Source organism: Pseudomonas sp. P9_35, assembly GCF_034008205.1.
GTDB classification, from domain to species: domain Bacteria; phylum Pseudomonadota; class Gammaproteobacteria; order Pseudomonadales; family Pseudomonadaceae; genus Aquipseudomonas; species Aquipseudomonas kilonensis.
In genome coordinates, this window is sequence record NZ_CP125373.1 from 4,175,622 (window position 1) to 4,232,512 (window position 56,891).

54 protein-coding genes (2 of these 54 cut by a window edge) are annotated in these 56,891 nt (G+C 61.8%); 37 read left to right on the forward strand and 17 right to left on the reverse strand.

The genetic code is table 11. The features are described 5' to 3' along the window. A protein-coding gene (locus tag QMK47_RS18225) for a Gfo/Idh/MocA family oxidoreductase (protein WP_320388984.1) crosses the window boundary here: on the reverse strand, positions 1–116 show its beginning. Its footprint begins 1,060 nt before the window's first position; the window shows 116 of its 1,176 coding nt (coding positions 1–116); its start codon is at positions 114–116; its stop codon lies beyond the left edge, outside the window. 166 nt (positions 117–282) lie between these two features. Here QMK47_RS18225 and QMK47_RS18230 point away from each other — a divergent pair, with 166 nt between their 5' ends. Continuing rightward, positions 283–1,287, forward strand: coding sequence for a LacI family DNA-binding transcriptional regulator (locus QMK47_RS18230; protein ID WP_253476181.1), 1,005 nt, complete (start codon positions 283–285; stop codon positions 1,285–1,287). 212 nt (positions 1,288–1,499) lie between these two features. On the opposite strand, the gene QMK47_RS18235 is transcribed toward QMK47_RS18230, so the two are convergent. Both QMK47_RS18235 and QMK47_RS18240 read right to left on the reverse strand, forming a co-directional pair. Then, positions 1,500–2,591 carry an SMP-30/gluconolactonase/LRE family protein gene (locus QMK47_RS18235; RefSeq protein WP_253476183.1) on the reverse strand — a complete coding sequence of 364 codons (1,092 nt, stop codon included), beginning with the start codon at positions 2,589–2,591 and terminating at the stop codon, positions 1,500–1,502. Positions 2,592–2,687: 96 nt separating this feature from the next. After that, a complete protein-coding gene (locus QMK47_RS18240; RefSeq protein ID WP_253476185.1) occupies positions 2,688–3,818 on the reverse strand; it encodes a sensor histidine kinase in 1,131 nt (376 codons plus the stop codon). A 1,256-nt stretch (positions 3,819–5,074) separates the two neighbouring features. Here QMK47_RS18240 and QMK47_RS18245 point away from each other — a divergent pair. Both QMK47_RS18245 and QMK47_RS18250 read left to right on the forward strand, forming a co-directional pair. Beyond that, complete coding sequence (locus QMK47_RS18245; protein WP_320388985.1) at positions 5,075–6,040, forward strand: DMT family transporter; 966 nt, start codon at positions 5,075–5,077, stop codon at positions 6,038–6,040. A gap of 178 nt (positions 6,041–6,218) precedes the next feature. Continuing rightward, a complete protein-coding gene (locus QMK47_RS18250; protein ID WP_253476191.1) occupies positions 6,219–7,079 on the forward strand; it encodes a CAP domain-containing protein in 861 nt (286 codons plus the stop codon). A gap of 152 nt (positions 7,080–7,231) precedes the next feature. On the opposite strand, the gene QMK47_RS18255 is transcribed toward QMK47_RS18250, so the two are convergent. The 4 genes from QMK47_RS18255 to ggt form a co-directional block, all read right to left on the reverse strand. Next, positions 7,232–7,864: a DUF5074 domain-containing protein gene (locus QMK47_RS18255; protein WP_024616063.1), complete on the reverse strand. Its 633-nt coding sequence runs from the start codon at positions 7,862–7,864 to the stop codon at positions 7,232–7,234. A gap of 34 nt (positions 7,865–7,898) precedes the next feature. Further along, entirely contained in the window at positions 7,899–9,119 is a 1,221-nt protein-coding gene (locus QMK47_RS18260) for a helix-turn-helix domain-containing protein (protein WP_320388986.1), read from the reverse strand. 172 nt (positions 9,120–9,291) lie between these two features. Then, entirely contained in the window at positions 9,292–9,825 is a 534-nt protein-coding gene (locus tag QMK47_RS18265; protein WP_320388988.1) for a cysteine hydrolase family protein, read from the reverse strand. Positions 9,826–9,865: 40 nt separating this feature from the next. After that, complete coding sequence (gene ggt, locus QMK47_RS18270) at positions 9,866–11,593, reverse strand: gamma-glutamyltransferase (protein WP_320388990.1); 1,728 nt, start codon at positions 11,591–11,593, stop codon at positions 9,866–9,868. A 164-nt stretch (positions 11,594–11,757) separates the two neighbouring features. Here ggt and QMK47_RS18275 point away from each other — a divergent pair, with 164 nt between their 5' ends. Continuing rightward, positions 11,758–12,189, forward strand: a complete 432-nt coding sequence (locus QMK47_RS18275) for a GNAT family N-acetyltransferase (protein WP_320388992.1) — start codon at positions 11,758–11,760, stop codon at positions 12,187–12,189. A 105-nt stretch (positions 12,190–12,294) separates the two neighbouring features. Here the strand turns inward: QMK47_RS18275 and QMK47_RS18280 are convergent, their stop codons facing one another. After that, positions 12,295–12,645 (reverse strand): hypothetical protein, encoded by a 351-nt coding sequence (locus tag QMK47_RS18280; protein ID WP_013693699.1) that lies wholly within the window; start codon positions 12,643–12,645, stop codon positions 12,295–12,297. 142 nt (positions 12,646–12,787) lie between these two features. Here QMK47_RS18280 and QMK47_RS18285 point away from each other — a divergent pair, with 142 nt between their 5' ends. From QMK47_RS18285 to QMK47_RS18320, 8 genes are all read left to right on the forward strand, one after another. Then, positions 12,788–13,048, forward strand: coding sequence for a hypothetical protein (locus tag QMK47_RS18285; RefSeq protein ID WP_014337702.1), 261 nt, complete (start codon positions 12,788–12,790; stop codon positions 13,046–13,048). A 2-nt stretch (positions 13,049–13,050) separates the two neighbouring features. Further along, positions 13,051–13,386 (forward strand): DUF6388 family protein, encoded by a 336-nt coding sequence (locus tag QMK47_RS18290; RefSeq protein ID WP_253476201.1) that lies wholly within the window; start codon positions 13,051–13,053, stop codon positions 13,384–13,386. 230 nt (positions 13,387–13,616) lie between these two features. Continuing rightward, positions 13,617–14,009 carry a sulfurtransferase complex subunit TusD gene (gene tusD / locus QMK47_RS18295; RefSeq protein WP_258688757.1) on the forward strand — a complete coding sequence of 131 codons (393 nt, stop codon included), beginning with the start codon at positions 13,617–13,619 and terminating at the stop codon, positions 14,007–14,009. Further along, positions 14,009–14,371: a sulfurtransferase complex subunit TusC gene (gene tusC / locus QMK47_RS18300; RefSeq protein ID WP_320388994.1), complete on the forward strand. Its 363-nt coding sequence runs from the start codon at positions 14,009–14,011 to the stop codon at positions 14,369–14,371. The genes tusD and tusC overlap by 1 nt, the downstream gene beginning before the upstream one ends. After that, positions 14,371–14,664, forward strand: coding sequence for a sulfurtransferase complex subunit TusB (tusB, locus tag QMK47_RS18305; protein WP_003203312.1), 294 nt, complete (start codon positions 14,371–14,373; stop codon positions 14,662–14,664). The genes tusC and tusB overlap by 1 nt, the downstream gene beginning before the upstream one ends. Next, positions 14,661–14,996, forward strand: coding sequence for a TusE/DsrC/DsvC family sulfur relay protein (locus QMK47_RS18310; protein WP_057449043.1), 336 nt, complete (start codon positions 14,661–14,663; stop codon positions 14,994–14,996). Before tusB ends, QMK47_RS18310 begins: the two co-directional genes overlap by 4 nt. Beyond that, positions 14,993–15,994, forward strand: a complete 1,002-nt coding sequence (locus QMK47_RS18315) for a glycosyl transferase family protein (protein ID WP_320388996.1) — start codon at positions 14,993–14,995, stop codon at positions 15,992–15,994. Before QMK47_RS18310 ends, QMK47_RS18315 begins: the two co-directional genes overlap by 4 nt. Positions 15,995–16,082: 88 nt before the next feature. Continuing rightward, positions 16,083–17,087: a glutathione S-transferase family protein gene (locus QMK47_RS18320; RefSeq protein WP_320388997.1), complete on the forward strand. Its 1,005-nt coding sequence runs from the start codon at positions 16,083–16,085 to the stop codon at positions 17,085–17,087. Positions 17,088–17,208: 121 nt separating this feature from the next. On the opposite strand, the gene cysG is transcribed toward QMK47_RS18320, so the two are convergent. From cysG to QMK47_RS18350, 6 genes are all read right to left on the reverse strand, one after another. Further along, a complete protein-coding gene (gene cysG / locus QMK47_RS18325; protein WP_063320496.1) occupies positions 17,209–18,603 on the reverse strand; it encodes a siroheme synthase CysG in 1,395 nt (464 codons plus the stop codon). Then, positions 18,604–19,884, reverse strand: a complete 1,281-nt coding sequence (gene serS / locus QMK47_RS18330; RefSeq protein ID WP_003203323.1) for a serine--tRNA ligase — start codon at positions 19,882–19,884, stop codon at positions 18,604–18,606. Positions 19,885–19,899: 15 nt separating this feature from the next. Then, a complete protein-coding gene (crcB, locus tag QMK47_RS18335; protein ID WP_013693703.1) occupies positions 19,900–20,274 on the reverse strand; it encodes a fluoride efflux transporter CrcB in 375 nt (124 codons plus the stop codon). Beyond that, the gene (locus QMK47_RS18340; protein ID WP_024619721.1) at positions 20,271–21,596 is read right to left on the reverse strand and encodes a replication-associated recombination protein A; all 1,326 of its coding nucleotides are present in this window, start codon (positions 21,594–21,596) and stop codon (positions 20,271–20,273) included. Before QMK47_RS18340 ends, crcB begins: the two co-directional genes overlap by 4 nt. 199 nt (positions 21,597–21,795) lie before the next feature. Further along, positions 21,796–22,419 carry an outer membrane lipoprotein chaperone LolA gene (gene lolA, locus QMK47_RS18345; protein ID WP_123341670.1) on the reverse strand — a complete coding sequence of 208 codons (624 nt, stop codon included), beginning with the start codon at positions 22,417–22,419 and terminating at the stop codon, positions 21,796–21,798. A 57-nt stretch (positions 22,420–22,476) separates the two neighbouring features. Then, positions 22,477–24,882, reverse strand: a complete 2,406-nt coding sequence (locus tag QMK47_RS18350) for a DNA translocase FtsK (protein WP_003203332.1) — start codon at positions 24,880–24,882, stop codon at positions 22,477–22,479. Positions 24,883–25,190: 308 nt separating this feature from the next. Here QMK47_RS18350 and trxB point away from each other — a divergent pair, with 308 nt between their 5' ends. From trxB to infA, 4 genes are all read left to right on the forward strand, one after another. Continuing rightward, entirely contained in the window at positions 25,191–26,150 is a 960-nt protein-coding gene (gene trxB / locus QMK47_RS18355; RefSeq protein ID WP_320388999.1) for a thioredoxin-disulfide reductase, read from the forward strand. A gap of 81 nt (positions 26,151–26,231) precedes the next feature. Continuing rightward, positions 26,232–26,912, forward strand: a complete 681-nt coding sequence (gene aat, locus QMK47_RS18360) for a leucyl/phenylalanyl-tRNA--protein transferase (protein WP_253476211.1) — start codon at positions 26,232–26,234, stop codon at positions 26,910–26,912. 57 nt (positions 26,913–26,969) lie between these two features. Then, positions 26,970–27,677: an arginyltransferase gene (locus tag QMK47_RS18365; protein ID WP_014337689.1), complete on the forward strand. Its 708-nt coding sequence runs from the start codon at positions 26,970–26,972 to the stop codon at positions 27,675–27,677. Between the two features lie 123 nt (positions 27,678–27,800). Continuing rightward, positions 27,801–28,019 carry a translation initiation factor IF-1 gene (infA, locus tag QMK47_RS18370; RefSeq protein WP_002553999.1) on the forward strand — a complete coding sequence of 73 codons (219 nt, stop codon included), beginning with the start codon at positions 27,801–27,803 and terminating at the stop codon, positions 28,017–28,019. A 459-nt stretch (positions 28,020–28,478) separates the two neighbouring features. Here infA and clpA read toward each other — a convergent pair whose 3' ends face one another. Both clpA and clpS read right to left on the reverse strand, forming a co-directional pair. Further along, positions 28,479–30,749 (reverse strand): ATP-dependent Clp protease ATP-binding subunit ClpA, encoded by a 2,271-nt coding sequence (clpA, locus tag QMK47_RS18375; protein ID WP_053123178.1) that lies wholly within the window; start codon positions 30,747–30,749, stop codon positions 28,479–28,481. 29 nt (positions 30,750–30,778) lie between these two features. Then, a complete protein-coding gene (clpS, locus tag QMK47_RS18380) occupies positions 30,779–31,141 on the reverse strand; it encodes an ATP-dependent Clp protease adapter ClpS (protein ID WP_003180089.1) in 363 nt (120 codons plus the stop codon). 226 nt (positions 31,142–31,367) lie between these two features. On the opposite strand from clpS, the gene QMK47_RS18385 reads away from it, so the two are divergent. Further along, positions 31,368–31,637 (forward strand): cold shock domain-containing protein, encoded by a 270-nt coding sequence (locus QMK47_RS18385; protein ID WP_253476213.1) that lies wholly within the window; start codon positions 31,368–31,370, stop codon positions 31,635–31,637. Positions 31,638–31,714: 77 nt separating this feature from the next. Here the strand turns inward: QMK47_RS18385 and icd are convergent, their stop codons facing one another. Then, positions 31,715–32,971 carry an NADP-dependent isocitrate dehydrogenase gene (gene icd / locus QMK47_RS18390; protein WP_018609234.1) on the reverse strand — a complete coding sequence of 419 codons (1,257 nt, stop codon included), beginning with the start codon at positions 32,969–32,971 and terminating at the stop codon, positions 31,715–31,717. 482 nt (positions 32,972–33,453) lie between these two features. Between icd and QMK47_RS18395 the strand changes: the two genes are divergently transcribed. The 20 genes from QMK47_RS18395 to nuoL all read left to right on the forward strand — a co-directional run. Further along, positions 33,454–35,679, forward strand: a complete 2,226-nt coding sequence (locus QMK47_RS18395; RefSeq protein WP_253476215.1) for an NADP-dependent isocitrate dehydrogenase — start codon at positions 33,454–33,456, stop codon at positions 35,677–35,679. 568 nt (positions 35,680–36,247) lie between these two features. Continuing rightward, positions 36,248–36,694 (forward strand): NUDIX hydrolase, encoded by a 447-nt coding sequence (locus tag QMK47_RS18400; RefSeq protein WP_258688761.1) that lies wholly within the window; start codon positions 36,248–36,250, stop codon positions 36,692–36,694. A gap of 59 nt (positions 36,695–36,753) precedes the next feature. Then, positions 36,754–37,878 (forward strand): tRNA 2-thiouridine(34) synthase MnmA, encoded by a 1,125-nt coding sequence (gene mnmA, locus QMK47_RS18405; RefSeq protein WP_057450008.1) that lies wholly within the window; start codon positions 36,754–36,756, stop codon positions 37,876–37,878. Further along, complete coding sequence (hflD, locus tag QMK47_RS18410; protein WP_214512763.1) at positions 37,875–38,498, forward strand: high frequency lysogenization protein HflD; 624 nt, start codon at positions 37,875–37,877, stop codon at positions 38,496–38,498. The genes mnmA and hflD overlap by 4 nt, the downstream gene beginning before the upstream one ends. A gap of 322 nt (positions 38,499–38,820) precedes the next feature. After that, entirely contained in the window at positions 38,821–40,191 is a 1,371-nt protein-coding gene (purB, locus tag QMK47_RS18415; RefSeq protein ID WP_320389001.1) for an adenylosuccinate lyase, read from the forward strand. An 84-nt stretch (positions 40,192–40,275) separates the two neighbouring features. Then, entirely contained in the window at positions 40,276–41,442 is a 1,167-nt protein-coding gene (locus QMK47_RS18420; protein ID WP_003203358.1) for a cupin domain-containing protein, read from the forward strand. Continuing rightward, on the forward strand, positions 41,435–41,860 hold the full coding sequence (locus tag QMK47_RS18425) for a GNAT family N-acetyltransferase (RefSeq protein WP_214512765.1): 426 nt from the start codon (positions 41,435–41,437) through the stop codon (positions 41,858–41,860). The genes QMK47_RS18420 and QMK47_RS18425 overlap by 8 nt, the downstream gene beginning before the upstream one ends. A 257-nt stretch (positions 41,861–42,117) precedes the next feature. Further along, a complete protein-coding gene (locus tag QMK47_RS18430) occupies positions 42,118–42,879 on the forward strand; it encodes a secretin N-terminal domain-containing protein (RefSeq protein WP_320389003.1) in 762 nt (253 codons plus the stop codon). A 455-nt stretch (positions 42,880–43,334) separates the two neighbouring features. Beyond that, entirely contained in the window at positions 43,335–44,660 is a 1,326-nt protein-coding gene (gene aceA / locus QMK47_RS18435) for an isocitrate lyase (RefSeq protein WP_053123202.1), read from the forward strand. A gap of 761 nt (positions 44,661–45,421) precedes the next feature. Beyond that, positions 45,422–45,835: an NADH-quinone oxidoreductase subunit A gene (locus QMK47_RS18440; RefSeq protein WP_003203367.1), complete on the forward strand. Its 414-nt coding sequence runs from the start codon at positions 45,422–45,424 to the stop codon at positions 45,833–45,835. A 10-nt stretch (positions 45,836–45,845) separates the two neighbouring features. Beyond that, the gene (locus tag QMK47_RS18445; RefSeq protein WP_013693708.1) at positions 45,846–46,520 is read left to right on the forward strand and encodes a NuoB/complex I 20 kDa subunit family protein; all 675 of its coding nucleotides are present in this window, start codon (positions 45,846–45,848) and stop codon (positions 46,518–46,520) included. A gap of 73 nt (positions 46,521–46,593) precedes the next feature. Then, positions 46,594–48,378: an NADH-quinone oxidoreductase subunit C/D gene (gene nuoC / locus QMK47_RS18450; protein ID WP_214512768.1), complete on the forward strand. Its 1,785-nt coding sequence runs from the start codon at positions 46,594–46,596 to the stop codon at positions 48,376–48,378. Positions 48,379–48,380: 2 nt separating this feature from the next. Continuing rightward, complete coding sequence (nuoE, locus tag QMK47_RS18455) at positions 48,381–48,878, forward strand: NADH-quinone oxidoreductase subunit NuoE (RefSeq protein ID WP_214512769.1); 498 nt, start codon at positions 48,381–48,383, stop codon at positions 48,876–48,878. Continuing rightward, complete coding sequence (gene nuoF, locus QMK47_RS18460; protein ID WP_003203373.1) at positions 48,875–50,230, forward strand: NADH-quinone oxidoreductase subunit NuoF; 1,356 nt, start codon at positions 48,875–48,877, stop codon at positions 50,228–50,230. Before nuoE ends, nuoF begins: the two co-directional genes overlap by 4 nt. Before the next feature lie 138 nt (positions 50,231–50,368). Further along, positions 50,369–53,083, forward strand: coding sequence for an NADH-quinone oxidoreductase subunit NuoG (nuoG, locus tag QMK47_RS18465; protein WP_320389005.1), 2,715 nt, complete (start codon positions 50,369–50,371; stop codon positions 53,081–53,083). Beyond that, positions 53,080–54,087 carry an NADH-quinone oxidoreductase subunit NuoH gene (nuoH, locus tag QMK47_RS18470; protein WP_253476225.1) on the forward strand — a complete coding sequence of 336 codons (1,008 nt, stop codon included), beginning with the start codon at positions 53,080–53,082 and terminating at the stop codon, positions 54,085–54,087. The genes nuoG and nuoH overlap by 4 nt, the downstream gene beginning before the upstream one ends. 11 nt (positions 54,088–54,098) lie before the next feature. Further along, positions 54,099–54,647 carry an NADH-quinone oxidoreductase subunit NuoI gene (nuoI, locus tag QMK47_RS18475; protein ID WP_003180051.1) on the forward strand — a complete coding sequence of 183 codons (549 nt, stop codon included), beginning with the start codon at positions 54,099–54,101 and terminating at the stop codon, positions 54,645–54,647. A 9-nt stretch (positions 54,648–54,656) separates the two neighbouring features. Next, a complete protein-coding gene (gene nuoJ, locus QMK47_RS18480; RefSeq protein WP_003203382.1) occupies positions 54,657–55,157 on the forward strand; it encodes an NADH-quinone oxidoreductase subunit J in 501 nt (166 codons plus the stop codon). 4 nt (positions 55,158–55,161) lie between these two features. After that, the gene (gene nuoK, locus QMK47_RS18485; protein WP_003180046.1) at positions 55,162–55,470 is read left to right on the forward strand and encodes an NADH-quinone oxidoreductase subunit NuoK; all 309 of its coding nucleotides are present in this window, start codon (positions 55,162–55,164) and stop codon (positions 55,468–55,470) included. Next, a protein-coding gene (gene nuoL, locus QMK47_RS18490; RefSeq protein ID WP_253476227.1) for an NADH-quinone oxidoreductase subunit L crosses the window boundary here: on the forward strand, positions 55,467–56,891 show its 5' portion. Its footprint extends 429 nt past the window's final position; 1,425 of the gene's 1,854 nt are visible here — the first part of the coding sequence; it begins with the start codon at positions 55,467–55,469; its stop codon lies off the right edge, out of view. The genes nuoK and nuoL overlap by 4 nt, the downstream gene beginning before the upstream one ends.

Sequence of the window (56,891 nt, forward strand, 5' to 3'; positions counted from 1 at the left end):
CAGACCAGTTCGAAACTGCCGTCCAGGCCCGCGGCCTGACGATGGGCCTGGCCGATGAACGCGCCCTCTCCACCGCCGACGAAGCCCATTCTTATTTTCGGTGCTACAGGATTCATCGCGATTGTCTTCCTGTCAGGATGATGATGTAACCGGTTACATCATGGCGGAAATCTAGGCTCAGTTTTCCTGCGTGTCAAACCCCACGAGGTTACGCATGAACATTTGTGAGGCGCCCAACCTGCGGTAAGCTCCCCAACCGTAGCCCCTGCCCCCGAGGTGATTTTGTCCAACATTCGTGAAGTGGCCCGGCTGGCCGGTGTTTCGGTGGCCACGGTGTCCAGAACCCTGAAATCGCCCGAGCGGGTGCTTCCCGAAACGCGAGACAAGGTCAACGCGGCGGTGGAACAGGCCGGCTATCGGCCCAACCTGATGGCGGTGCAATTTCGCTCCCGGCGCACCGGCAACCTGGTGATCCTGGTGCCGACCATCGCCAATACGTTTTTCGCCCGGGTCATCAGCGGCGCGCAGCAGGCCGCGCAGGCGGCGGGTTATCGATTGCTGCTGTGCGACACCCAGGGCCGCGCGCAGATCGAGCGGGAATTTGCCGCGCTGGTCTACGCCCACCAGGCCGACGGGGTGATTCAGTTGCGTGCCAGCGATCCTTTCGAATCGATGCCCGCAGGCGCCGAAAGCCTGCCGTTGGTCAACGCCTGCGAAGTGGTCAAGCACGCCCCCTACCCGACCATCAGCCTCGACAACCGCGCCGCCGCCCAGGCCATGACCGAGCACCTGATCGGCCTCGGCCATCGCCGCATCGGCATCATCAAGGGGCCACGCAGCAGCCCCTTGACCCTGGACCGCGTGGCCGGTTACCAGGATGCCCTGAACCAGGCCGATATCGCCGTCGACCCAAGCCTGATCTGCCATGGCGACTTCACGTTGAAGGCCGGTGATGACGGGGCCGGCGCGATGCTGGCGCTGGCCGACCGGCCCAGCGCGCTGTTCTGTGAAAACGACGAGATGGCCATCGGCGCGCTCAGGCGCATCAAGCAAATGGGCCTGCGGGTGCCCGAGGATATTTCCCTGGTGGGGTTTGACGACATCCCGTTCGCCGCCTATTGCGACCCGCCCCTGACCACCATTTCACAGCCTGCCGAAGTCTTTGGGGAAAAAGCGGTGCAGATGCTGATTGCTCTGATCGAGAAGAAGCCGATTGCCGAACGGCATGTGGTGTTGCCGTTTGAGTTGACGGTGCGTGGCAGTACGGCTCCTAGAACCAGACAGTGAGTGGAACCCGTGGCGAGGGAGCTTGCTCCCGCTGGGTCGCGCCTGTAGGAGCTGTCGAGTGCAACGAGGCTGCGATCTTTCCCAAGACACTTGAGTCTCAAGCGAAAGATCAAAATCAAAAGATCGCAGGCTTCGCCAGCTCCTACAGAGCCCAGCGGGAGCAAGCTCCCTCGCCACAAAATCCATTCATCCGCCGAGCATGAGTGATTCACTCAGGCAAACGTCGCCCCCCGTGTATTCACAAACAGCGAATACAGCGAGTGGCTGCCAGCCATGAACAACCGATTGCCTTCCCTCCCGCCGAAGCAAACGTTGGGGCAGCGTTCCGGCAGGGAGATGTGCCCGATGGCCTTGCCTTCAGGGTTGAACACCCGCACGCCGTCGAGTTTCTCCAGGTCGGCCTTGGGGTCGCCATTGCCGCCCCAACCGCACCAGAGGTTGCCGCTTTCATCGCATTTGATTCCGTCGATCGCCGCGTAATCCAGGCCTTCGATGTGTTTGCGCCGCTCACCCAGCGTGCCGTCATCCTTGACCGTGATCGCCCAGATCAAGCGGTTGGGCTTGGCCCGGCCTTCGACCACGTAGAGGATTTTCTCATCCGGGGAAAAACACAGCCCGTTCGGCCCCGCCAGATCGTCGATGACCCGGGTGACCTTGCCCGTTTCGCCGTCGATGCGATACACCGCATGGGGCTGGACAGGCGTGACTTTGTGCCCCTCGTAGTTGTTGCCGGTCTGGAACGGCGGGTCGGTGAACCAGACCGAGCCATCGCGCTTGCACACGATGTCGTTGGGCGAGTTCAGCGGCTTGCCTTCGAAACTGTCCGCCAGCACGGTGATCGTGCCGTTGTGCTCGGTGCGGGTGATGCGTCGGCCTTCGCTGGCGGTGGTAGAGCCTTCGCACACCAGCAACCGCCCCTGGCGATCGCGGCACATGCCGTTGGAGAAGTTGGAATTCTCGCGGTAGACCGACAGGCCACCGGTAATTTCATCCCAGCGCACGATGCGGTTGTTGGGAATGTCGCTGACCAGCAGGTAACGACCGTCACCGACCCACACCGGCCCTTCTGCCCAACGCAGGCCGCTGGCGAGTTTCTCCACGCTGGCGTTGAAGATGCGCAAGTCCATGAAGCTGGGGTCAAGGATATTGATCAGCGGGTCTGGGTAACGCTGGCTCAAGGGCTCGGCCTGGGCGAGCCCGGGCAGGTTGCCAAGGGCGGCGGCAGCGGCCGAGACCACCAGGGATTTTTTCAGGAATACCCGGCGGCCCTGATCGGCGGCGGTTGCAGATTGCGAAGCATCCATCGTGCGTCTCCGTTAATTATTATTGGACGGGACGACTGTTTTACTACGTGATAAGACATCGTACAAGTATATAAGCCTGCTCTTGCAGACAGTCGATCAGGCCGGGTTCAGCGGTATACGAACGGTAAAGGTCGTGCCGACTTGCGCCTGCGAGTGGACCTTGATGGTGCCCTGATGGGCCGATACGATCGCCGAAGCGATGTGCAGGCCAAGTCCGAGCCCAGCCGTGGAACCGTACTGCATTTCACCGCTGCACAGATTTCGGACCATTGGGTTGAAGATGTTGGCAATGGCCTCTTTCTCGATAGGCTTGCCCTGGTTGTTGATCGCGATCACGGCCATATCCTTTTCCACGCTCAACGAAACAGTCACCGGCGTGCCTTCGGCACCATGCTGGACGGCGTTGCCAATCAGGTTGGCGAATACCTGCTCCATGCGGGCCGGATCAAACAGCGCCTCCAGGGCACCGGTCGTTTCAAAGCGGATTTCGCTTTCCGGGTGATAGGCCCGCGCCTCCTCCACCATGCCTTCGCAGGCGGCCACCAGATCGCCGTTGAAACGCTGCACCGGAATACCCGAGCCAAGTTGGGTGCGGGTGAAATCCAGCAGATCGCCGACGATTTTGTTGGCCCGTTTGACGCTGGTGTAGATGCGCGAAGTGATCTTGGTGGCCTTGGCGGGCAGGTCCCCCGCCCGCAGCAGCACTTCGGAACTCAGCAGGATCGCGCCCAAAGGGCTGCGCAGGTCATGCCCGAGAATCCCGAGGAAGATATTGCGCGACGCATCCACCGCCCCCGAGTAACTGACGACGGACTCGGCCAAGGCCTGGTCCACGGCTTCGTTGAATCGAATCAGATCGTCCATGACCTGCTTGTGATCCAACTGCGTATGCGGCATCCAGAGCATGAGCACGCTGGTGCGCAAAGCCCGATATTCGGAAACCATTTGTTCCACGGTGAAACCCGAGGACTGACGGATGACCGCATGGATTTCGGCGGCGGTTTCGGCATCAGCCGGCGGAGCCTCGCCGTGGGACTTGGCAATCGCCTCCTTGCGCGTTTGCGAGGTGCGCAGGTCAGCGGCGATGGTGCGCAGCATCTGCTCGGCATGGTCGCGCAGGGCCACGGAATCCATGTCAATGGACGCGGGGGTGATGGTTTTGGCGAAGTCTTCCCACGCCTGAAGAATCGGCTCGATATTGTCGAGGATGAAATCGGCCAGGCGCATGGGGGTTTTTCCGCAAGAAGGGCGATGCTGTAGACGACACAGCGGCCTGATTGTTGTACAGCAAAGCACTGGGCGATGTGCGTAATGCTGTTCATTTTTATTTGGTGTGTATATCCGTTATTTCGGTAACGGCTACTGGCGGTTCCGCTCTTACAGCGGGTCACTTTTGGAAGAGCGCCAAAAGTAACCAAAAGCGCTCTGCCCCACCACTCGGCACCTCGCCTAGGCTCGGTGTGCCCGAACGAAGGCATTGCTCCGTGGGCCGCCGCGAAGGGCCATCCATGGCCCAGCGCGGCTATCCCGGCATCCATGCCGGGATGCCCACTGCGCAATGCCTGCGTTCGGCCAGCGTGGTTTAACGGGGCGTCAAGATCAAAATCCAAAGCAAAGCAAAGCAAAGCAAAGCAAAGCAAAGCAAAGCAAGAGCGCGACACGTCCAGCATCTATGTAGCTGAACCACCGCCATCGCGAGCAAGCTCGCTCCCACAATGGCCTGCAGTGAACACAAGACTCATGGACACCCAGAATTCCCTGTGGGAGCGAGCTTGCTCGCGATGAGGCCGGCACATCCAACCTCTTCATCGACTGTGACACCGCCATCGCGAGCAAGCTCGCTCCCACAATGGCCTGCGGTGAACACAAGACTCATGGACACCCAGAATCACCTGTGGGAGCGAGCTTGCTCGCGATGAGGCCGGCACATCCAACATCACCACAAACCGACCCACCGCCTTCGCGAGCAAGCCCGCTCCCACAGGGGAAACGCGGTCTCCACCCAGAACCAGGTCGGCTATCAGGCCGCCTCGCGGTGGACGTTGATCTCGGCGCCCCGTTAACCACGCTGGCCGAACGCAGGTATTGCGTAGTGGGCACCTCGGCATGGATGCCGAGGTAGCCGCGCTGGGCCATGGATGGCCCTTCGCGGCGGCCCACGGAGCAATGCCGGAGTGAGGGCACACCGAGCCTAAGCGAGGTGCCGAGTGGTGGGGCATAAGCGTTTTGCTTACTTTTGCGCTCTTCAAAAGTGAGCCGCTGTAAGAGCGGAACCATAAGCAGCCGTTACCGAAATAACGGATATACACACCAAAGCAAGTAAACACCGAGGCGACCACCCCCATGCACCAGAACCCACAGGCCTGCGCACCCTGTCCCTTGCACTCCACGAGGTAAAAATCTTAAAGTCATACGACAACCTATAACAAAAACCAACCGATCCGGGGCCTTTTGCCTTGGCGGTCGCCTTCGAGACACCTGCCATGACCCGCTCCATCGCCGCACCTGACACCCCCACGCCGCTACCCCGCCACCTCGCGGTGCTCGTCCTGCTGTGCATGGGCTGTGCCTTCGCCGGCAACCACGTCGCCGCGCGGGCCGCGTTCGACGACGGTGCCGGTGTGCTGCTGGCGATCTTGCTGCGCTCGGGCGGGACGCTGCTGGTGCTGGCTGCGATGGTGCTCTGGCAACGACAGAGCCTGCGCTTGCCGCCCGGTGCGTGGCGCTGGCAATTGACGTTGGGGCTGTTGATCGGCGCCCAGAGCCTGTGCCTGTACTCCGCCGTGGCCCGGGTGCCAGTGGCATTGGCGTTGCTGGTGGGCAACGTGTTTCCAATCCTGCTGGCTTTGCTGACCTGGGCCCTGGGCGGGCCACGTCCGACGGCGCGTACCGCCGCGTTAATGGGCATGATCCTGGTGGGCCTGGTGTTCGTGCTGGAAGTGCCGGCGCGGTTATCGTCCGGGCAAGGCGTCGGCCCGCAATGGCTGCTGGGGGTGGGCCTGGCCTTTTGCGCTGCTTGCGCCTTTGCCTGCGCACTGTGGATCACCGATCACAAGTTGTCCCAGGTGCGCGGCTCGGTCCGCAGCCTGCTGACGATCTTCATCGTGTTCAGCAGCGTCAACCTCGCTGGCCTGACCGGCGCCCTGCCCGGTGGTTTCGACCTGCCAGCCAGCAGCACCGGCTGGTTCGCCCTGGCGACCTTGGTGGTGCTCTACGGCACCGGGTTCACTGTGCTGTTCATTTCCGTGCCCCGCCTGGACATGCCGCGCAACGCCCCGGTGATGAACATCGAACCGCTGGCCACGCTGCTGATCGGCTGGCTGGTGCTGGACCAAATGCTCAACCCGGGCCAGGTGATGGGTGGCGCGATTGTGGTGACGGGCATCGTGCTGCTGACCTATCGCAAGGTTGAGCGGGTCAAGGCGCCTGTGGCTGAAACGGCGAATTGAACCGACTGAACACCGTTGTGCCAGCTCACAGATACTCTTCGCCTTCCTGAAACTTGTTTCCAAACCGACAGTCCTACCCCAGCCGTGAAAACCCCGCCAATCTGCAGCGACGGGTTTTCCAGCTGATCGGCGCCAAGCCTGGCGCTATGGCAACTCCCCCTCTTGAGCCGTTCGCCCCATGCGCCACCCTGTTCGCTCTTGCCGTTTCGTTTCGCTGTGCTTGCTTGCCCTGTTTCCCTTATTTGCCAGCCCTGCCCACGCCCGCGGCGAAAGGCAGCTGGTGGACGCCATCAACGATTTCCGTAGCCAATCACGCCGCTGTGAATGGCGCACGGTGCGTGCCACGCCGCCGCTGGTGCTGCGTTCGAACCTGGGCTTGCCGATGGGCTTTCGCGGTGGCCTGCGGGAAACCTTGAAAGACGCCGGCTATCAAGCCCGGGCCGTGCGCAGCATCCGCCTGACCGATGCGCGGGACGCCGAAGAAGCCTTCGACATGTTGGCCGATGAACATTGCGCAGCGCTGCTGGACAACCAATACGCCGACATCGGCGTCAATCGGGTCGGTGATGAATGGCGTGTGGTGCTCGCGCAGCCCATGGCTGGCACGCGGATAAACGACGCGGGGGCGACGGACAAGTCGCTGCTGGCCCAGGTCAACGCCGCCAGGGCCAGGCCGCGGATGTGCGGGCGCCAGCGCTTCGCGGCGGCCCGGCCGCTGAGCTGGAACGCCGCGTTGGGAACCGCCGCCCAAGGCCACAGCCGGTCGATGGCCCGCGAGAATTATTTCGCCCATCGCGACCCGGACGGTCGCTCCTCTTCCGATCGCGCCAAGAGCGCCGGCTTTCGCGGGCATAAACTGGGCGAGAACATCGCCGCCGGTCAACGCTCGCCGAGCCAGGCCATGCAAGACTGGCTGGCCAGCCCGGGGCACTGCGCCAACCTGATGAACCCGATGTTCACCCAGATGGGCGCAGCTTCCGCCAGCGATTCGCGCAGTGATGCGGGGGTGTACTGGACGATGGTGCTTGGCGCGCCGTGAAACACCATTCCCAGCGCTGAGCCATCCGCTGTTGTGGCGAGGGAGCTTGCTCCCGTTGGACTGCGAAGCAGGCCCAAGGCATTGGCGACCGCTTCGCGGTCGAGCGGGAGCAAGCTCCCTCGCCACCAGGGCTACGGCGAATCCGCCAACGCTCACGCCGGCCGACGCACCGCCCTCACCTTGCCACTGCCACCGCCGCCACAGAAAAACCGGTCAGCCCCGTCGGACTCCAGCCCCGACACACCGATCCCAGGCGGCATCGTCACGCTTTCCAGCACTTGTGCCGTTTGCGGATCGATACGCCGCAGGTCGCTCTCGTCGTTTTCCCAGGTGCCGTGCCAAAGCTCTCCGTCGACCCAGGTCACGCCCGTGACAAAGCGGTTGGATTCAATGGTGCGCAGGACCCTTCCATCGGCGGGATCGATCTGCAGTATCTTGCGCGCCTTGTACTGACCGACCCAGAGCGATCCTTCGGCCCACGCCAGGCCGGAATCATCACCGCTGTTGGGGGCCGGAATCGTCGCCAATACCTGACCGGTGCGTGGATCAATCTTGCGGATGCTGTCGCCGGCGATCTGGAATAAGTGCTCACCGTCGAACGCCGTGCCCGCGTTCGCCGGGACATCGAGCGAATGCACGGTCTGGCCGCTGGCGGGATCGAGGGCATGCAGCTTGTCGCCTGAAGCGAACCAGACGCGCTCGCCGTCATGGCTCACGCCGTGCACGCAATCGACGCCCGGGAAAGGACCGTATTCACGCAGGATCTGTGCCTCTGAACGTTTCATCTCACTCGCCTCATCAGTGGTGTGTGACTGCAGCCTAATCCTCCGATGGCAGCGCAGTGAGTAACAATACCGTCGCGAATCCAGGCATCGGTGGCGCCAGCCAGCGACGGGCCCTGGCGCGCCCGAACGACTGCGCCTTACCGGCGGCGGCCAGCGTTTCCAAGGCCCGCTGCACGCTACGCTGACTGATGTCCAGGGCCAGCGCCAGGGCTGAACTGGACCAGGCCTCACCGTCGGCCAGCAATGCCAGCACCGCGCCATAGGGCTCCTCGACCACTCGCGCCAGCACCACAACCTCATCGGCATATCGCGGCATCAGGGTAAAACCGCGCTGGGTTGCCCTCACGCCAGCCAACGGACGAAGCGTGGCACGCAACCGCCCCATCTCGACCCGCAGCCGGGCGCGATGGGATTCATCCGTCAGTTTCAAGCCGAAGGCCTGGGTCATGAGCGTTTCCCTCGACACATCGCCAGGCCAGGCTTGCGCCAGCCCTCGCGCCAGGGCGAACAATACCGGACGCCGGGCAAGGCTGACCTGAATGCCGGCACCGCTGATCCCGTAGCGGCACGCGTCCACCACCAACGCCGGCCCGGCCAACAGCGCTTGCACCTCTTCCAGCAGGAGCAAGCGCTCTTCGCCTCGGGCGATCAGCCGCGCGGCGGGGGTGCGCAGTAGCCGCCAGGCGCTTTCAATTTCGGCGCTCAGCGCGCCGATTCCCGCTTGCCCTGCGGCTTGCCCGGCCCGATCGAGGGCGGCGCGGGCGGCCTGTGTTTGCAGGCGCCGCATGGCGATTCCCGCAGCCACTAACTCGCAAGCCGCCCGTGATGCCAAGGGCAGGCAGGCAAGCTCCAGGTCAACGAGCCTGCGTTCGGCCGCGTCGAGCCGACCGATCAACAGCAGCCGACGGATTTCGATCGTGTGGGCATGCGCAACGTTCGCCCGGTCGCCGTGGGTTTCAAGCACCGCCCGCGCGGCGTCGAGGCGCTTCATCGGCCAAGCCAGGTCACGGGACGCCAGGGCGATTTCGCCTTCGGCGACCACACAGCGCGCCCGTGCCACGGCCTCCTTGGGCCCGAAGGCCGCGCCCGCCCGACGCATCAGCGCCCTGGCCCGAACCAGATCCCCCAACTGCGCCATGGCAATGCCGCGAAGCGCGAGGGCCGGGGCATCGTTGCGCAGTGCTACGCGACTGAGCGCAGCGACAGGGTCGCCCGCTGCCAGTGCGCGCGCTGCCGTGGTGATCTCGTGATCCATGAACGATGACCTTTGTGGCGAGGGAACTTGCTCCCGCTGGACGCTGTAGGAGCTGACGAGTGTAACGAGGCTGCGATCTTTCCAGCGCTCATTGAGTCGAGAGCGAAAGATAAGATCAAAAGATCGCAGGCTTCGCCAGCTCCTACAGCCCAATCCAAGCAATGGGTATCGGCTACAAGCGAATGTCAGCCGCCGCCACCACATCGATCCGCGATACCGCACTGCTCAGCCGTCCCAATCGGTTGTTGTGATTGGCGATGATCTGCTCGGCGGCCATGCTGCCGTTGTCCACCGTGGAGTGGGCATCGGCCGCCAGAACCACGTCGTACCCCAGGGCATGGGCCTGGCGCACGGTGGCGTTGACGCAATAGTCGGTTTGCAGCCCGCAGATCACCAGGCGGTCGATGCCTCGGGCCTGCAACAACGGTTGCAGGTCGGTCTGGTAGAAGGCATCGGGGGTGGTCTTGCGCACCCGCAGGTCATCGGCAGCGGTCAACAGGTCGGCGGCCAGTTGCCAGGCGGCAGAACCATACGTCAGCGAACCTTCCAACTCTTCGTGCTGGATCAGGATCACCGTCAAGCCCAGGGCCCGGGTTTTGGCCGCCAGCTCGTTGATGGTCCGGATGATGCGCTGGCTGTCGAAGCATTCCTCTTCGCCTGAGCACAGCGCGTTCTGGACATCGATGATCAGCAATGCGGTGTTCATGACCTTCCCTCTTCAAACGATATCGGAGCCGCGCGATGACTCAATACCCCAGCGACAACCCAGTGTTGCGACGGGGGTCGTTGGCGCCATAGAAGCGGTTCTTGCCCACCGGCTTGCCGGCCAACGACGGCGCACCGACCAGGATCGCGGCAATGTGGTTGGGGTCCTGCGGGCCGGCAAACTTGTGCCCCCAGCTCTCCAGCAGCTTGCGGGTATCCGGGCTGGCCGCAAAGGTCTCCAGGTTGGTTTCCTCCGGCATCCACTGCTGGTGGAAACGCGGTGCGTCGACCGCCTCCTGGAGGTTCATGCCGTAGTCGATCACATTGAGGATAGTCAGCAACGTCGCGGTGATGATCCGGCTGCCGCCCGGGGTACCCACCACCATGACCGTCTTGCCGTCCTTGGTGACAATGGTCGGGCTCATGGACGACAGCGGCGCCTTGCCCGGCGCGATGGCGTTGGCTTCGCCCTGCACCAGGCCGTACATGTTGGGTACGCCGACCTTGGCGGTGAAGTCGTCCATTTCATCGTTGAGAATCACCCCGGTCTTGCTCGCCATGACACCGGCACCGAACCAGTCGTTCAAGGTGTAGGTGACCGAAACAGCATTGCCCCACTTGTCGACGATGGAGTAATGGGTGGTGTTGCTGCCCTCATGGGGCGCCACGCCCGGCTTGATCTTCTGCGAGTCGCCGGCCTTTTGCGGTTCGATCGCGGCCCGCAGTTTGGCGGCGTAGTTTTTATCCAGCAGATGGTCGATGGGGTTCTTCACGAAGTCCGGGTCACCCAGGTAACTGTTGCGGTCCACGTAGGCGTGGCGCATGGCTTCGATCTGATAGTGCATGCCCTGGGCCGAATGGAACCCCAGGTCCTTCATCGGATAACCGTCGAGGATGTTCATGATCTGGCACAGCACCACCCCGCCGGAACTGGGCGGCGGCGCCGAGATGATGTGATAGCCGCGGTAGTCGCACTCCACCGGGGCCAGTTCGCGGGTCTTGTACTTGTCCAGGTCGGCCTGGGTGATGATGCCTTTGTTGGCCTGGCTGGAGGTGACCAGGGCATCGGCGACCCAGCCCTTGTAGAAGCCGTCGGCGCCCTTGGCGGAGATTTCCCGCAGGGTCTTGGCGAGGTCTTTTTGCACCAGTTTCTGGCCGACCTGCATGGGCTCGCCGTTGTGCAGGAAGATCGCTCCGGAGTCGCGCATGTCCTTCCTGAACACATCGGTGGCGGTTTCCAACAGATCGACATCGCCCTGCTCCAGGGTGAAACCTTCGTCGGCGAACTTGATGGCCGGGGTGATCAATTCCGCCCGCGGTTTACTGCCGTACTTCTTCAGCGCCAACTCCATGCCGGAGACGGTGCCGGGCACGCCCACGGCCAGGTGTCCGCGGGTGCTGAGGTCGGGGACGACGTTGCCGTCCTTGCCCAGGTACATGTTGGCGGTGGCGGCCAAGGGGGCTTTTTCGCGGAAATCCAGGAATGTCTTGCGGCCATCGGCCATTTGCAGGGTCATGAACCCACCCCCGCCCAGGTTACCCGCCGCCGGATACACCACCGCCAGGGCATACCCCACCGCCACCGCCGCATCCACGGCATTGCCGCCGTTCTTGAGCACATCGACACCCACGTGGGTCGCCAGGTGCTGGGCGGTGACCACCATGCCGTTCTCGGCGGCCACTGGCGCCTGGGAGGCGGCCTGGGCATACAAACAGCTGAGGGTCAGGGTGGTGGCAACGAGGGTCCGGGCAAAGGATTCGAACTTCATGAGTCGGCCTCTTCTTGTTTTAAAAAGTCGGGGATCGCATCAAGCAACTAGCTAGTATGGCCCGGTTTGCGTAATGCGCCTGTTTCCCCGTCGACCGGGTGACGCCACGGTAGCCTTTGCGATAGGCTCCTGCGGTTCATCTTGACTGCATAAGGACATCGCCGATGACGCTACGAATCGAACGCACGGACACGCCCACCGACCAGGAACGCCAAGCCATCATCGCCCCGCTACGCGCCTATAACACGGCCAAGACCGGCGGGACGGTACCTGAACTGGTCGCGTGGCTGGTGCGGGACGAACAGGACGAAATTGTCGGAGGACTCTATGGCCGGGTGTTTTTCCGCTGGCTGTATATCGAGCTGCTGGTGGTGCCGGAACAGGCCCGGGGCCAGGGCACAGGCTCGACCCTGATGCAGATGGCCGAAGAACTGGCCCGGGAGAAAAACTGCGTGGGCATCTGGCTGGACACCTTCGACTTCCAGGCGCCGGAGTTCTACCGCAAACACGGCTTCACGGAAATCGGCCAGATCGACGACTACCCGCCAGGCCACCAGCACTTCTTCTTCCAGAAGCGCCTGACGCCCTCTAACTAAAAACCAGCCCTTGTGGGGGTTGCGGTAGATGGCAATCTTTCGGCCACCCCCGGACCAGTGTGGGAGCGAGCTTGCTCGCGATGGCAGGCACCTCGGTCTATTGGCTTAAAGACACGTCGCCAACGCCGCCAACCGGCGCTTGGCCACGAAGTCGTCATGCTTGGCGTAATAACTCAACTCGGTGCCTGTCGCACCGGCATGCAAATCGACAAACGATTCGGCAGAGCGGGTGTAGACCGTCGAGCCGCCCTTCTTGCCCGGTTGCAGGTAGGCGCCGGCATCGACACCGAACACCGCTTCGTCCTGCCAGGAGAATTGCACGCACTGGGCCACGACCTGTTCTGGTTTGTCCGAGGTCAGGGTCTTGTAAGGGGCCTGGGTCCGGGCCTCGTTCATCGCAGAACCCGCGCAGCCGGCCAGCAAGGTTGCGGCCAGGGCCACGGTCAACATTCGCATTGCGTTCACTCATCAAGAAAAAAAACGGACTGTAGCACTGCGGCCCGGGCCTTCGTGCTGCTTTACTGAAATTTACACGGGACATCGGCCTGCGATTCGCGCACCCTGTCGCGCCATTGCCACCAGCCACGCGGAACACCCCATGACCCCCAACGCCGAATTCTACAAACCCACCGCCGAATACGCCGACAAACTGATCAGCCAGATCGGCCAGACACCGTCCTGGATCGCCAAGCGCATCGGCGTCACCGACAAGCGGATTCGCTACATCCTCGACGGCGAACGTACCGTCAAGGGCGAAACCACGCCGATCCAGATGACCTACACCGAACAGTTCGCCCTCGAATGCCTGGCGGCTGCGGCCAAGGCCAGCAAGAAGCAGTCTGCATCCCCCAAGGAGTGACCATGGCGGCAACCGAACAGCAACACGAACGAGCCCTGGAAAAATTCCTCGACGAGCGCCCCGAGCTGCGCGTCGAGTTGGACCACCTCAACCCGCTGCTGGCCCAGGCCAAGGGCGAGACCGCCGCGCAGTACCGCGCCGAGCGGTTGCATGAAGCCTTCGAAGCCGAGGCCGAGCGCCTGGGCCTGTTTGCCTGGGAACTGACCCTGCAACTGACCGCCGCCTCGCCCCAGGACTACCAGGCCCAGCGCCTGGAGGTGCACAAGGAAGTGGCGGAGATGGCGGGGATGGAATGGGCGGAGTATTGCGAGTTGCATGGCCTAAAGGTTAAGCACTGACCCCCTGTGGCGAGGGAGCTTGCTCCCGCTGGGCTGCGAAGCAGCCCCCGTTCATTCTCCGTCGTTCGCCTGACACACTCCCTTGGCAGGTTTTGGGGCCGCTGCGCGACCCAGCGGGAGCAAGCTCCCTCGCCACAGGGTCAACCTCCAAAGATCTTGCCCGTTCCTCACAATCGCCCCACCGCCCATAAAGCTTTATCATGGCCGCAGTTTTGCTGATCGGGTCTGTCATGAAGTTCGCCATCGCGCTGTTTTCCGCCGCCCATGCGCCCTCCTCGCGCCGTGCCTTGCTATTTGCCCAGGCGGCGCTGGCGGGCGGGCATGAGATCGTGCGGCTGTTTTTCTATCAGGACGGCGTCTATAACGCCTGCGCCAGTGTCGTCACGCCCCAGGATGAACAAGACCTGCCCCAGCAGTGGCGTGCTTTTGTCAGCGACAACCAGCTCGACGGCGTGGTCTGCATCGCGGCGGCGTTGCGTCGTGGGGTGTTGAACGAGGAAGAGGCCCAGCGCTACCAGCGTTCGGCGGTTAGCGTCGAGGCGCCCTGGGCCTTGTCCGGGCTGGGCCAGTTGCACGATGCGATCCAGGACGCCGACCGTTTGATCTGCTTTGGAGGCGCGTGATGGCCAAGTCTTTATTGCTCATCAGCCGCCAGGCCCCATGGTCCGGCCCCGGTGCCCGGGAAGCGCTGGACATCGTCCTGGCCGGCGGTGCGTTCGACCTGCCCATCGGCCTGCTGTTTCTCGATGACGGAGTATTCCAGCTCACGGCCGGCCAAAACGCCAGGGCGGTCCAGCAAAAAGACCTGAGCGCCAACCTGCAGGCGTTGCCGATGTTCGGTGTCGAGGACCTGTTCCTCTGTGCCGACAGCGCCGCCGAACGAGGTATCGCCACCGATACCCTGGCGCTGGGCGACGTGAAAGCACTGACCGCGCCGCAAATCGCCGCGCTCATTGACCGTTACGACCAGGTGATCACCCTCTGATGTCGACTTTGCATGTGTTGTCTCATTCGCCCTTCGGCGATAACCGCCTCGCCAGTTGCCTGCGGGTGCTGGGCAATCAGGATGCGCTGCTGCTGTGCGGCGACGCGACGTACGCGTTGCAACCGGGCAGCCCACCGTTTGAAGTGCTGCAGGCCGCCGGTGTGAACCTGTTCGTGCTCGCCGAAGACCTCCAGGCTCGCGCCCTGGACACGCCAGACTGGGCCGAAGCCATCAACTACTCAGGTTTCGTCGAGCTGTCGATCGAACACGACAAGGTCAACACCTGGCTATGAAGACGCTGAACGTGGGCGACCGCGCCATCGCGCTGGACAAGGACGGCTACCTGGCCGACCTTGACGACTGGTCGGCCGAGGTCGCCACGGCCCTGGCCACCGCTGAGGACATCGAGTTGAGTCCCGAACACTGGGAAATCCTCGAACTGCTGCGCGGTTTCTACGACGAATTCCAGCTCTCCCCCGCGACCCGGCCGCTGATCAAGTACACGGCACTGAAACTGGGCGCGGACAAAGGCAACAGCCTGCACCTGAACCGATTGTTCAAAGGCACTCCCGCCAAACTCGCCGCCAAGCTGGCGGGCCTGCCCAAACCGACGAATTGCTTATGACCGACTTTCCAGCACTGACCCTTGAAACCCCGGCCGAACACCCGTTCGCCCAGTTCGTGCGCGCCCTGGGCAAAGGCAAGCGCGGTGCCCGCAACCTGACCCGCGAGGAAGCCCGCGAGGCCATGGGCCTGGTGCTCGACGAAAAGGTCGAGGACACCCAGCTTGGCGCCTTCCTGATGCTGCTGCGACACAAGGAAGAAAGTGCCGAGGAGATGGCCGGTTTCACCGAGGCCCTGCGTGAACGCCTGGTGGTCCCGGCATTGGCGGTGGACCTCGACTGGCCGACCTACGCCGGCAAGAAGCGCCATTTGCCGTGGTACCTGCTGGCGGCCAAGTGCCTGGGGCAGAACGGCGTGCGGATCTTCATGCACGGCGGCGGCGCTCATACGGCAGGTCGGCTCTACACCGAACAATTGCTGGGCTTGTTGCAGATTCCGCTGTGCCGGGATTGGCAGCAGGTCGGCAGCGCGCTGGACAACGGCGGCCTGGCCTTCATGCCGCTGGTGGACTGGGCGCCGCAGATGCAGCGGATGATCGACCTGCGCAACACCCTGGGCCTGCGCTCGCCGATCCACTCCCTGGCACGCATCCTCAACCCGCTGGCCGCCCGGTGCGGCTTACAAAGCATCTTTCACCCGGGCTATCAGGCCGTGCACCGCGATGCCAGCGGTTTGCTCGGTGATACCGCCATCGTCATCAAGGGCGACGGCGGCGAGATCGAGATCAACCCGGACGCCGACAGCCACCTGTACGGCACCACCGGCGGTGTCAGCTGGGACGAAGAATGGCCGCGACTGGCCGAGCAGCGCCACGTCAAACCGGAAAGCCTCGATCCCGAGCACTTGAAGGCGATCTGGCGCGGTGACGTCGAAGACAGCTACCCGCAACTGGCGCTGATCGCCACCATGGCCCTGGCCTTGCGTGGCCTGGGCCTGGCTCGCGAAGAAGCGTTCGACAAAGCCCGGCAGTATTGGGATGCCCGGGATCGTTCGATTTAACCGATCATTAGCGCCCAACCTTTGCGCTTTTACTTCGAACCTATAGGAATAGACTCGCCTCCAATGACTATTGAGGGAGGACATCCAGATGGGTTTGTTGGTCGAGGGCCGCTGGCAGGACCAGTGGTATGAAAGCAAGGACGGCACCTTCCAGCGCGAACAGGCACAACGCCGCCACTGGGTGACCGCCGACGGCAGCGCCGGCCCCTCGGGCGACAGCGGTTTTGTCGCCGAGGCCGGGCGCTACCATTTGTACGTCTCCCTGGCCTGCCCCTGGGCGCACCGCACGCTGATCTTGCGCAAGCTCAAGGGCCTGGAATACTTGATCGATGTGTCGGTAGTCAGCTCCCTGATGCTGGAAAACGGCTGGACCTTCGACAAGGCCCATGGCTCCACTGGCGACAAACTCGACAACCTGAGCTTCCTGCATCAGCGCTACACCGCCGACACAGCGGACTACACCGGCCGCGTCACCGTGCCGGTGCTGTGGGACAAACGCCAACAACGCATCGTCAACAATGAATCGGCGGAAATCATCCGCATGTTCAACAGTGCCTTCGACGGCTTGACCGGCAACGACCTGGACCTGTATCCCGAGCACCTGCGTCGCGATATCGACGCCTTGAACGAGCGGATCTACCCGGCGGTGAACAACGGTGTATACCGTGCCGGATTCGCCACGACCCAAACAGCGTATGAAGAAGCCTTCGACCGGCTATTTGCCGAGCTGGATTGGCTGGAAGCGTTACTGGCAACCCGCCGCTACCTGGCTGGCGAATACCTGACCGAGGTGGATATTCGCCTATTCACTACGATCATCCGCTTCGACGCGGTGTACTTCGGCCACTTCAAATGCAACCTGCGGCGCATCGCCGATTATCCGCACCTGTCGAACTGGCTGCGGGAGTTGTACCAGTGGCCAGGCATTGCCGAGACCGTGGATTTCGCCCACATCCAGGGCCATTACTACGGCAGCCACAAGACCATCAACCCGAATGGGATCGTGCCCAAGGGGCCGAAGCAGGACTTTACGGTCGCCCATGATCGGGGAAGGTTGAGTGGGAAAGGGATTTGGCGTGGGGCTGGGGATTGATCCTGGGTTTTCGCTGTATTTGAGGGCCTCATCGCGAGCAAGCTCGCTCCCACAGTGGACTGTATTCAAACACGGTCCAATGTGGGAGCGAGCTTGCTCGCGATTGGGGACAACGCGGTCTTCAGACCTGCCCCTGCGCCCCTTCAAACCACGCCAGCTTCTCGCGCAGTTGCACCACTTCCCCAACAATCACCAGGGTCGGCGCATGCACCTCGTGCTCAGCCACCAGCCGTGGCAAGTCCGCCAAAGTGCCGGTGAAGACCCGTTGGTTGGACGTCGTGCCCTGCTGGATCAACGCCGCTGGCGTATCCGCCGCACGGCCATGCTTGATCAGCTCGCTGCAGATCATCGGCAGGCCGACCAAGCCCATGTAGAACACCAGCGTCTGCGCCGGCGACACCAGGTCGGCCCATGGCAAGTCGCTGGTGCCGTCCTTGAGATGGCCGGTGATGAAACGCACCGATTGGGCGTAGTCGCGATGGGTCAGCGGGATCCCGGCGTAGGCCGCGCAACCACTGGCCGCGGTGATGCCCGGGACGACCTGGAACGGGATGCCATGGGCCGCCAGTTCTTCGATCTCCTCGCCGCCACGGCCGAAGATGAATGGATCGCCGCCCTTCAACCGCACCACGCGCTTGCCCTGGCGGGCCAGGTCCACCAATTGCTGGTTGATCTGGTCCTGGGGCACGGCGTGTTCAGAGCGGCGCTTGCCGACGTAGATGCGCTCGGCGTCGCGCCGGCACAGTTCCAGGATCGCCGGCGCCACCAGGCGGTCGTACAGCACCACGTCTGCCTGCTGCATCAAGCGCAAGGCGCGGAAGGTCAGCAGGTCCGGATCGCCCGGCCCGGCGCCCACCAGATAAACTTCGCCTGGCGCGTTCGGCGCCTGGCCATCGATTTTTTCCCGCAGCAGACGCTCGGCTTCAGCGCCCTGCCCGGCCAGTTGCCGGTCGGCGATAGGGCCCTGGAACACTTCTTCCCAGAACGCCCGTCGTTGCTGCACATCGGGAAACAAGCCCTTGACCTGGCTGCGAAAACGCGCCGCCAGCCCAGCCAACTGCCCGTAGGTCGACGGAATCCAGGTTTCCAGCTTGGCCCGGATCAGCCGCGCCAGCACCGGCGCGTCGCCGCCGCTGGACACCGCGATCACCAAGGGTGAACGGTCGACAATCGCCGGGAAGATCACGCTACACAGCGCCGGCGCGTCCACCACGTTGACCGGCACACAACGCTTATGAGCATCGGCCGAGACTTGGGCATTGAGCGGTTCGTCGTCGGTAGCGGCGATGATCAGGCCGCAGCCATCCAGGTCCGCTTCGACGTAACCACGCAGGATGCATTCACCGCCGCTGCCACTGACCAATTCCCGCAACTGCGGTTCGATGTCGGGTGCGACCACCCGCAGCAACGCGCCGGCATCCGCCAGCAGGCGGGACTTGCGCAAGGCAATCTCCCCGCCGCCGACCACCAGCACGCGGCTGCCGCGCAGGTTGTGGAACAGTGGCAAATAGTCCATTCAGCCGATGACCTCGATGCCGCCCATGTAGGGCTTCAACACTTCAGGCACACGGATAGAACCGTCAGCCTGCTGGTAGTTTTCCAGCACCGCCACCAGGGTACGCCCCACCGCCAGGCCGGAGCCATTGAGGGTGTGGACCAGTTCCGGCTTGCCGGTTTCCGGGTTGCGGAAACGCGCCTGCATGCGGCGGGCCTGGAAGTCGCCGCAGTTGGAGCACGAAGAAATCTCGCGGTACTTGTCCTGGCTCGGGATCCAGACTTCCAGGTCGTAGGTCTTGACCGCACTGAAGCCCATGTCACCGGTGCACAGCGCCAGGGTGCGATACGGCAGCTCCAGCAGTTGCAGGACCTTCTCGGCGTTGGCGGTCAGGCTTTCCAGCGCTTCCATGGACTTCGAAGGCTCGACGATCTGCACCATCTCGACCTTGTCGAACTGGTGCTGGCGGATCATGCCACGGGTGTCACGGCCCGACGCCCCGGCTTCACTGCGGAAGCACGGTGTGTGGGCGACGAACTTGATCGGCAGTTGCTTGGCGTCGACGATTTCGCCGGCCACGATGTTGGTCAGCGACACTTCGGCGGTTGGGATCAGGTACAGGTCGGCCTCGCCTTCGCGGCTGATCTTGAACAGGTCTTCCTCGAATTTCGGCAACTGGCCAGTGCCTTGCAGCGCCGGGGCCTGGACCAGGTACGGCGTGTAGGCTTCTTCGTAGCCGTGCTCGGTGACGTGCAGGTTGATCATGAACTGCGCCAGGGCCCGATGCAGACGGGCAATCGGCCCGCGCAGCAAGGCAAAACGGGCGCCCGACAGCTTGGCGGCGGTTTCGAAGTCCAGCCAGCCGAATTTCTCGCCCAGGGCCACGTGGTCCTGCACCGGGAAATCGAAGGCTTTCGGCGTGCCCCAACGGCGCACTTCGACGTTGCCCTCTTCGTCTTCACCGACCGGCACCGATTCGTGAGGCAGGTTCGGGATGCCCAGCAGGATCGAATCCAGCTCCGTCTGGATCGCGTCCAGCTCGACCTTGCCGGCGCTCAACTCGCCCGCCATGCGCTCGACATCGGCCATCAGCGGCGCGATGTCTTCGCCGCGCTGCTTGGCCTGACCGATGGATTTGGAGCGCGCGTTACGTTCAGCCTGCAGGGCTTCTGTGCGGGTCTGGACGGTCTTGCGCTGTTCTTCCAGCGCTTCGATGCGCGCGACGTCCAGAGCAAAGCCACGGGAAGCCAGGCGGTCCGCTACGTCCTGAAGGTTGCTACGTAACAGTTTGGAATCGAGCATGTCGGTCTCTCGTTATCAAAGTTTGGTCAAGGACAGGCCAGCCCAGGTGGCGAGCAGCCCGCCGAATACGCTGATGGCCGCATAGCCCAGGGCCAGCGGCACTTGCCCGCTTTCCAGCAAGCGCACCGTATCCAGTGAAAAGGATGAAAAGGTCGTCAGGCCGCCAAGAAAGCCGACGATCAGGCCCGCACGCACCTCGATAGGCACTTCCGGGCGCATCAAAAACAGACCGTATAGAACACCGATCAGCAGACAGCCCACGATATTAACGGCCAGCGTCGCGGTATAGAAGTGCCGCGGCCAATTTGCGTTGATCCAATTGCCGGTCGCGAAGCGCACCAACGTACCCGCAACGCCACCGGCAGAAACAGCAAGAATCAAGGGGATCAAGGTTTTCTCCGCTGCCGTGGACTCAAGCGGTCCAGTTGCGCCAAGTGGTTGAGCTTCTCGCCGATCTTCAGCTCCAGGCCCCGGGGCACCGGCTGATAGAAGCGCTGGGGTTCGAGTTCATCGGGAAAATAGTCTTCGCCGGCGGCATAGGCGTCCGGCTCATCGTGGGCGTAACGGTATTCTTCGCCGTAGCCCAGCTGCTTCATGAGTTTGGTCGGCGCGTTGCGCAGGTGCAGCGGCACTTCAAGGGAGCCATGCTCGGTAGCGCTGCGCATCGCCGCCTTGAAGCCCATGTACACGGCGTTGCTTTTCGGCGCGCAGGCCAGGTAGGTGATCGCCTGGGCTACGGCGAGTTCACCTTCCGGGCTGCCGAGGCGCTCCTGTACATCCCAGGCTGCCAGGCACAGGCTCAGGGCCCGCGGGTCGGCATTGCCGATGTCTTCGCTGGCCATGCGCACCACGCGCCGCGCCAGGTACAGCGGATCGCAGCCGCCGTCGATCATGCGCGCAAACCAGTACAAGGCCGCGTCAGGATTGGAACCGCGGATGGATTTGTGCAGCGCCGAAATCTGATCGTAGAACGCCTCGCCGCCCTTGTCGAAGCGCCGCCGGGTATCGCCCAGCAGGCTTTGCAGCAGCTCGACGCCAATCTCGCTGTCGTCTTCGGCCAGGTCCGAGGCGTTTTCCAACAGGTTGAGCAAGCGTCGGCCATCGCCATCGGCGGCTGAAAACAGGATCTGGAAGCCTTCATCGCTGAGGCTCAACTGCCGCTTGCCCAGGCCGCGCTCCTCGGTCAGCGCGCGATGCACCAGCTTGCGCATCGCGGCCTCGTCGAGGCTCTTGAGCACATAGACCCGCGCCCGCGACAGCAAGGCGTTGTTGAGTTCGAACGAAGGGTTTTCGGTGGTCGCGCCGATGAAAATCAGCGTGCCGTCTTCGACGTACGGCAGGAACGCGTCCTGCTGGGACTTGTTGAAACGGTGGACTTCGTCGACGAACAGAATCGTGCGCTTGCCGTATTGCCCGGCCTGCTGCTTGGCCACTTCCACCGCCTGGCGGATCTCCTTGACCCCGGCCAGCACCGCCGACACCGTTTCGAAGTGGGCATCCGAGACTTCCGCCAGCAGTCGCGCCAGGGTGGTCTTGCCCACGCCCGGCGGCCCCCAGAAGATCATCGAGTGCAACGCACCCTGCTCCAAGGCCTCGCGCAGAGGCTTGCCGCGGGCGAGCACATGCTCCTGGCCGACGTACTCATCCAGGTTGGTCGCACGCAGGCGGGCGGCCAAGGGCTGGGCAATCGGGGCACTTCGAAACAGGTCCATGATTACTACAAAACCTCCGCTGGGTCCTGTTGCCGATTCTCTCTGCAGAAGCAGATCTATGGGAGCAGACCTGTGGGAGCAAGGCTTGCCCGCGATTGCATCGCCTCGGTCTACCAGATACACCGAGGTGTCTGTATCGCGGGCAAGCCTTGCTCCCACAGACCATTCCTACAGGCCATTTCCCACAGGAGTCTTGGGTTTATTCCTGGATCACGTCCGCACCCTTGGGGATGTCGAACTTGAACTTGGACGCGGCGATCGGCTCGTTGGCCTTGACCCCGGTGAACAGGATATTGGTGCGCTGGCCGACACTGTCGATCAGTTGCATGTCGTTGACCAGGCCGTTACGGAACGACAGGCGCAGGCTGTCGAACAGGCTGTCCTTGGTCTTGGGCTTGAGGGTGAAGTCAATCACGCCACCGGCTTCCTTGGCGCTGATGTCGAAGCTCTGGCTGATCTTGGAGATGTCACCCGAGAGCAGCAGCGCCGGGGTCTGGGTCAGGCGCTGGTCGAGGGTCTTGATGGTGACCTGCTCCAGGTCCGGGTCCCACAGGGAGACTTTCTTGCCATCGGAGACCATCAACTGTTCAGCTGGCGCATCGGTATGCCAGTAGAACAGGCCCGGGCGCTGCAGGGCCATGTCGCCGGCAGTTTCCTGCAACTGGGTGCCGCTGCCGTCGAGGGTCAGCTGGGAGAAGCGTGCGGTCAGGGTCTGGGAGCGCTCCAGCAACTGGGTCAGGCGGGCCACGTCCTTTTCGTCGGCGTGGGCCGACAAGGTGGTCAGGGCCAGTACGGGCAACAGCAACATGCGAATCAGGCGCATGGGAGTCCTCATGAAGTCGTGGGGGTCGAGCGGCGTGTCAGCAGGCCGCCCGGGTCGTTAGTCGCGCATCGGGCCCGGCGCCAGTACTTCGCGCGAGCCGTTGGTGTTCATGGCCGTCACCACCCCGGCCATTTCCATGGCTTCGATCATGCGGGCGGCGCGGTTGTAGCCAATCTTCAGCTTGCGCTGAACGGCAGAAATCGAGGCCCGGCGGCTCTCCAGGACGAACTGCACCGCTTCGTCGTAGAGCGCATCGGTTTCAGCATCGTCGTCACCGCCGCCACTGCTACCCTCGAAACCGCTGCCAGCCTCTTCGACACCGTTGAGGATGTCGTCGTTGTATTCAGGAGCGCCACGCAGTTTCCAGGCCTCCACCACGCGGTGCACTTCGTCGTCGGAGACGAACGCGCCATGCACACGAATCGGCAGGCTGGTGCCCGGCGGCATGTAGAGCATGTCACCGTGACCGAGCAGTTGCTCGGCGCCACCCTGGTCGATGATGGTCCGCGAGTCGATCTTGCTCGACACCTGGAACGCCATGCGGGTCGGGATGTTGGCCTTGATCAGGCCAGTGATCACGTCCACCGACGGCCGCTGTGTGGCGAGGATCAGGTGGATACCGGCCGCACGAGCCTTCTGGGCAATACGGGCGATCAGCTCTTCGACCTTCTTGCCGACGATCATCATCATGTCGGCGAATTCGTCCACCACCACCACGATGGTCGGCAGCTTGTGCAGCAGCGGCGCCTCGTCGTGGATATTTTCGCGGTGATACAGCGGGTCGCTCAACGGCGTACCGGCCTCTTCGGCTTCCTTGACCTTGGCGTTGAAGCCCGACAGGTTGCGCACGCCCATCTTCGCCATCAGCTTGTAGCGGCGCTCCATCTCGGCGACGCTCCAGCGCAAGGCATTGGCGGCGTCCTTCATGTCGGTGACCACCGGGCACAGCAGGTGCGGGATGCCCTCGTAGATCGACAGCTCGAGCATTTTCGGGTCGATCATGATCAGCTTGGCGTCTTCGGGACCTGACTTGAACAGAATCGACAGGATCATCGCGTTCACACCCACCGACTTACCGGAGCCGGTGGTACCGGCCACCAGCAGGTGGGGCATTTTCGCCAGGTCAGTGATGACCGGCTTGCCGCCGATGTCGTGGCCCAGGGCCAGGGTGACCGGCGACTTGTGGTTGTCGTACTCAGGCGTCGACAGCACTTCGGAAAAGCGCACGATCTGCCGGTCTTCGTTGGGAATCTCGATGCCCACGGTGGTCTTGCCGGGAATCACTTCTACCACCCGCACGCTGGTCACGGCCAGGGAACGCGCCAAGTCCTTCGCGAGGTTGGAGATGCGACTGACCTTCACGCCAGCGGCCGGCTGGATTTCGTAGCGGGTGATGACCGGGCCCGGGTGGATCGAGTCTACCGAGACCTCGACCCCGAACTCCTTGAGCTTGATCTCCAGCAAATGGCCGACGGCCGCCAGGGATTCGGGGGAATAGTTGAGCTGTTTCTTCTCGGCCGGGTCCAGGATCGAGATCGGCGGCAAGGTGCCTTCCACCGCGCTGTCGACGAACAGCGGCGCCTGTTTCTCTTTCTGGACGCGCTTGCTTTGCTCGGGCGGCTTGGCCGGGGCCATGGTGATGACCGGCGGCACCTGTTTCTCGCGATCGGACATGTGCTTGCTCAGCGCCTGCTCACGCTCGATCAGGCGCTCCTTGACCTTGGCCTGCTCGCGTTTGTCCGGCGTCGTCGGGGCTACCACGTCGTGGACGCGGTCGTCGACTTCACGCAGTTGCGCCACCAGTTGCTTGCGCTCGGTGCGCGCCGCCCACCAGCGGTTCATGGCGCCCTGGATCAGTTCGATCAGGTCGAGGGTGATCTTGCCGGTGACGTCCATGACCTTGAACCACGACAGGTCGGTGAACACCGTCAGGCCGAACAGGAACAGGGCGATGAACAGCAGCGTGCTGCCCTGGATGTTCAGGGCGTTCCTGGCCAGGTCGCCGAGGCTTTCCCCCAGCGCCCCGCCCGCCCCGGCCGGCAAGCCGGTGGGCGCGTGGAAATGGATATGGGCCAACGCGGCCCCCGACAGCACCAGGAACACCAGGCCGATCAGCCGCCAGGAGAACAGCCAGCCGCTCCACTGCCACGGCTCGTGGCGCTGACGAAAGATCTGGTAGGCCTTGATCGCCAGCAGCAGCGGGAAGATGTAGGCGAAATAGCCCAGCACCATGAACAGGATGTCGGCGCTGTAGGAACCGGCCGGACCGCCGAAATTCTGCACGTCGTCGATCTTGCTGTTATGGCTCCAGCCCGGATCGTCCTTGCCGTAGGTCAGCAGGGCCATCATCAGGAACAGGCACAGGGCGCCGATGGCGATCAACGCACCTTCCTTGAGCCGGTAGTGCAATTGCTGGCGCCAGAGCGGAACGACTGGTTTGGGTGCTGCGGTGGATTTCTTCAAAACGCTTCTTTTCCTGCGCCAACGGCGCGTCCATCTGTTGAATGACTATAAAAAACTGCCCATGACGAGCAGGTAAAAAAGTGAATGTGCACAACCGGTACTACTTTTACCACTGTGGGGTGCATCCAGAAAACCGCAGGTGTTGCCGAAGATTTTGATCTTTAGCCCATCCTGCGTTCAAAACTCAAGCATTGTACGGGTTTGTCCGCGCCAAGGCATTGCCTGACAGCATAGCCGGATACAGGGTGTACACGCGCCAATTGGACCATGCATTCTCTTTTGTGACAAAGGCTTATGAGGTGTTTTTTATGAACGAAGTGAAGCATTCACGCCTGATCATTCTCGGTTCCGGCCCTGCGGGGTACAGCGCGGCCGTCTATGCTGCCCGCGCCAACCTCAAACCCGTTGTCATTACCGGCCTGCAGGCCGGTGGCCAGCTCACCACCACGGTGGAAGTCGATAACTGGCCCGGCGACGTCGAAGGCCTGACGGGCCCGGTACTGATGGAACGCATGCAACGGCACGCCGAGCGCTTCGACACACAGATCGTCTACGACCATGTCCACACCGCCAAGTTGCAACAGCGCCCATTCGAATTGATCGGCGACAGCGGCACCTACACCTGCGACGCACTGATCATTGCCACCGGTGCCTCGGCGCAATATCTGGGCCTGCCTTCGGAAGAAAGCTTCGCCGGCAAAGGGGTTTCCGCGTGTGCGACCTGCGATGGCTTTTTCTATCGCAACCAGGTGGTGGCCGTGGTCGGCGGCGGCAATACCGCGGTCGAGGAAGCCCTGTACCTGTCGAACATCGCCAGGGAAGTACACCTGATCCACCGTCGCGACAAGCTGCGTTCAGAGAAGATCCTGCAGGACAAACTCTTCGAAAAGGCCGCCAGCGGCAATATCAAGCTGCATTGGAACCAGAACCTGGATGAAGTCCTGGGCGACGCCAGCGGCGTGACTGGCGCGCGCCTGCGCCACAGCGAGACCGGCGAAACCAGCACCTTGTCCCTGGCCGGCGTGTTCATTGCCATCGGCCATAAACCCAATACCGAGCTGTTCCAGGGCCAGTTGAAGATGCGCGACGGCTACCTGATCGTGCGCGGCGGCAGCGAGGGCAATGCCACCGCGACCGATATCGAAGGTGTGTTCGCCGCTGGCGATGTGGCCGACCACGTCTATCGCCAGGCAATTACCTCCGCCGGCGCCGGCTGCATGGCCGCACTCGACGCAGAGAAGTATCTCGATGACATCCCTGCCGTTTGACGGTTAACCTTCCAGGCGGGCGCTCGCCGATGGACGAGGCCCGCCACCTGCCGCCCTCCCCTTCTACTAAGCCGGACAACAATGCTGACCTGGTTACAACGCAACACCTTCGAGTTCCCGCCATTGGCAAAAGCCATGCGCGATCCCAACGGGTTATTGGCCGCCGGTGGCGATCTATCCGCCGACAGGCTGATCCAGGCCTATCGCCACGGTTGCTTCCCATGGTTTTCCGAGGGGCAACCGATCCTCTGGTGGTCGCCGGACCCGCGCACGGTGCTGTTTCCCGACGAACTGCACATATCCCGCAGCCTGGGCAAACTGCTGCGCAAGCAGCGTTATGAAGTGACGTTCGATCGGGATTTTGCGGCGGTCATCCAGGCCTGCGCCGCGCCGCGGGACTATGCCGAGGGCACCTGGATCACCGACGCCATGCAAACCGCTTATCTGGAACTGCACCGACGCGGTTTCGCCCATTCGGTGGAAGTGTGGGACCAAGGGGCGTTGGTGGGCGGCCTGTATGGCTTGGCCATGGGGCAGCTGTTTTTTGGCGAGTCCATGTTCAGCCGGGCCGACAATGCGTCGAAATTCGGCTTCGCGAGGCTGGTCCAACACCTCAAGGCCGCCGGTTTCGTGCTGATCGACTGCCAGATGCCCACCGAGCATCTGCACAGCCTGGGCGCCCGCTCGATTCCACGAGCTGAGTTTGCTGGCTATCTCAAGGCCCACCTGGATCAACCCAGCCACGCAACCTGGGTTTGCTGAGCGACATTCGCGTGCGTGGCTTACACTTAAATTTAAAAGCTTATCCGAGGGTTGATCATGACCGAGTTGGCGCGCTTGAAGTTCTATGCCACTCAGCCCCACTCTTGCAGTTACCTGCCGGAGGAGCAGGCCACGACGCTGTTCCTCGACCCTAGCCAGCCCATGGATGTGCATGTCTACGCAGACCTGTCGGAAATGGGCTTTCGTCGTAGCGGCGACCACCTCTACCGGCCCCATTGCCAGCATTGCAACGCCTGTGTCCCGGCGCGCATCCCTGTGGCGCAATTTTTGCCCAATCGTCAGCAGAAACGCATTTTCAAGCGCAACGCCGACCTTCAGGTCCGCCCGGCCAAGCCGCAGTTCACCGAAGAATATTTCGACCTGTACCAGCGCTACATCGAACAACGCCATGCCGATGGCGACATGTACCCGCCCAGTCGGGATCAGTTCTCGACCTTCCTGGTGCGTGACCTGCCGTTTTCCCGCTTCTACGAGTTCCGACTGGACGGGCGCCTGGTCGCCATCGCCGTCACGGACCTGCTGCCCAATGGGCTTTCGGCGGTGTACACCTTCTACGAGCCGGACGAAGAACGGCGCAGCCTGGGACGGTTTGCCATTCTCTGGCAAATCAACGAAGCCCGGCGCCTGGGACTGGAAGCGGTGTACCTGGGCTACTGGATCAAGAACTGCAAGAAAATGAACTACAAGACCCAATATCGCCCCATTGAACTGCTGATTAACCAGCGGTGGGTTGTCCTGAGTTAGACCCCTTCGGCTTATAAAGCTAGAACCCCTTGGCTTGAACCCCCTTTTTCGGGCACAATGCACGCCGCTTTTGCCTGGCGCAGTTGCACCGGGCCATTCACTGGATACCGAGGGCTTTACTGCATGTCGAAAGAAGACAGCTTCGAAATGGAAGGCACTGTCGTCGACACCCTGCCCAACACCATGTTTCGTGTGGAGTTGGAAAATGGGCACGTCGTAACCGCGCATATCTCCGGCAAGATGCGCAAGAACTACATTCGTATTCTTACCGGTGACAAAGTGCGCGTCGAGCTGACGCCCTATGACTTGAGCAAAGGGCGCATCACTTACCGCGCTCGCTAACAAGTCAATACAAAACGCCCGGCTGATGCCGGGCGTTTTTGTTTGTGGGAGCCAAGCTTGCTCCCACAGGGAATTGGCCGTGAGACTCAATCTTGTGCCTTGCCCAAGACAAACTGTGGGAGCGAGCTTGCTCGCGATAGCGGTGGGTCAGCGCGCATCGATGCCGAATGTGCCGCCGCCATCGCGAGCAAGCTCGGCTCCCACAGGGATTGGCGGCGCTGCTCAATCTTGTGCCTTGCCCAAGACAAACTGTGGGAGCGAGCTTGCTCGCGATAGCGGTGGGTCAGCTTGCATCGATGCCGAATGTGCCGCCGCCATCGCGAGCAAGCTCGGCTCCCACAGAGATTGGCGGTGAAACTCATCTTGTGCCTTGCCCCAGACAAACTGTAGGGGGGGTGGTGTGGGGCTGGATAGCAAAAAGGCGCCTTTCGGCGCCTTTTGCTTTGTTGCGACTAATGGTCAGGCCATTTCGGCCGTGGTTTCGAAGTCGAAGGTCAGTTCGCCGTCCTTGATGTCGATGTGCACCACACCGCCATGCTCGGCCAGTTCGCCAAAGAGGATTTCCTCGGCCAGCGGACGCTTGATCTTGTCCTGAATCAAGCGAGCCATCGGCCGCGCGCCCATCGTCACATCGTAACCACCTTCTGCCAGCCAACTGCGGGCCGCATCGGTGACTTCCAGCAATACACGCTTGTCTTCGAGCTGCGCCTGAAGTTCGGTAAGGAACTTGTCCACCACGCTCTTGATGACTTCATGGCTGAGGCGACCAAACTGGATAATGGTATCCAGGCGGTTGCGGAATTCAGGCGTGAAGCTCTTCTTGATCACTTCCATCGCATCGGACGAGTGGTCCTGATGGGTGAAACCGATCGAAGCGCGAGCTGCGGTTTCGGCACCGGCGTTCGTGGTCATGATGACGATCACGTTGCGGAAGTCCGCCTTGCGCCCGTTGTTATCGGTCAGCGTACCGTGGTCCATGACCTGCAGGAGCAGGTTGAAGACTTCCGGGTGCGCCTTCTCGATCTCGTCAAGCAGCAATACGCAGTGCGGTTGCTTGGTGATGGCTTCGGTCAACAGGCCGCCCTGGTCGAAACCGACATAGCCTGGAGGCGCACCGATCAGACGCGATACGGTGTGGCGCTCCATGTACTCGGACATGTCGAAGCGAACCAGTTCGATACCCATTGCCTTGGCCAGTTGCCGCGCGGCCTCGGTCTTGCCGACACCGGTAGGACCGGCGAACAGGAACGAACCCACAGGCTTGTCCGGCGACTTGAGACCGGCACGGGACAGCTTGATGGCGGTCGACAGCGAGTCGATGGCCGCATCCTGGCCGAACACTGTCAGCTTCAGGTCACGCTCCAGGTTACGCAGCAACTCCTTGTCGGAACTGGTGACGTGTTTAGGCGGAATACGCGCGATTTTCGCCACGATGTCCTCGACCTGAGGCACTTCGATGCGCTTGACGCGTTTCTCCAGCGGTTGCAGGCGCTGGTAGGCACCCGCCTCGTCGATGACGTCGATGGCCTTGTCCGGCATGTGCCGGTCGTTGATGTAGCGCGAGGCCAGCTCAGCCGCCGCGCGCAGGGCTTCATCGCTGTACTCGATGTTGTGGTGCAGCTCGAAACGCCCTTTCAGGCCGCGCAGGATACCAATGGTGTCCTCCACCGAAGGCTCCGACACATCGACCTTCTGGAAACGCCGGGCCAGGGCACGGTCTTTCTCGAAGATCCCGCGGAACTCCTGGAACGTGGTCGAGCCGATGCAACGGATATCACCCGACGACAGCAATGGCTTGAGCAGGTTCGACGCATCCATGACCCCGCCCGACGCCGCCCCGGCACCAATAATGGTGTGGATTTCGTCGATGAACAGGATCGCTTGCGGACGTTTTTTCAACTCGCCGAGCAACGCCTTGAAGCGCTTCTCGAAATCGCCGCGGTACTTGGTACCGGCCAGCAAGGCACCCAGGTCGAGGGAATACACCACGCTGTTGGCCAGCAGGTCCGGCACCTGGTTGTCGACGATGCGCTTGGCCAGGCCTTCGGCGATTGCGGTCTTGCCCACGCCCGCCTCGCCCACCAGCAATGGGTTGTTCTTGCGACGCCGAGCCAGGATCTGGGCAACACGCTCGACTTCCGCTTCGCGCCCGACCAGCGGGTCAATGCGCCCCTGGCGTGCCAGTTCGTTCAGGTTGCTGGCATAGGCATCCAATGGATTGCCTGAAGAAGAAGACTCACCGCCCTCGTCGTCCTGCATATCCTGCTCACCCTCGGAATGATCGCCATGCCCCGGCACCTTGGAGATGCCATGTGCGATGTAGTTGACGACATCGATACGCGCAACGCTCTGCTGCTTGAGCAGGAACACCGCCTGGCTTTCCTGCTCGCTGAAGATGGCAACCAGCACGTTGGCGCCGGTGACTTCACGCTTGCCCGAGCTCTGTACATGGAAGACAGCACGCTGCAGGACACGCTGGAAGCCCAGGGTTGGCTGGGTTTCGCGATCCTCGTCATGAACGGGGATCAGTGGCGTGGTGGAGTCGATGAACTCCTGCAGATCATGCTTGAGTTTATCGAGGTTCGCGCCGCAGGCACGCAAAACGGTGGCGGCAGCCTCGTTATCCAATAGGGCCAGCAGCAGGTGTTCGACGGTCATGAATTCATGACGCTTCGAACGAGCCTCCTTGAAGGCAAGATTGAGGGTGACTTCGAGCTCGCGGTTTAACATAGCTTCACCTCATACCCAAGTGGTCGGCGTTAACCGTCCTTCTCGATTTCACAGAGTAGCGGATGCTGGCTTTCCCGGGCGTACTGGTTGACCTGCATGGCCTTCGTCTCGGCGATGTCGCGGGTAAACACTCCACATACTGCCCGTCCCTCTGTATGGACGGCCAGCATGACCTTGGTCGCCAGCTCGCGATTCAGGTTAAAAAACACCTCGAGCACTTCGACGACGAAATCCATCGGTGTGTAGTCATCGTTGAACAAAACCACCTTGTACATCGGTGGCGCCTGTAATGCAGGCTTTGCCTCCTGAACAGCAATGCCTGCGGAATCGTCGTCGTGTAGATCCGGGCGATCCTGATTGAATGTTAGTCGAATCTGGCTGACTGCATGCATGGAAAGAAAGGTTCGTTTAGTTGGCGAATACAGTGATGGGGGCGCTTGTGGACGATTTCAACCACGACCACCCGGCCACCTTGACTATCGGCAAAACGGTGTTACAACCAATAGAGCCCATCGTGGGTTAAAAAGGTCCGTGGAATCTATCCTTACTTCAAGATTAGCCTGCGGATGGACTGGATGATACTCCAGTGATGGAGTGCGTTGCAGAGGGAAATGGGTTATGTCGGTAGTCAAGATGAATGGCAAGGTGAAATGGTTCAACAATGCCAAGGGCTACGGTTTCATTATCGCGGCCGGCAGGGATGATGAAGACCTTTTCGCCCATTACTCGGCCATCAACATGGAAGGCTATAAAACCCTGAAGGCCGGACAGCCTGTGACGTTCGACGTCATCCAGGGACCCAAGGGCCTGCACGCGGTCAACATCAGGCTTGTCACCGTCGAAGATGTACCCACCCCTGTCAATGTCAGGGTCACCGAGACTCATTGACCGGCCGCCGCACCGGACAAATGAAAATGCCCGGCTCGATCACTCGAGCCGGGCATTCGCGCTGAGCGCCGATCCGCTTACATGTGCGAGATCAGGGCATCGCCGAAGCCCGAGGACGACACCAGCTTGGCGCCCTCCATCAGACGTTCGAAGTCATAGGTCACGGTCTTGGCCGAAATCGCGCCATTGGTGCCTTTGATGATCAGGTCGGCCGCCTCGGTCCAACCCATGTGACGCAGCATCATTTCCGCCGACAGGATCAGCGAGCCCGGGTTGACCTGGTCCTTGCCGGCATACTTGGGCGCGGTACCGTGGGTGGCTTCGAACATTGCCACGGTGTCGGACAGGTTGGCGCCCGGCGCAATACCGATACCGCCCACTTCCGCCGCCAGGGCGTCGGACAGGTAGTCACCGTTCAGGTTCAGGGTGGCGATCACGTCATATTCAGCCGGACGCAGCAGGATCTGCTGCAGCATCGCATCGGCGATGGCGTCCTTGACGACGACATTCTTGCCAGTCTTCGGGTTCTTGAACTGCATCCACGGCCCGCCGTCGAGCAGGGTCGCGCCGAACTCCTCGGCTGCCACTTCGTAGGCCCATTCCTTGAAGGCACCTTCGGTGAACTTCATGATGTTGCCTTTATGCACGATGGTCAGCGAATCGCGGTCGTTGTCGACCACATATTGCAAAGCCTTGCGAGCCAGGCGCTGGGTGCCCTGCTTGGAAACCGGCTTGACGCCGATGCCGCAATCCTCGTCGAAACGGATCTTGGTCACGCCCATTTCTTCTTTCAGGAACTTGATGACCTTGGTGGCTTCGGCCGAACCGGCCTTCCACTCGATGCCAGCGTAGATGTCCTCGGAGTTCTCGCGGAAGATCGTCATGTCCACGTCGCCAGGCTTCTTGACCGGGCTTGGCACGCCTTCGAACCAGCGCACCGGACGCAGGCACACGTACAGGTCGAGCTGCTGGCGCAGGGCCACGTTCAGCGAACGGATACCACCGCCCACCGGCGTGGTCAGTGGGCCCTTGATGGAAACCACGTAATCCTTGACCGCGTCCAGGGTTTCCTGGGGCAGCCAAGTGTCCTGGTCGTAGACTTGAGTCGCTTTCTCACCAGCATAGACTTCCATCCAGGAAATCTTGCGCTTGCCGCCATAGGCCTTCTGAACCGCAGCGTCCACAACCTTGATCATGACCGGACTGATATCGACGCCAATGCCGTCGCCTTCGATGAAGGGGATGATCGGGTTGTCGGGAACATTAAGAGAATGGTCTGCATTGACGGTGATTTTGTCACCGACGGCTGGAACCTGAATCTTTTGATACCCCATGCTGAACTCCATTGCTTGGATTGAACATCTGGCTGCGTTCGAGCGTACCCCACTTGAATCGGCGCGCAAACCCTACGTTAGGCTCATCCGGGGTAAAGCGTTGCAGTTCGCGGTGTACAACCCTGAAAGCCAAGGGAAAAGCGCCAAACATGAGCATAGCCCGCTCCTTGGGTACTGCGACGTTTAGACCAATGGACGTGTACGGAAGTCCATGAACCATCGGCAGATTGCCAGCTACCTATGTATAATGCCGCCGCTGACCACAGGGTCACGTTGGCTGAGCGCTCTATCACAGGACTTTCCGCCAATTTAGAAGCCGGACCGTTACCGCGGCCCAACCGCTTGACGCTCGACTGATGCACCCAACATCACCGCGAAGAAACCTCGACATTCGGTTCACGGATGACTTTGAACGAACGCGCTTACCCGGCGCCCCTCGAGTTTCTGCGCATGCTTTAGCAAAGAAGAGAGTTAATCCGAATATGCCCACCCGCTCGAAGATCATCTATACCTTCACCGACGAAGCGCCCGCCCTCGCCACCTATTCGCTGCTGCCGATCGTCGAAGCCTTTACCGCTTCGGCCGATATCGCCGTGGAAACCCGCGATATCTCCCTCGCAGGGCGCATCCTGGCCAGCTTCCCCGAGCAACTGGGTGACAAAGCCGTAGCCGACCACCTCGCCGAACTGGGCGACCTGGCCGTTACGCCTGAAGCCAACATCATCAAGCTGCCGAACATCAGCGCCTCGGTACCGCAACTGCAGGCCGCGATCAAGGAATTGCAGGCCCAGGGCTACGCACTGCCGGACTACCCGGAAACCGTGGCCAGCGACGCCGAGAAAGACGCCCGCGCCCGCTACGACAAGATCAAGGGCAGCGCCGTGAACCCGGTCCTGCGCGAAGGCAACTCTGATCGTCGCGCGCCGCTGTCGGTCAAGAACTACGCCCGCAAGCACCCGCACAAAATGGGCGCCTGGGCAGCCGACTCCAAGTCCCACGTGGCCCACATGAGCACCGGCGATTTCTACGGCAGCGAAAAAGCCGCGCTGATCGACGCCGCCGGCAGCGTGAAAATCGAGCTGATCGCCCAGGACGGCACTGCCACTGTCCTGAAGGAAAAAACCACCGTACAAGCCGGTGAGATCCTCGACTGCGCCGTGATGAGCAAAAACGCCCTGCGCGACTTCATCGCCGCTGAAATCGAAGACGCCAAGCAAAAAGGCGTCCTGCTGTCGGTTCACCTCAAGGCCACCATGATGAAGGTCTCCGACCCGATCATGTTCGGCCAGATCGTTGCCGAGTTCTATAAAGACGCCCTGGCCAAGCACGCACAAGTGCTGGAGCAGATCGGCTTCAACCTGAACAACGGCATCGGCGACCTGTACGCCCGCATCAAGGCCCTGCCGGCCGAGCAGCAGGCGCAGATCGAAGCCGACATCCAGGCGGTCTACGCAGCGCGCCCATCCCTGGCGATGGTCAACTCCGACAAAGGCATCACCAACCTGCACGTGCCGAGCGACGTCATCGTCGACGCCTCGATGCCAGCCATGATCCGTGACTCCGGCAAGATGTGGGGCACCGACGGCCAACTGCACGACACCAAGGCCGTGATCCCGGATCGCTGCTACGCCACCATCTACCAGGCGGTGATCGAAGACTGCAAGCAACACGGCGCCTTCGACCCAACCACCATGGGCAGCGTGCCGAACGTTGGCCTGATGGCCAAGAAAGCCGAAGAGTACGGTTCCCACGACAAGACCTTCCAGATCAAGGTCGACGGCGTGGTCCGTGTTTCGGACAGCAACGGCCGCACCCTGTTGGAGCAGAGCGTCGAAGCTGGCGACATCTTCCGCATGTGCCAGACCAAGGACGCACCGATCCAGGACTGGGTCAAACTGGCCGTCAACCGCGCCCGCGCCAGCAGCACCCCGGCGATCTTCTGGCTGGACCCGATGCGCGCCCATGACGGCGTCGTGATCGAGAAAGTCCAGACCTACCTGAAGGACTACGACACTGCCGGCCTGGACATCCGCATCATGTCGCCGGTCGACGCGATGAAGTTCACCCTGGCCCGCACCCGCGAAGGCAAGGACACCATCTCGGTGACCGGCAACGTACTGCGCGACTACCTGACCGACCTGTTCCCTATCATGGAGCTGGGCACCAGCGCCAAAATGCTGTCGATCGTGCCGCTGATGAACGGCGGCGGCCTGTTCGAAACCGGCGCTGGCGGCTCGGCCCCCAAACACGTGCAGCAATTGCTGGAAGAGAACTTCCTGCGCTGGGATTCCCTGGGCGAATTCCTGGCCCTGGCCGCGTCCCTCGAGCACCTGGGCGTGACCTACAACAACCCGAAGGCCCTGGTGCTGGCCAAGACCCTGGACCAGGCTACCGGTGAGTTCCTGGACCGCAACAAGTCGCCTTCGCGCAAGGTCGGCGGCATCGACAACCGCGGCAGCCACTTCTACCTGACCCTGTTCTGGGCCCAGGCACTGGCCGCTCAAGACGACGACGCAGCCCTCAAGGCTCAGTTCGCTTCCCTGGCCAAGACATTGACCGACAACGAAGAAAAAATCGTTGCCGAACTCAATGCCGTGCAAGGCAAGCCCATGGACATCGGCGGTTACTACTTCGCCAACCCGGAGCTGACCAGCAAGGCCATGCGCCCGAGCAACACCTTCAACGCGGCGATTGCTGCGCTGGTGTAAGGTTGTAGGCAGTACCACGAACCCCGGCCTTGTGCCGGGGTTTGTGTTTCTGGCATTTAGCCCCCACCCCTGTGGGAGCGAGCTTGCTCGCGATAGCAATTAATCATTCAATTCAAATATTGACTGACACACCGCTATCGCGAGCAAGCTCGCTCCCACAATAAGATCGGGGTACGGTCGGAGAGATAGGCCGGCTGTCAGGCCGCCTCGCGAGCAAGCTTTGCTCCCACAGATCTGACAGGTGTACGACCGGGCGAGCCAGGCCGGCCGTTAGGCCGCCTCGCTCTTGATCTTGATCTGGGGCGCCCCGTTAACCACGATGGCCGAACGCAGGTATTGCGCAGTGGGCCCACGGAGCAATGCCTGCGTTCGAGCATGCCGAGCCTAAGCGAGGCACCGAGTGGTGGGGCAAAGCGCTTTTGGTTACTTTTGGCGCTCTTCCAAAAGTGACCCGCTGTAAGAGCGGAACCATAGGCAGCCCTGACCGCAGCAACGGATATGTACTCAATCAACAAAACCCCAGCCAACTGCAAACCCCACACCCCAACCTGAGAAATAGAAGAACCTCATGAACTGGCAACCCCACATCACCGTCGCCACCATCGTCGAAGACAACGGCCGCTTCCTGATGGTGGAAGAATCCAAGGCCGGACGCGCAGTACTCAACCAACCCGCCGGCCACCTGGACCCCAACGAAACCCTGATCGAAGCCGCCGTACGCGAAACCCTCGAAGAAACCGGCTGGGACGTCGAACCCACCAGCGTCACCGGCATCTACCTCTACACCGCCCCGAGCAACGGCGTGACCTACCAGCGCGTCTGTTTCGCCGCCAAGGCCCTGAAACACCACCCCGAGTATCAACTGGACGACGGCATCCTCGGCGCCAAATGGCTGACCCGCGACGAACTGCTAGAACAGCGCGAGCACTGGCGCAGCGAGCTGATCATCCGCTGCATCGACGATTATCTGGCCGGCCACTGCCACAGTCTGACGCTGATCCGTCCTTCTCTTTAGCCTTGTGCGCCCGGGCCTGATAGAATCGCGTCCTTTTTCAAGACACTCATTGAACTCCTATGCGTGATCCAGCTCCTTCTGACACATCCAAGAAGCGCGTCATTGTCGGCATGTCCGGCGGCGTGGACTCCTCCGTTTCCGCCCTTCTGCTGATCGAGCAGGGTTATGAGGTGGAAGGCCTGTTCATGAAGAACTGGGAAGAAGACGACGGCACCGAATACTGCACCGCCATGGACGACCTGGCGGACGCCCAGGCCGTGTGCGACAAGATCGGCATCAAGCTGCACACCGCCAACTTCGCCGCCGAGTACTGGGACAACGTGTTCGAGCACTTCCTGGCCGAATACAAGGCCGGTCGCACGCCGAACCCGGACATCCTCTGCAACCGCGAAATCAAGTTCAAGGCGTTCCTCGACTACGCCATGATGCTCGGCGCCGACCTGATCGCCACCGGTCACTACGTGCGCCGCCGCGACATCGACGGCCGCACCGAACTGCTCAAGGGCCTGGACCCGAACAAGGACCAGAGCTACTTCCTGCACGCCGTCGGCGGCGAGCAGATCGCCAAGACCCTGTTCCCGGTCGGCGAACTGGAAAAGCCCGAAGTGCGCGCGATCGCCGAGAAACACCAGCTCGCCACCGCCAAGAAAAAAGACTCCACCGGGATCTGCTTTATCGGTGAGCGCCGTTTCAGCGACTTCCTCAAGCAATACCTGCCAGCCCAACCGGGCGAGATCAAGACGACCGAAGGCGAAGTCATCGGCCGTCACCATGGCCTGATGTACCACACCATCGGCCAGCGCCAGGGCCTGGGCATCGGCGGCCTGAAAGACGCCGGGGAAGAGCCGTGGTACGTGCTGGTCAAGGACCTGGAGCACAACGAGCTGATCGTCGGCCAGGGCAACGACCACCCATGGTTGTTTTCCCGCGCCCTGCTCGCCTCCGACATCTATTGGGTCAACCCGATCGACCTCAGCGAACCTCGTCGCCTGACGGCCAAGGTTCGCTACCGCCAGAGCGACCAGCCCTGCACCCTGGAAAAAACCGCCACGGGCTACCGTGCCACCTTCGATGACCCGCAGCGGGCGGTCACGCCCGGCCAGTCCGTGGTGTTCTATGACGGCGAAATATGCCTGGGCGGCGGCGTGATCGAAGTCGCAGAACCCTGGAGCAGCAAGGCATGAACCCCATCCAGGAACAACTGACGGCATTGGGCGGCGTATTTCTCGCCGCCGTGCTGGTGGACAGGATCGCCAAGACCGGCCAGGCCACCGAAGCGGGCGTGGCCTGCATGCTCGGCAGCCTGCTGGTTCGCGACCCCAAGGACACCCTGGAAGTCTACGGCGGCGACGACTTGAACCTGCGCGAAGGCTATCGTGCGCTGATCGGCGCCCTGGAGCGCGATCCCAGCGCCCTGCAACGCGAACCGCTGCGCTACGCCCTGTCGATGCTGGGCCTTGAGCGCCAGCTGGCCAAGCGCGACGACCTGCTGGAGACCATCGGCAAACGCTTGCCGCAGATCCAGTCCCAGGTCGAGCACTTCGGCCCGTCCCACGAAAACGTCGTCGCGGCTTGCGGCGCGCTGTACCAGGACACCCTGAGCACCTTGCGCCAGCGCATCCAGGTGCATGGCGACATGCGCAACCTGCAGCAACCGAGCAATGCCTCGAAGATCCGCGCCCTGTTGCTGGCCGGGATTCGTTCGGCACGGCTGTGGCGGCAGTTGGGCGGCCATCGCTGGCAACTGGTGATCAGCCGGCGCAAATTGCTTAAAGAGCTTTACCCGTTGATGCGCAACGAATAAGTCGCCTCGACCGTTTTTTTGTAGCAAGGGAGCTTACCCCCACTGGGCCTGTAGGAGCTGTCGAGCGAAGCGAGGCTGCGATCTTTTGATCTTTTGATCTTTCACTTGAGATTCAAGCGTCTGGGGAAAGATCGCAGCCTCGTTGCACTCGACAGCTCCTACACAGCTCCTACAGGCCCAGCGGGAGCAAGCTCCCTCGCCACAGGTATTAAAAGTTTTATCTCGTTACGCGTAACACGCCGGTCAGTTGGCGACGGACCGGCGATTGTTTTCATGTATGATACGCGCCCCATTTCGTTGCCCGACTGTCCGAGAACACCCCATGCAGCTCTCTTCGCTCACTGCGGTTTCCCCTGTAGACGGCCGCTACGCCGGCAAAACCCAGGCCCTGCGCCCGATTTTCAGCGAGTACGGCCTGATCCGTGCCCGCGTCCTGGTTGAAGTGCGCTGGCTCCAGCGCCTGGCCGCCCACCCTGCCATCCCTGAAGTCCCGGCGTTCTCCGCCGAAGCCAACGCGGTGCTCAACACCCTGGCGGACAACTTCGCGCTGGAGCACGCCGAGCGCGTCAAAGAGATCGAGCGCACCACCAACCACGACGTCAAGGCCATCGAATACCTGCTCAAGGAGCAGGCGGCCAAGCTGCCGGAACTGGCCAATGTCAGCGAGTTCATCCACTTTGCCTGCACCAGCGAGGACATCAACAACCTGTCCCACGCCCTGATGCTGCGCGAAGGCCGTGATGAGGTAATGCTGCCCCTGATGCGCCAGACCGCCCAGGCCATCCGCGAGCTGGCGATCCGCTTCGCCGACGTGCCGATGCTGTCGCGCACCCACGGCCAACCGGCTTCGCCGACCACCCTGGGCAAGGAGCTGGCGAACGTGGTCTACCGCCTGGAGCGCCAGATCGCCCAGGTAGCCGCCGTGCCGCTGCTGGGCAAGATCAACGGCGCCGTGGGCAACTACAACGCCCACCTGTCGGCCTACCCGGACATCGACTGGGAAGCCAACGCCCGCGCCTTCATCGAAGACGAGCTGGGCCTGAGCTTCAACCCCTACACCACCCAGATCGAACCGCATGACTACATCGCCGAGCTGTTCGATGCGATCGCGCGCTTCAACACCATCCTGATCGACTTCGACCGTGACATCTGGGGCTACATTTCCCTGGGTTACTTCAAGCAGCGCACCATCGCTGGCGAAATCGGCTCCTCGACCATGCCGCACAAGGTCAACCCGATCGACTTCGAAAACTCCGAAGGCAACCTGGGCATCGCCAACGCACTGTTCCAGCACCTGGCGAGCAAACTGCCGATCTCCCGCTGGCAGCGCGACCTGACCGACTCCACCGTGCTGCGCAACCTGGGCGTGGGTTTTGCCCACAGCGTCATTGCCTACGAAGCCAGCCTCAAGGGCATCAGCAAGCTGGAACTGAACGAGCAGAAGATCGCCGCCGACCTGGACGCCTGCTGGGAAGTCCTGGCCGAGCCGATCCAGACCGTGATGCGTCGCTACAACATCGAAAACCCGTATGAAAAGCTGAAAGAGCTGACCCGTGGCAAGGGCATCAGCCCTGAAGCGTTGCAGACTTTCATCGATGGCCTGGACATGCCTGCCGCGGCCCGCACCGAGCTGAAAAAGCTCACGCCAGCCAGCTACATCGGCAACGCAGCGGCACAAGCCAAGCGCATCTGATCCACGGCTTTACCCTTGAGACGCCCGGCCGCGCCGGGCGTTTTTATTCGCGTCTGAAAAGTATATTTTTTCAATAGGTTACACATGAATCCTGACATTCCTCTGCAACTCCTGGGCGGCATCACGGCAAGGGAGTTCCTGCGCGACTACTGGCAGAAAAAACCCCTGCTGATCCGTCAGGCGATTCCTGACTTCCAAAGCCCGATCGATGCCGACGAACTGGCCGGCCTGGCCCTGGAAGAAGAAGTCGAATCGCGCCTGGTGATCGAGCACGGCGAGCGCCCCTGGGAATTGCGCCGCGGCCCGTTCGCCGAAGACGAATTCAGCAAGCTGCCAGAGCGCGAGTGGACCCTGCTGGTACAGGCGGTCGATCAGTTCGTACCGGAAGTCAGCGAGCTGCTGGAGAACTTCCGTTTCCTGCCGAGCTGGCGCATCGACGACGTGATGATCAGCTTCGCTGCACCCGGTGGCAGCGTGGGTCCGCATTTCGATAACTACGACGTGTTCCTGCTGCAGGGCCATGGCCAGCGCAACTGGAAAATCGGCCAGATGTGCGACTCCGAAAGCCCGTTGCTGCAGCACGCCGACCTGCGCATCCTTGCCGAATTCGAAGCCACCGATGAGTGGACCCTGGAACCGGGCGACATGCTCTACCTGCCGCCGCGCCTGGCGCACTGTGGCGTGGCCGTGGATGACTGCATGACCTACTCGGTGGGTTTCCGTGCGCCGAGCGCCGCTGAAGTGCTGACCCACTTCACCGACTTCCTCAGCCAGTTCCTGCCGGACGAAGAACGCTACACCGACGCCGACGCACGCCCTGTAGCCGACCCGCACCAGATCCAGCAGGACGCCCTCGACCGCCTCAAGGGCTTGCTGGCCGAGCACATGAGCGACGAGCGCCTGCTGCTGACCTGGTTCGGCCAGTTCATGACCGAGCCGCGCTACCCGGAACTGGTGGTGGGCCCGGAACTGGAAGAAGACGACCTGCTGGCCAGCCTGGAACAAGGCGCCGTGATCATTCGCAACCCGAGCGCGCGCCTGGCCTGGTCGGAAGTCGATGACGACCTGCTGCTGTTCGCCAGCGGCCAGAGCCGTTACCTGCCGGGCAAGCTGCGCGAACTGCTGAAAATGATCTGCGCCGCCGACGCCCTGCACATCGAGAACCTCGGTCCGTGGCTGGCCGACGAAGACGGTCGCGGCCTGGTCTGCGAGCTGGTCAAGCAAGGCAGCCTGGGGTTCGCCGATGAATAAAATTCACGTTCGTGTCGCAGACTGGCAAAAGGATAACGCCGAGATCCGGCGCATTCGTGAGGCCGTGTTCATTGCCGAGCAATCCGTTCCGCCTGAACTGGAATGGGATGCCGACGACCAGAGCGCGGTGCATTTCCTGGCGTTTGAAGGCGACTTTCCCATCGGCACCGCCCGCCTGTTGACCGACGGCCATATCGGCCGTGTCTCGGTCCTCAAGGACTGGCGTGGCCTGAAGGTGGGCGATGCGCTGATGCACGCCGTGATCGCCGAAGCCGAGAAACGTGGGCTCCAGCAACAGATGCTCAGCGCCCAGGTGCATGCCACGCCGTTCTATGAGCGGCTGGGGTTTGCGGTGGTCAGCGAGGAGTTCCTGGAAGCCGGGATTCCTCATGTGGACATGGTGCGGCGCTCGGCCTGAACACCGCTGGAAGCAGCAACACAATACCCTGTGGCGAGGGAGCTTGCTCCCGCTGGGCTGCGCAGCGGCCCCCGCTTTTTGGGGTTCGCTTCGCGACCCAGCGGGAGCAAGCTCCCTCGCCACAAAAGCATCATGCAACGCCCAAAACGCCCCGCCATCCACCGATGCCGGGGCGTTTTGCCGTCTAACATTCAACTTGCGCCACCCGGGGCCGACAAACTGGCAATATCAGGCCTTTGTCTCATGGAGAAATGGACATGCTTCTACGCACCCTGCTGACCCTCTTGCTGCTTGGTAGCAGCCTGTCAGCCATGGCCGATACGCAAGTCGTGCCGCTGAACTACCGCACCAGCGCCGACCTGCTGCCGGTGGCGCAGAATTTCATCGGCAAGGACGGCCAGGTCAGCGCCTACGGCAACCAACTGATCGTCAACGCCGAGCCCGGCAAAATCGAAGAACTCCGGCAATTCCTCGCGCAATTGGACACCGCGCCCAAGCGCCTGCTGATCACGGTCGACACCAACGAAAACAACCTGCAGGGCGACCAGGGTTACTCGATCAACGGTGCCGCGCCCAGCCAGACCCGCATCATCAACCGCAGCACCGCCAGCCGTGACGGCGGCGTGCAGCAGGTGCAAGCCAGCGAAGGCCAGCCGGCGCTGATCCAGGTCGGCCAGAGCGTGCCCTTCACCAGCAGCCAGACCGACAACTACGGCCGCCTGCAAAGCCAGACCGAATACCGCAACGTCACCCAGGGTTTTTATGTCACGGCGAGCGTCACCGGCGAGACCGTTCATCTCAGCATCAGTACCAACCGTGACCGCATGAGCCAGGAACGTCCCGATGTAGTGAACATTCAGAGTACCGACACAACCGTCAGTGGCCGCCTGGGCGAATGGATCACCCTGGCCGGCGTCAATCGCCAGACTCAAGCCGACAAGCAGGGCCTGACCCGCAGCTACTCTACCCAGGGCCGCGACGACATGATTTTGCGGGTCAAGGTCGACACCCTGAACTGAAGCACCAAAAACTGACTGATGAGTCGTATTAGACCAAAGATGTAGTGCCACAAAAAAAGCACTACAAAACGTTTGACGAGCCAAAAAACCGAAGGCATGATGGCCTCGCTCCCGCTAATCAGGGGCCCTGGCAAGGGCCTTCGGGTCGACGCTTGCAACTACCCTGCGAGCCGATTCGTGTCTGTACCGCCCACAAGGTGTGTTTGACGAGGTTGCGACTGGAACGAAGTTGTCCCGAGGGACGGAAGCGTAACTAGGTAACCCGGCATCACTCTGAGTTCGTATGGAGGCCCACGACGCCCGAATGCGCCCGCAGTTCGCCCCTACCTGCTCACTTCCCCTCGAGCCCATCGTTCATCCCGTCGCCTCCCCGCCTGAACCGACTTGTACGCCAATCCCTGGTCGGCAGGAGCAAGGAATTTTCCACCAAGACCTATGCGACGAGGTTTATCTCCATGGCACTGACACGCGAACAGCAAATTGCAGCCCTTGAAAAAGACTGGGCTGAAAACCCGCGCTGGAAAGGCGTGAAGCGCAATTATTCCGCTGCTGACGTCGTCCGTCTGCGTGGCTCGGTTCAACCTGAGCACACCTTTGCGAAACTGGGCGCCGAGAAGCTTTGGAACCTGGTGACCCAGGGCGCCAAGCCAGCCTTCCGTCCCGAGAAAGATTTCGTCAACTGCATGGGTGCCCTGACCGGCGGCCAGGCTGTGCAGCAAGTCAAGGCCGGCATCCAGGCGATCTACCTGTCGGGCTGGCAAGTGGCCGCGGACAACAACTCCGCCGAGTCGATGTACCCCGACCAGTCGCTGTACCCGGTGGATTCGGTTCCAACCGTGGTCAAGCGCATCAACAACTCGTTCCGTCGCGCCGACCAGATCCAGTGGAAAGCCGGCAAGAACCCGGGCGACGAAGGCTACATCGACTACTTCGCGCCGATCGTGGCTGACGCTGAAGCCGGTTTCGGTGGCGTCCTGAACGCCTACGAGCTGATGAAGAGCATGATCGAGGCAGGCGCCGCCGGCGTTCACTTCGAAGACCAATTGGCTTCGGTGAAGAAATGCGGCCACATGGGCGGCAAGGTGCTGGTTCCAACCCAGGAAGCCGTGCAGAAGCTTACCGCTGCCCGCCTGGCTGCCGACGTTGCCGGTGTACCGACCATCATCCTGGCCCGTACCGACGCCAACGCCGCTGACCTGCTGACCTCCGACTGCGACCCGTACGACCAACCGTTCGTGACTGGCACTCGCACCCAGGAAGGCTTCTACAAGGTGCGCGCCGGTCTCGACCAGGCCATCGCCCGTGGCCTGGCCTACGCGCCGTACGCCGACCTGATCTGGTGCGAAACCGCCAAGCCGGACCTGGACGAGGCTCGTCGCTTCGCCGAAGCGATCAAGAAGGAATACCCGGACCAACTGCTGTCGTACAACTGCTCGCCTTCCTTCAACTGGAAGAAAAACCTGGACGACGCGACCATCGCCAAGTTCCAACGCGAACTGTCCGCCATGGGCTACAAGCACCAGTTCATCACCCTGGCCGGCATTCACAACATGTGGCACAGCATGTTCAACCTGGCGCACGACTACGCCCGCAACGACATGACCGCCTACGTGAAGCTGCAAGAGCAAGAGTTCGCTGACGCCGCCAAGGGCTACACCTTCGTGGCTCACCAGCAGGAAGTGGGCACCGGCTACTTCGACGACATGACCACCGTGATCCAGGGCGGCACTTCGTCGGTGACCGCACTGACCGGTTCCACCGAAGAAGAACAGTTCCACTGATACACGCCGTAAAACGGCCCTTGCGGACCGAGTAAAAGCTAACCGCAAAGCCGATGATCTGACGCCCCGACTGGTTCGGGGCTTTTTTTTGCCGGCTTTTCCCGCTCCGTTTTTCACACCTTGAAGCGAATTGATCTGACGAGCCTGGTTTTTTCACGCGTTTTTTTTGAAGCAACCTACGCTGTAAGAGCAAGCCTGCATCTGTGGGAGTCAGGCTCGCCCGCGATGAACGATTACGCTGTCTGCCTCGGGACCGCGTTGCCGGCATCGCGAGCAAGCCTGGCTCCCACAGGAGCAGTCCCCCACGCAGATCCCACCCTCACAGCCCCCTCCCCCCACAAAACTTCGGCGCCCGGCTAGAAAAATTGATCGAACGCAGTATTGGGCAGTCCGAAAAGGAGTAAAACGTGCGGCGCTGACAATTACAGTAGCGGCGATGTAAGACAGTCTTTCAGGCACAACACTAAGTGCACCGCAGAAAGGTCGCTACAGATAATAATAATTATCATTTGGAAGTCATTATCATTGTTACATTCCGCACGAAATATTATTGATGAATAGCCGGCCAACGCCCACCAGGCCTGGGCCGCAGGGTCCTGGAGGTGCGCTATGTCCTTATTCCAATAAATAATTTCGCTATAGGAATTTTACTTGCCCGGTGTTTAGCCATAAAATCACCGCGATTGATTGCTGCGACATATCGTCACTGCGTTATTTCATTCAAGCTCAGAGACCTTTGCTCTCTGTTAAGGATTTCCAGCATGTCCGAAGCGACAGGACTCATGGCCCACAATTGGGGCTTTGCCATTTTCCTTCTGGGCGTTGTTGGCCTGTGTGCTTTCATGCTCGGTGTATCGAGCCTGCTTGGGTCAAAAGCCTGGGGCCGCAGCAAAAATGAACCGTTCGAGTCCGGCATGCTACCTACCGGTGGCGCCCGCTTGCGGCTCTCAGCCAAATTCTATCTGGTCGCGATGCTCTTCGTGATCTTCGATATCGAAGCCCTCTTTCTCTTTGCATGGTCTGTGTCCGTCCGCGAAAGCGGCTGGACCGGATTCGTCGAAGCTCTCGTTTTCATAGCAATTCTGTTGGCAGGTCTTGTCTACCTTTACCGAGTGGGGGCGCTTGATTGGGCTCCGGAAGCTCGGCGCAAGCGGCAAGCGAAGCTGAAACAATGAGGCTTTGGCAATGCAATACAATCTCACCAGGATCGACCCCGATGCTCCTAACGAGCAGTATCCGATTGGCGAACGGGAAACCGTCGCCGATCCGTTAGAAGATCAAGTCCACAAAAACATCTTCATGGGCAAGCTCGAAGACGTGCTGAACAGCACGGTCAACTGGGGTCGCAAGAACTCCCTGTGGCCGTACAACTTCGGTCTTTCGTGCTGCTACGTGGAAATGACCACCGCCTTCACGGCGCCCCACGACATCGCGCGCTTTGGCGCCGAGGTGATCAGGGCATCGCCACGCCAGGCGGATTTCATGGTTATCGCCGGTACCTGCTTCATCAAGATGGCGCCGATCATCCAGCGTCTCTACGAGCAAATGCTCGAGCCGAAGTGGGTTATCTCCATGGGTTCGTGCGCCAACTCCGGTGGCATGTACGACATCTACTCCGTCGTTCAAGGGGTGGACAAGTTCCTGCCCGTGGACGTCTACGTGCCCGGCTGCCCGCCTCGCCCTGAAGCTTTCCTGCAAGGCCTGATGCTGTTGCAGGAGTCGATTGGCCAGGAGCGTCGCCCACTGTCCTGGGTCGTTGGCGATCAAGGCGTCTATCGCGCCGACATGCCATCGCAAAAGGAACAGCGCCGCGAACAGCGTATCGCAGTCACCAACCTGCGCAGCCCCGACGAAGTCTGATCCAGCTCTGTTCCTCTACAAGAAACGAGAACCTGGCTTCATTCTTTACGTTGACCGAAAGCGATAAATAACCATGACTACAGGCAGTGCTCTGTACATCCCGCCTTACAAGGCAGACGACCAGGATGTGGTCGTCGAACTGAACAACCGTTTTGGCCCCGAGGCGTTCACCGCCCAGCCGACCCGCACCGGCATGCCGGTGCTTTGGGTTGCCCGCGCCAAACTCGTCGAAGTCCTGACGTTCCTGCGCAACCTGCCCAAGCCGTACGTCATGCTCTATGACCTGCACGGCGTGGACGAGCGCCTGCGCACCAAGCGTCAAGGGCTGCCCGACGGCGTCGACTTCACCGTGTTCTATCACCTGATGTCGATCGAGCGTAATAGTGACGTAATGATCAAGGTCGCCTTGTCCGAGAGCGACCTTAGCGTGCCGACCGTGACCGGTATCTGGCCGAACGCCAACTGGTACGAACGTGAAGTGTGGGACATGTTCGGGATCGATTTCCCCGGCCACCCTCACCTGTCGCGCATCATGATGCCGCCGACCTGGGAAGGTCACCCGCTGCGCAAGGACTTCCCGGCCCGTGCCACCGAGTTCGACCCGTTCAGCCTGTCCCTGGCCAAGCAACAGCTCGAGGAAGAAGCCGCGCGCTTCAAGCCTGAAGACTGGGGCATGAAGCGTTCGGGCGCCAACGAGGACTACATGTTCCTCAACCTCGGCCCGAACCACCCTTCGGCCCACGGTGCGTTCCGTATCATCCTGCAACTGGACGGCGAAGAGATCGTCGACTGCGTGCCTGACATCGGCTACCACCACCGTGGCGCCGAGAAAATGGCCGAGCGCCAGTCCTGGCACAGCTTCATCCCGTACACCGACCGCATCGACTACCTCGGCGGCGTGATGAACAACCTGCCGTACGTGCTTTCGGTCGAGAAACTCGCCGGGATCAAGGTACCGGAGAAGGTCGACGTCATCCGCATCATGATGGCCGAGTTCTTCCGTATCACCAGCCACCTGCTGTTCCTGGGTACCTATATCCAGGACGTGGGGGCCATGACGCCGGTGTTCTTCACCTTCACCGACCGCCAGAAGGCCTACACGGTGATCGAAGCCATCACCGGTTTCCGCCTGCACCCGGCCTGGTACCGCATCGGTGGTGTTGCCCACGACCTGCCACGCGGCTGGGAAAAGCTGGTCAAGGACTTCGTCGAGTGGATGCCCAAGCGCCTGGACGAATACACCAAGGCCGCCCTGCAGAACAGCATCCTCAAGGGTCGTACCATCGGGGTCGCTGCCTACAACACCAAAGAGGCCCTGGAATGGGGCGTCACCGGTGCCGGCCTGCGTTCCACCGGTTGCGACTTCGACCTGCGCAAGGCGCGCCCTTACTCCGGCTACGAAAACTTCGAATTCGAAGTACCGCTGGCGGCCAATGGCGATGCCTACGACCGCTGCATGGTTCGCGTCGAGGAAATGCGCCAGAGCATCAAGATCATCGACCAATGCATGCGCAACATGCCGGAAGGCCCGTACAAGGCGGATCACCCGCTGACCACGCCGCCGCCAAAAGAGCGCACGCTGCAACACATCGAAACCCTGATCACGCACTTCCTGCAGGTTTCGTGGGGCCCGGTCATGCCGGCCAACGAGTCCTTCCAGATGATCGAAGCGACCAAGGGCATCAACAGTTATTACCTGACGAGCGACGGCGGCACCATGAGCTACCGCACCCGGATTCGCACCCCAAGCTTCCCACACCTGCAACAGATCCCTTCGGTGATCAAAGGCAGCATGGTCGCGGACATGATTGCGTACCTGGGTAGTATCGATTTCGTTATGGCCGACGTGGACCGCTAAGCATGAACAGCACGCTTATCCAGACTGACCGTTTCGCCCTGAGCGAAACCGAGCGCTCGGCCATCGAGCACGAGCTGCATCACTACGAAGACCCGCGCGCGGCGTCGATCGAAGCCCTGAAAATCGTCCAGAAGGAACGTGGCTGGGTGCCTGACGGCGCGCTCTACGCCATCGGCGAGATCCTCGGCATCCCGGCCAGCGACGTCGAAGGCGTGGCCACCTTCTACAGCCAGATTTTCCGCCAGCCAGTGGGCCGTCACATCATTCGTGTCTGCGACAGCATGGTCTGCTACATCGGTGGCCACGAATCGGTGGTCAGCGAGATCCAGGGCAAGCTGGGCATCGGCCTGGGCCAGACCACCGCCGACGGTCGCTTCACCCTGCTGCCGGTGTGCTGCCTGGGTAACTGCGACAAGGCACCGGCGCTGATGATCGACGACGACACCTTCGGTGACGTTACGCCTGACGGCGTCGCCAAATTGCTGGAGGGCTACGTATGACCCTGACTTCCTTCGGGCCCGCCAACCGCATCCAGCGTTCGGCCGAAACCCATCCCCTGACCTGGCGTCTGCGTGACGACGGCGAAGCGGTATGGCTGGACGAATACCAGGCCAAGAACGGCTACGCCGCCGCGCGCAAGGCGTTCAGCGACATGGCCCAGGACGACATCGTCCAGACCGTGAAAGACTCCGGCCTCAAGGGCCGTGGCGGCGCGGGTTTCCCCACGGGTGTGAAGTGGGGCCTGATGCCCAAGGACGAATCCATCAACATCCGCTACCTGCTGTGCAACGCGGATGAAATGGAGCCCAACACCTGGAAGGACCGCATGTTGATGGAGCAACTGCCCCATCTGCTGATCGAAGGCATGCTGATCAGCGCCCGCGCGCTGAAAACCTACCGTGGCTATATCTTCCTGCGTGGCGAGTACACCACCGCCGCCAAGCACCTGAACCGTGCCGTGGAAGAAGCCAAGGCCGCAGGCCTGCTGGGCAAGAACATCCTGGGCAGCGGTTTTGATTTCGAGCTGTTCGTCCACACCGGTGCCGGGCGCTACATCTGCGGTGAAGAAACCGCACTGATCAACTCCCTGGAAGGCCGTCGCGCCAACCCACGTTCCAAGCCGCCCTTCCCTGCCGCCGTAGGCGTGTGGGGCAAGCCGACCTGCGTGAACAACGTCGAGACCCTGTGCAACGTGCCGGCGATCATCGCCGACGGCGTGGACTGGTACAAATCCCTGGCCCGTGACGGCAGCGAAGACATGGGCACCAAGCTCATGGGCTTCTCCGGCAAGGTCAAGAACCCTGGCCTGTGGGAACTGCCGTTCGGCGTCACCGGCCGCGAACTGTTCGAAGACTACGCCGGCGGCATGCGCGACGGCTACAAGCTCAAGTGCTGGCAGCCTGGCGGCGCCGGTACCGGGTTCCTGTTGCCGGAACACCTGGACGCCCAAATGTACGCCGGCGGCATCGCCAAGGTCGGCACCCGCATGGGTACCGGCCTGGCGATGGCGGTGGACGACAGCGTCAACATGGTGTCGCTGCTGCGCAACATGGAAGAGTTCTTCTCCCGTGAGTCGTGCGGTTTCTGCACCCCTTGCCGCGATGGCCTGCCGTGGAGCGTCAAGCTGCTGCGGGCCCTTGAAAACGGCGAAGGCCAGGCCGGCGACATCGAGACCCTGTTGGGTCTGGTGGGTTTCCTCGGCCCAGGCAAGACCTTCTGTGCTCACGCACCGGGTGCCGTGGAGCCGTTGGGCAGCGCGATCAAATACTTCCGTCCAGAGTTCGAAGCCGGCATCGCGCCCACCAGCGCCGTCGTCCCGCCTCTGGCAAAGCCGATCGTAGTCGGCGCGTAAACGCTTAAAAAAGGCGAAGGGTCCGTGCCCTTCGTCTTCTCGTGTGATGACGCCGTAAACGGCTGTGTTGATTCACGCGAATAACAAGATTCCATTAGCCACGCCCGCTGACACCGGGCCAACGAAGAACTTTGAACCATGGCCACTATCCACGTAGACGGCAAAGAGCTCGAAGTCGATGGCGCAGACAACCTGTTACAGGCATGTCTGTCGCTGGGCCTCGACATTCCTTATTTCTGCTGGCACCCCGCCCTTGGCAGCGTTGGCGCTTGTCGCCAGTGCGCGGTCAAGCAGTACACCGACGAAAACGACAAGCGTGGTCGGATCGTCATGTCCTGCATGACCCCTGCCACCGACGGCAGCTGGATCTCCATCGACGACGAAGAAGCGAAAGTGTTTCGCGCCAGCGTCGTCGAATGGCTGATGACCAACCACCCTCACGACTGCCCGGTCTGTGAGGAAGGCGGCCACTGCCACCTGCAAGACATGACGGTGATGACCGGCCACAACGAGCGCCGTTATCGCTTCACCAAGCGCACTCACCAGAACCAGGACCTCGGCCCATTCATCTCCCACGAGATGAACCGCTGCATCGCCTGCTATCGCTGCGTGCGTTTCTACAAGGACTACGCCGGCGGCACCGACCTGGGCGTATTCGGCGCCCACGACAACGTGTACTTCGGTCGCGTTGAAGACGGCACCCTGGAAAGCGAGTTCTCCGGCAACCTCACCGAGGTCTGCCCGACCGGTGTGTTCACCGACAAGACTCACTCCGAGCGTTACAACCGCAAGTGGGACATGCAGTTCTCGCCGAGCATCTGCCATGGCTGCTCCAGCGGTTGCAACATCTCCCCGGGCGAGCGCTACGGTGAACTGCGTCGCATCGAAAACCGCTTCAACGGTTCGGTGAACCAGTACTTCCTGTGTGACCGTGGCCGCTTCGGCTATGGCTACGTCAACCGCAAGGATCGTCCACGCCAGCCGCAGCTGGCGGGTGGCGCCAAGCTGAGCCTGGACCAAGCGCTGGACAAGGCCGCCGAGCTGCTGCGCGGTCGCAACATCGTCGGCATCGGTTCGCCACGGGCCAGCCTGGAAAGCAACTACGCGCTGCGTGAGCTGGTCGGCGCCGAGCACTTCTACAGTGGCATCGAAGCCGGTGAGCTGGAACGCATCCGCCTGGTGCTGCAAGTGCTCAAGGACAGCCCACTGCCCGTGCCGAACATGCGCGACATCGAAGACCACGACGCGGTATTCGTCCTTGGCGAAGACCTGACCCAGACCGCCGCCCGCATGGCCCTGGCCCTGCGCCAGTCGGTCAAGGGCAAGGCCGAGGACATGGCCGACGCCATGCGCGTCCAGCCTTGGCTCGACGCCGCCGTGAAGAACATCGGCCAGCACGCGCTGAACCCACTGTTCATCGCCAGCCTCGCTGAAACCAAGCTCGACGACGTGGCCGAAGAATGCGTCCACGCCGCCCCTGACGACCTGGCCCGCATCGGTTTCGCCGTGGCCCACGCCCTGGACGCCAGCGCCCCAGCCGTAGAAGGCCTGGACAGCGAAGCGGCCGCCCTGGCCCAACGCATCGCCGACGCCCTGCTGGCGGCCAAGCGCCCACTGATCATCGCCGGCACCTCGTTGGGTTCCAAGGCGCTGATCGAAGCCGCGGCCAACATCGCCAAAGCCTTGAAGCTGCGCGAGAAGAACGGTTCCATCAGCCTGATCGTGCCGGAAGCCAACAGCCTCGGCCTGGCCATGCTCGGTGGCGAATCGGTGGACGCGGCCCTGCAAGCGGTGATCGACGGCAGCGCCGACGCCATCGTGGTGCTGGAGAACGACCTGTTCACCCGCACTGACAAGGCCAAGGTCGATGCCGCGCTGAACGCAGCCAAGGTTGTGATCGTCGCCGACCATCAGAAAACCGCCACCACCGACCGCGCCCACCTGGTGCTGCCAGCGGCAAGCTTCGCCGAAGGCGACGGTACGCTGGTCAGCCAGGAAGGTCGCGCCCAGCGCTTCTTCCAGGTCTTCGACCCGCAATACCTGGACGCCAGCATCCTGGTTCATGAAGGCTGGCGCTGGCTGCACGCCCTGCGCGCCACCCTGCTGGACCAGCCGATCGACTGGACGCAACTGGACCACGTTACCGCCGCCGTCGCTTCGAGCAGCCCGCAACTGGCCGCCATCGTCGACGCCGCACCGTCCGCCTCGTTCCGCATCAAAGGCCTGAAGCTGGCGCGCGAACCGCTGCGCTACTCCGGTCGCACCGCCATGCGCGCCGACATCAGCGTTCACGAACCGCGCACCTCCCAGGACAACGACACCGCGTTCTCGTTCTCCATGGAAGGCTACTCGGGCTCGACCGAACCGCGTTCCCAGGTGCCATTCGCCTGGTCGCCGGGCTGGAACTCGCCGCAAGCCTGGAACAAGTTCCAGGACGAAGTCGGTGGTCACCTGCGTGCAGGCGACCCGGGCACCCGCCTGATCGAAAGCCAGGGCGATGGCCTGAGCTGGTTCGCCAGCGTGCCGCGCGCCTTCAATCCGGCACCGGGCACCTGGCAGGTCGTGCCGTTCCATCACCTGTTCGGCAGCGAAGAGAACTCTTCCAAGGCCGCACCGGTGCAGGAACGCATCCCGGCCGCCTACGTGTCGCTGGCCAAGTCCGAAGCCGACCGCCTGGGCGTCAACGACGGTGCCCTGCTGAGCCTGAGCGTGGCCGGCCAGACCTTGCGTCTGCCGCTGCGCATCAATGAAGAACTGGGCGCCGGCCTGGTGGCCCTGCCGGCCGGCCTGGCAGGCATCCCGCCAGCGATTTTCGGCAAAACCGTCGACGGTCTGCAGGAGGCAGCGCAATGAGCTGGTTCACCCCTGAAGTGATCGCTGTGATCCTGACGGTCCTCAAGGCCATCGTGATCCTGCTGGCCGTGGTGGTCTGCGGCGCGTTGCTGAGCTTTGTCGAACGTCGCCTGCTGGGCTGGTGGCAGGACCGCTACGGTCCGAACCGCGTCGGCCCGTTCGGCATGTTCCAGATCGCCGCCGACATGATCAAGATGTTCTTCAAGGAAGACTGGACGCCGCCGTTTGCCGACAAGGTGATCTTCACCCTGGCACCGGTGGTCGCCATGAGCGCCTTGCTGATCGCCTTCGCGATCATCCCGATCACCCCGACCTGGGGTGTGGCGGACCTGAACATCGGCCTGCTGTTCTTCTTCGCCATGGCTGGCCTGTCGGTGTATGCGGTGCTGTTCGCCGGCTGGTCGAGCAACAACAAGTTCGCCCTGCTGGGCAGCCTGCGGGCCTCGGCCCAGACCGTGTCCTACGAAGTGTTCATGGGCCTGTCGCTGATGGGCATCGTGATCCAGGCCGGCTCGTTCAACATGCGCGACATCGTCGAGTACCAGGCCCAGAACCTGTGGTTCATCATTCCGCAGTTCTTCGGTTTCTGTACCTTCTTCATCGCTGGCGTGGCCGTGACTCACCGTCACCCCTTCGACCAGCCGGAAGCGGAGCAGGAACTGGCCGACGGTTACCACATTGAATATGCCGGCATGAAATGGGGCATGTTCTTCGTCGGTGAATACATCGGCATCATCCTGATCTCGGCGCTGCTGGTAACGCTGTTCTTCGGTGGCTGGCACGGTCCGTTCGACATCCTGCCGCAACTGTCCTTCGTCTGGTTCGCCCTGAAGACCGCGTTCTTCATCATGCTGTTCGTCCTGCTGCGCGCCTCGATCCCGCGCCCACGCTACGACCAGGTGATGGACTTCAGCTGGAAATTCTGCCTGCCGCTGACCCTGATCAACATGCTGGTGACCGCTGCGATCGTTTTGATGAACGCGCCTGCGGCCGCGGTTCAGTGAGGATTTGACCCATGTTCAAATATATTGGCGACATCGTTAAGGGTACCGGTACCCAACTGCGAAGCCTGGTCATGATCTTCGGCCATGGCTTTCGCAAGCGTGACACCCTGCAATACCCGGAAGAGCCGGTCTACCTGGCACCGCGCTATCGTGGCCGCATCGTCCTGACCCGCGACCCCGACGGCGAAGAGCGCTGCGTGGCCTGCAACCTGTGCGCCGTGGCGTGCCCGGTGGGTTGCATCTCGCTGCAGAAAGCTGAAACCGAAGACGGTCGCTGGTACCCGGACTTCTTCCGCATCAACTTCTCGCGCTGCATTTTCTGCGGCCTCTGCGAGGAAGCCTGCCCGACCACCGCGATCCAGCTCACGCCGGATTTCGAAATGGCCGAGTTCAAACGTCAGGACCTGGTGTACGAGAAAGAAGATCTGCTGATTTCCGGTCCCGGTAAAAACCCTGATTACAACTTCTATCGTGTTGCAGGTATGGCCATTGCCGGTAAGCCAAAAGGCGCCGCGCAGAACGAAGCCGAACCGATCAACGTGAAGAGCTTGCTGCCTTAAGGAAGAAAGATGGAATTCGCTTTCTATTTCGCATCGGGTATCGCGGTGGTGTCCACGCTTCGTGTGGTCACCAACACCAACCCTGTGCACGCCCTGCTCTACCTGATCATTTCGCTGATCGCCGTGGCCATGACCTTCTTCGCCCTCGGTGCACCGTTCGCCGGTGCCCTGGAAGTGATCGCCTACGCCGGCGCCATCATGGTGCTGTTCGTGTTCGTGGTGATGATGCTCAACCTCGGCCCGGCAGCAGTCCAACAGGAACGCTCCTGGCTCAAGCCCGGCATCTGGGCGGGACCGGTGATCCTGTCCGCCCTGCTGCTGGGTGAACTGCTGTATGTGCTGTTCGCTCACCAGAGCGGCCAGGCCATCGGCCACACCACCGTAGACGCCAAGGCCGTGGGCATCAGCCTGTTCGGTCCGTACCTGCTGGTGGTCGAACTCGCCTCGATGCTGCTGCTTGCCGCAGCCGTCACGGCGTTCCATTTGGGCCGTAACGAGGCGAAGGAGTAATCACATGCCTGCTATCCCTCTCGAACATGGTCTGGCGGTTGCCGGCATCCTGTTCTGCCTCGGTCTGGTTGGCCTGATGGTCCGCCGCAACATTCTGTTCGTGCTGATGAGCCTGGAGGTCATGATGAATGCCTCCGCCCTGGCTTTCATCGTCGCGGGCGCTCGCTGGGCGCAGCCGGATGGACAGATCATGTTCATCCTGGTGATCAGCCTGGCAGCCGCCGAGGCCAGTATCGGCCTGGCGATCCTGTTGCAGCTGTATCGCCGCTTCCACACTCTCGATATCGACGCTGCCAGCGAGATGCGCGGATGAACCTGATCTTTCTGACTTTCGTATTCCCCCTCATTGGTTTCCTGCTGCTGTCGTTCTCCCGTGGACGCTGGTCGGAAAACCTTTCGGCGCTGGTTGGCGTGGGTTCCATCGGCCTGTCTGCCATCGTCACGGCCTACGTGATCTGGCAATTCAACGTCGCCCCGCCCGAAGGCGGTGTGTATGTGCAGGTGCTGTGGCGCTGGATGGCGGTAGAAGGCTTCACGCCGAACTTCGCCCTCTACCTGGACGGCCTGTCCATCACCATGCTCGGCGTGGTGGTCGGCGTGGGTTTCCTGATCCACCTGTTCGCCTCCTGGTACATGCGCGGTGAAGCCGGTTACTCGCGCTTCTTCGCCTACACCAACCTGTTCATCGCCAGCATGCTGTTCCTGGTGCTCGGCGATAACCTGTTGTTCCTGTACTTCGGCTGGGAAGGCGTGGGCCTGTGCTCGTACCTGTTGATCGGTTTCTACTACAGCAACCGCAACAACGGGAATGCCGCACTCAAGGCGTTCATCGTCACCCGGATCGGCGACGTGTTCATGGCCATCGGCCTGTTCATCCTGTTCCAGCAACTGGGCACGCTGAACATCCAGGAACTGTTGGTCAAGGCACCCGAGCACTTCAAGGTCGGTGACTTCTGGATCGTCCTGGCGACCCTGATGCTGCTGGGCGGCGCCGTTGGTAAATCCGCGCAACTGCCGCTGCAAACCTGGTTGGCGGACGCGATGGCCGGCCCTACCCCGGTCTCGGCACTGATCCACGCCGCGACCATGGTAACGGCGGGCGTCTACCTGATCGCCCGTACCCACGGCCTGTTCGCCCTGGCGCCGGACATCCTGCACCTGGTCGGCATCGTCGGCGGCGTGACCCTGGTACTGGCCGGTTTTGCCGCCCTGGTACAAACCGACATCAAGCGCATCCTCGCCTACTCGACCATGAGCCAGATCGGCTACATGTTCCTGGCCCTGGGCGTCGGTGCCTGGGAAGGCGCGATCTTCCACCTGATGACCCACGCCTTCTTCAAGGCGCTGCTGTTCCTTGCTTCCGGTGCGGTGATCGTTGCCTGCCACCACGAGCAGAACATCTTCAAGATGGGCGGCCTGTGGAAAAAACTGCCGTTGGCCTATGCCAGCTTCATCGTTGGCGGCGCGGCCCTGGCGGCCCTGCCACTGGTCACCGCCGGTTTCTACTCCAAGGACGAGATCCTCTGGGAAGCGTTCGCCAGCGGTAACCAGGCGCTGCTCTATGCCGGCCTGGTGGGTGCGTTCATGACCTCGCTGTACACCTTCCGCCTGATCTTCATCGCGTTCCATGGTGAAGCCAAGACCGAAGCCCATGCCGGCCACGGCATTGCTCACTGGCTGCCACTGTCGGTGCTGATCGTGCTGTCGACCTTCGTCGGCGCGATGATCACCCCA

What these genes read in the sequence shown, in the direction of transcription:
- nuoJ (WP_003203382.1), top strand. Translation starts at nt 54,657, where the DNA reads ATGGAATTCGCTTTCTATTTCGCATCGGGTATCGCGGTGGTGTCCACG.
- QMK47_RS18315 (WP_320388996.1), top strand. Translation starts at nt 14,993, where the DNA reads ATGACCGACTTTCCAGCACTGACCCTTGAAACCCCGGCCGAACACCCG.
- QMK47_RS18275 (WP_320388992.1), top strand. Translation starts at nt 11,758, where the DNA reads ATGACGCTACGAATCGAACGCACGGACACGCCCACCGACCAGGAACGC.
- ggt (WP_320388990.1), bottom strand. Translation starts at nt 11,593, where the DNA reads ATGAAGTTCGAATCCTTTGCCCGGACCCTCGTTGCCACCACCCTGACC.
- nuoC (WP_214512768.1), top strand. Translation starts at nt 46,594, where the DNA reads ATGACTACAGGCAGTGCTCTGTACATCCCGCCTTACAAGGCAGACGAC.
- QMK47_RS18240 (WP_253476185.1), bottom strand. Translation starts at nt 3,818, where the DNA reads ATGCGCCTGGCCGATTTCATCCTCGACAATATCGAGCCGATTCTTCAG.
- nuoF (WP_003203373.1), top strand. Translation starts at nt 48,875, where the DNA reads ATGACCCTGACTTCCTTCGGGCCCGCCAACCGCATCCAGCGTTCGGCC.
- clpS (WP_003180089.1), bottom strand. Translation starts at nt 31,141, where the DNA reads ATGCATGCAGTCAGCCAGATTCGACTAACATTCAATCAGGATCGCCCG.
- QMK47_RS18340 (WP_024619721.1), bottom strand. Translation starts at nt 21,596, where the DNA reads ATGGACCTGTTTCGAAGTGCCCCGATTGCCCAGCCCTTGGCCGCCCGC.
- QMK47_RS18285 (WP_014337702.1), top strand. Translation starts at nt 12,788, where the DNA reads ATGACCCCCAACGCCGAATTCTACAAACCCACCGCCGAATACGCCGAC.
- hflD (WP_214512763.1), top strand. Translation starts at nt 37,875, where the DNA reads ATGAACCCCATCCAGGAACAACTGACGGCATTGGGCGGCGTATTTCTC.
- QMK47_RS18290 (WP_253476201.1), top strand. Translation starts at nt 13,051, where the DNA reads ATGGCGGCAACCGAACAGCAACACGAACGAGCCCTGGAAAAATTCCTC.
- QMK47_RS18280 (WP_013693699.1), bottom strand. Translation starts at nt 12,645, where the DNA reads ATGCGAATGTTGACCGTGGCCCTGGCCGCAACCTTGCTGGCCGGCTGC.
- purB (WP_320389001.1), top strand. Translation starts at nt 38,821, where the DNA reads ATGCAGCTCTCTTCGCTCACTGCGGTTTCCCCTGTAGACGGCCGCTAC.
- QMK47_RS18425 (WP_214512765.1), top strand. Translation starts at nt 41,435, where the DNA reads ATGAATAAAATTCACGTTCGTGTCGCAGACTGGCAAAAGGATAACGCC.
- nuoK (WP_003180046.1), top strand. Translation starts at nt 55,162, where the DNA reads ATGCCTGCTATCCCTCTCGAACATGGTCTGGCGGTTGCCGGCATCCTG.
- icd (WP_018609234.1), bottom strand. Translation starts at nt 32,971, where the DNA reads ATGGGGTATCAAAAGATTCAGGTTCCAGCCGTCGGTGACAAAATCACC.
- QMK47_RS18430 (WP_320389003.1), top strand. Translation starts at nt 42,118, where the DNA reads ATGCTTCTACGCACCCTGCTGACCCTCTTGCTGCTTGGTAGCAGCCTG.
- nuoH (WP_253476225.1), top strand. Translation starts at nt 53,080, where the DNA reads ATGAGCTGGTTCACCCCTGAAGTGATCGCTGTGATCCTGACGGTCCTC.
- cysG (WP_063320496.1), bottom strand. Translation starts at nt 18,603, where the DNA reads ATGGACTATTTGCCACTGTTCCACAACCTGCGCGGCAGCCGCGTGCTG.
- QMK47_RS18310 (WP_057449043.1), top strand. Translation starts at nt 14,661, where the DNA reads ATGAAGACGCTGAACGTGGGCGACCGCGCCATCGCGCTGGACAAGGAC.
- aceA (WP_053123202.1), top strand. Translation starts at nt 43,335, where the DNA reads ATGGCACTGACACGCGAACAGCAAATTGCAGCCCTTGAAAAAGACTGG.
- QMK47_RS18265 (WP_320388988.1), bottom strand. Translation starts at nt 9,825, where the DNA reads ATGAACACCGCATTGCTGATCATCGATGTCCAGAACGCGCTGTGCTCA.
- QMK47_RS18420 (WP_003203358.1), top strand. Translation starts at nt 40,276, where the DNA reads ATGAATCCTGACATTCCTCTGCAACTCCTGGGCGGCATCACGGCAAGG.
- mnmA (WP_057450008.1), top strand. Translation starts at nt 36,754, where the DNA reads ATGCGTGATCCAGCTCCTTCTGACACATCCAAGAAGCGCGTCATTGTC.
- QMK47_RS18385 (WP_253476213.1), top strand. Translation starts at nt 31,368, where the DNA reads ATGTCGGTAGTCAAGATGAATGGCAAGGTGAAATGGTTCAACAATGCC.
- nuoE (WP_214512769.1), top strand. Translation starts at nt 48,381, where the DNA reads ATGAACAGCACGCTTATCCAGACTGACCGTTTCGCCCTGAGCGAAACC.
- QMK47_RS18235 (WP_253476183.1), bottom strand. Translation starts at nt 2,591, where the DNA reads ATGGATGCTTCGCAATCTGCAACCGCCGCCGATCAGGGCCGCCGGGTA.
- nuoG (WP_320389005.1), top strand. Translation starts at nt 50,369, where the DNA reads ATGGCCACTATCCACGTAGACGGCAAAGAGCTCGAAGTCGATGGCGCA.
- QMK47_RS18395 (WP_253476215.1), top strand. Translation starts at nt 33,454, where the DNA reads ATGCCCACCCGCTCGAAGATCATCTATACCTTCACCGACGAAGCGCCC.
- QMK47_RS18245 (WP_320388985.1), top strand. Translation starts at nt 5,075, where the DNA reads ATGACCCGCTCCATCGCCGCACCTGACACCCCCACGCCGCTACCCCGC.
- QMK47_RS18255 (WP_024616063.1), bottom strand. Translation starts at nt 7,864, where the DNA reads ATGAAACGTTCAGAGGCACAGATCCTGCGTGAATACGGTCCTTTCCCG.
- QMK47_RS18320 (WP_320388997.1), top strand. Translation starts at nt 16,083, where the DNA reads ATGGGTTTGTTGGTCGAGGGCCGCTGGCAGGACCAGTGGTATGAAAGC.
- trxB (WP_320388999.1), top strand. Translation starts at nt 25,191, where the DNA reads ATGAACGAAGTGAAGCATTCACGCCTGATCATTCTCGGTTCCGGCCCT.
- QMK47_RS18400 (WP_258688761.1), top strand. Translation starts at nt 36,248, where the DNA reads ATGAACTGGCAACCCCACATCACCGTCGCCACCATCGTCGAAGACAAC.
- aat (WP_253476211.1), top strand. Translation starts at nt 26,232, where the DNA reads ATGCTGACCTGGTTACAACGCAACACCTTCGAGTTCCCGCCATTGGCA.
- infA (WP_002553999.1), top strand. Translation starts at nt 27,801, where the DNA reads ATGTCGAAAGAAGACAGCTTCGAAATGGAAGGCACTGTCGTCGACACC.
- QMK47_RS18365 (WP_014337689.1), top strand. Translation starts at nt 26,970, where the DNA reads ATGACCGAGTTGGCGCGCTTGAAGTTCTATGCCACTCAGCCCCACTCT.
- QMK47_RS18260 (WP_320388986.1), bottom strand. Translation starts at nt 9,119, where the DNA reads ATGGATCACGAGATCACCACGGCAGCGCGCGCACTGGCAGCGGGCGAC.
- nuoI (WP_003180051.1), top strand. Translation starts at nt 54,099, where the DNA reads ATGTTCAAATATATTGGCGACATCGTTAAGGGTACCGGTACCCAACTG.
- QMK47_RS18250 (WP_253476191.1), top strand. Translation starts at nt 6,219, where the DNA reads ATGCGCCACCCTGTTCGCTCTTGCCGTTTCGTTTCGCTGTGCTTGCTT.
- QMK47_RS18445 (WP_013693708.1), top strand. Translation starts at nt 45,846, where the DNA reads ATGCAATACAATCTCACCAGGATCGACCCCGATGCTCCTAACGAGCAG.
- QMK47_RS18440 (WP_003203367.1), top strand. Translation starts at nt 45,422, where the DNA reads ATGTCCGAAGCGACAGGACTCATGGCCCACAATTGGGGCTTTGCCATT.
- tusB (WP_003203312.1), top strand. Translation starts at nt 14,371, where the DNA reads ATGTCGACTTTGCATGTGTTGTCTCATTCGCCCTTCGGCGATAACCGC.
- lolA (WP_123341670.1), bottom strand. Translation starts at nt 22,419, where the DNA reads ATGCGCCTGATTCGCATGTTGCTGTTGCCCGTACTGGCCCTGACCACC.
- tusC (WP_320388994.1), top strand. Translation starts at nt 14,009, where the DNA reads ATGGCCAAGTCTTTATTGCTCATCAGCCGCCAGGCCCCATGGTCCGGC.
- tusD (WP_258688757.1), top strand. Translation starts at nt 13,617, where the DNA reads ATGAAGTTCGCCATCGCGCTGTTTTCCGCCGCCCATGCGCCCTCCTCG.
- clpA (WP_053123178.1), bottom strand. Translation starts at nt 30,749, where the DNA reads ATGTTAAACCGCGAGCTCGAAGTCACCCTCAATCTTGCCTTCAAGGAG.
- serS (WP_003203323.1), bottom strand. Translation starts at nt 19,884, where the DNA reads ATGCTCGATTCCAAACTGTTACGTAGCAACCTTCAGGACGTAGCGGAC.